The sequence below is a fragment of the Stenotrophomonas sp. YJH_SMC_79 genome, from assembly GCF_059367995.1.
On sequence record NZ_JCAFRK010000008.1, the window covers coordinates 1 to 56,145 of the forward strand.

The following is a 56,145-nucleotide window of genomic DNA, read 5'->3' on the forward strand; positions in this document are numbered from 1 at the left end:
GCACCTACCAAAGCACTCTCCGGCCCCGCATGAACCGGTATTGGCCAACCTTGGTTGGCCTGCGGACTACCCGTGTGCCAACCAAGGTTGGCACCTACCAAAGCACTCTCCGGCCCCGCATTGAACCGGTAGTGGCCAACCTTGGTTGGCCTGCGGAGTGCCCGTGTGCCAACCAAGGTTGGCATCTACCAAGGCACTCTCCGGCCCCGCATGAACCGGTAGTGGCCAACCTTGGTTGGCCTGCGGACTACCCGTGTGCCAACCAAGGTTGGCACCTACCAAAGCACTCTCCGGCCCCGCATTGAACCGGTAGATGCCAACCTTGGTTGGCCTGCGGAGTGCCCGTGTGCCAACCAAGGTTGGCATCTACCAACGCGTGTTCCCCGGAACCCAAAAAGAAGGCCCGCTTTTCAGCGGGCCTTCTGCCTTCTCACGACGAGTGAGCGGGGTGCATCAAGCAGCCGGCTTTTCGCCGGTGGCTTCGGTGGTGATGCGGATCTTCACTTCATCGCTGACGTTCGGGGCATACGCGCCGACGCCGAAATCGCTGCGCTTCAGGGTGGTGGTGGCGTCAAAGCCGGCGGCCGGAACCTTGGCCATCGGGTGCTCGCCGCCGCCGTTGACGGTGACGTCCAGGGTGACCGGCTTGGTGATGCCCTTGATGGTCAGGTCACCGGTGACGGTCAGCTTGTTGGTGCCAGCCGCTTCCACCTTGGTGCTCTTGAAGGTGGCATCGGCGAACTTGGCGGCGTCGAAGAAGTCGGCGCTCTTCAGGTGCTCGTCGAACTTGGCGGTGAAGCTGTTCAGGCCGCTCAGCGGCAGCTTCACTTCCACGGTGGACTTGGTCACGTCGGCGGCGTCGTACACCAGGGTGCCTTCAACGTTGCCGAAGTGCGCGCTCGGGTTGGAGAAGCCGAAGTGGCTCCACTGGGCCAGCACGTCGGTGTGGGTCGGGTCCAGCTTGTAGGTGCCCGAGGCGATCTTGATCGCTTCGGCGGCCGGGGCGGCAGCAGCGGCATCGGCAGCCGGGGTGGCGGCCTGCTCGGTGGTGGCCGGGGCGGCGGCATCGGCAGCCGGGGCAGCGGTGTCGGCCGGCTTGGAGCAGGCGGCGATGGCCAGGGTCAGGGCCAGCGGCAGCAGCAGTTTACGGGTGGCGCTCATCTCAGGAACTCTCCGGATCGTAGGGTGGGTACACGGTGCAGCAAGAGCCTGCCACGGGACGGCAGGCCCGAAACCGATACAACGACTTACGCGATGCGCGCCGCTTCGTCGAACGACAGGCGCGGCAGACGCGGGAACAGGCCCGCCGAGTCACCGTAACCCAGGTTGACCAGGAAATTCGACTTGATGGAGGTGCCGGCAAAGAAGGCTTCATCCACCTTGGCCGCATCGAAGCCCGACATCGGACCGGCGTCCAGGCCCAGCGCGCGTGCGGCCAGGATCAGGTAAGCGCCCTGCAGGCTGCCGTTGCGGATGGCGGCTTCGTGGCGGCCTTCCTGCGGGCCGTCGAACCAGGCCTTGGCATCGGTGTGCGGGAACAGGTACGGCAGCTTCTCGTGGAAGTCCAGGTCGAAGCCGATGATGACGGTGACCGGGGCGGCCATGGTCTTGTCGTGGTTGCCTTCGGACAGGGCCGGGGCCAGCTTTGCCTTGGCTTCCTTCGAGGTGACGAAGACGAAGCGGGCCGGCGTGGTGTTGGCGGCGGTCGGGCCCCACTTCACCAGGTCGTACAGCTCCTGCAGCAGGCTGGCCGGGACCGGCTTGTCGAGGAAGGCGTTCTGGGTGCGGGCAGTACGGAACAGCTGGTCGAGGGCAGCAGCGTCGAGCGCGTGGGACATCGGTGGATCTCCAGGGCGGCTAAGGGAAGTCAGTGCCCGCGGGCGGCGCGGGGCGAAACGACGAGCCGCAGTGTAGAGTGTCGCGACTGTTGCAACACCCAGCAGGGCTGAAACGAATTAATGCCAATGGTGAAACGATCGAGTGCGCCCTGGACGGTCACCGACGGCCGCGCGGGCAATGTCCGCCAGGCGGTCGCGCTGGCCTCGGCGCTGCGCCAGGGCACCCATCGGCCGCTGGTGCTGCAGCCCCGCGCCCCCTGGCGCTGGGTCTCACCACGGCGCCTGCCGGGCGATGTGAATGGCTACGGCGAGGCCTTCGCGACACTGGCCGCCGAGGCCCCGCCGCTGGCGATCGGCTGTGGCCGCCAGGCCGCCGGCGCGCTGCGTGTGCTGCGCGCCCGTGGCAGCCAGGTGGTGCAGATCCTCGACCCGCGCATCAACGCCCGCCACTGGGATGTGGTGGTGGTGCCCGAACACGACGCCCTGCGCGGCAGCAATGTGTTGACCCTGCTCGGCAGCCTCAACCCGGTGGACGATGACTGGCTGGCGTGGGGCCGCGCTGCCTTCGCCGGCTTCAGCACCCTGCCCGGCCCGCGCACCGCGCTGCTGGTGGGTGGGCCAACCCCGCTGGCGCCCTGGGACGAGGCGCGGATGGTCGGCGTGTTCCGGGTGCTGGCCGATCAGATCCGCAGCGAAGGCGGCAGCCTGCTGGCCACCACCTCGCGACGCACGCCGCCGGCCTTGGCCGAGATCCTGCGCGCGACGTTCGCCGACCTGCCGCACGTGATCTGGGGCGATGGCGGCGACGGTGTGAACCCTTATGGCGGGTTGCTCGGCTGGGCCAACCGCGTGGTGGTCTCGCCCGATTCGGTGAACCTGCTCTCTGAAGCCTGCGCCACGCGCATGCCGGTGATGGTGGCGCTGGCCGATACCGTGCAGGGCCGCCTGGCACGCTTCCAGCAGCAGCTGCGCGAGCGCGGGCGGCTGCAGGCGCACTGGCTGGACTGGCAGTACGACCGCATCGAGCCACTGCGCGAGACCGCGCGGGTGGCGGCAGAGGTGAAGCAGCGCCTGGCATTGGGGTAGTGCCGGCCGCTGGCCGGCAACACGGCACGCATTACCGAACACCGTTGCCGGCCAGCGGCCGGCACTGCCCGGGTGCGCAGCGATTTCTGAACATTTCGATCCGGCTGCACGGTTAGAGTCCAGCTTCCCCCCATCACGCTGAACGTCTTCATGCGCACCCTGCTCCTGCTGCCGCTGGCCCTGCTCGCTGCCTGCTCCACCACGCCCACCGAGCTGGATCCGATCTCGTATCAATGCCAGCAGCAGCTGGACGCATACCGCGAACAGCCGGCCCTGCGCGATCCGAAGACGGGCGAGCGCCCGCCGCTGCCGATCGCGCCGATCAGCGAGGCCTGCGACAAGGAACTCCAGCGCAAGGGCCTGGACCGCCCGCTGCGCTGAGCGGCGTATGATCGGCGCGCGGGCCTGCCCGCCGTTGAAGGTACCGACATGGATTGTTTCTCCCGCCTGCCCCGCGCCGCCCTGCTGACCGCCAGCCTGCTGGCGACCGCATCTGCATGGGCCAACAGCACCGAATGCCGCGAGCGCTACCCCAGCGTCGCCTCGCAGGCAGCGATGCTGGACGTAGCCTGGACCACCGCCGAGCGCCTGGATGCGCTGCCCGATGTGGACGTGGTGGTCGCCGCGCGCGGTGGCCAGGACCTGAGCCGCTACGGCCTGCGTCACAGCCACCTGGCCTTCCTGGTGCGCGAGGATGATGGCCGCTGGCGCGCGATGCACCTGCTCAACCGCTGCAAGACCGACAGCTCGCAGCTGTACCACGAAGGCCTCGGCAACTTCGTCGGCGAGAGCGGCGGGCATACCGACCTGCGCATCGGCGTGCCCTCGGCTCCACTGCGCGCGGCGTTGAAGGCGATGCTGGTGTCGCCCTCGATCCAGCCCAAGGCGCTGCACGAGACCAGGTACAACGTGGTCGCCTACCCCTTCGCCACCGACTACCAGAACTCCAACCAGTGGGTACTGGAAGTGCTGGCGGCGGCGATGGCGCAGGCCGACGGCGCCCCGGTCATCGTCAAGCGCGAACAGGCGCAGCAGTGGCTGCGCCAGCAGAAGTACCAGCCCAGCGTGCTGCATATCGGCCTGGGCAAGCGCGTGGGTGCGCGCCTGTTCGTAGCCAACGCCACCACCACCGACCATCCGGCCGGCGAACGCATCTCCGGCAACTATTCGGTGGTGACGGTGGAATCGGTGTTCGACTTCCTGCACCAGCGCAGCCAGCTGCAGCAGGAACTGGTGATCCCCCATGTGCCGGTGGCCGGTGCTGCTGCCGCCACGCCCTGAATCCCGCAAGGAGAACGACATGCGTCCGCTGCTGGTTTCCCTGATGCCGATGGTGATTGTTGCCGGCCTGTTCGGCGCGAGCACCGCCCATGCCGAACGCCGCATCATCATCCTGCAGGACCCGGGTCCGCAGGGGCCGAGCCTGGAAATGTCCGCGCCCCTGGTGGCTTCGGCGCGCGCCGCCGCTGCCAGGGAAGCCCAGGATGCGGGGCTGCCGCCCGGCCATGGCGCATCGGTGAAGCTGCCGCAGATGCAGGTGAGCGCCATCGCCACCACCGTTGACGGCCGCCGCGAAGTACTGCTGCGTGATGCCAACAACCCGCAGAACACCGCGTCGATGCAGTGGCCGAAGCGCCCCGGCGATCCCGCCGTGCAGTTCACCGTGGGACAGACCGTGAACTTCGAGCCGACCGGCACCGACCAGGGCTGGCAGGTGAAGGACAACCAGGGCCGCCCGCTGGAATACCTGCCCGAGGCCACCGGCCCGCGCGACATTTTCGATACCCGGCGCTGAGCCGCCGTCCCCACCCATACCAGGAGGTCTCCATGTTCCGTTACCTGCGCGTTCCCGCGTCCGCCCTGCTGCTCTCGGCACTGCTGGTGCCCACCGCCCATGCCGGCGCCGCGCCGCAGTTGAACAGCGGCCAGACCAGCGTGCTGGTCACGTCGCTGATCGTGCTGTCGATTCCGTTGGCCACGTCGATGGGATTGGCCGAACTGTCCAAGGCCCCGTTCAAGGCCAGCGAGCGCAACGGCAAGGTCGCCGCACGCACGCCGGCGGTGCCGCTGCCGCCGATGGAGGTGAAGCAGGTCGCTACCACGCCAGCCGGTGATCGCCAGGTGCACCTGCAGGTGCCCGGCAAGGCCGACCAGACCGCAACGCTGCAATGGCCGGCGGCTGCAGGCGATGACCCGATCGTCGGCTTCGTCGTTGGCCAGCAGGTGCGCTTCGACCCGACCGAGGCCGGTGCCGGCTGGACCGTGAAGAGCGCGCAGGGCCAGGCGCTGGCCTATGTGCCGACCGCCTACGCCGCTGGCGACGTGATGAGCGAAGCGCTGTAAAGCTGAACAACCGGTTTTGGCTTTGCGGTGGGCCGGGCGGATAATGGGCGATCCCCTTTGTCCCCCTGGCTCGCCATGTCCGTGCGTCCTGCCCCTGTGTTTGCCCCGCTGACCCCGCGCGCCCTGGTGCTGGCGGTGCTGGCGATGGGCGCGGTGGTGCTGCTGTCCAACGTACTGGTGCAGTACCCGATCAACGATTGGCTGACCTGGGGTGCCTTCAGCTATCCGGTGGCGTTCCTGGTCAGCAACCTGATCAACCGCCGCTTCGGCCCGGGCCCGGCGCGCCGCGTGGCGTGGATCGGCTTCCTGGTGGCGGTGCTGCTGTCGATCTGGGTGGCCACGCCGCGCATCGCCATTGCCTCGTGCTCGGCCTTCATCGTGGCCCAGCTGCTGGACATCACCGTGTTCGACCGCCTGCGCCGTGGCAGCTGGTGGCGCGCACCGATGGTGGCCACCACCTGCAGCGCGACGGTGGATACCACCATTTTCTGGTCGATCGCGTTTGCCGGTTCCGCCCTGCCGTGGATGAGCTGGGCCGCCGGCGACCTGGCGGTGAAGCTGGCGATCGGCGTGTGCCTGCTGGCCCCGTTCCGCGCGTTGCTGTGGAAGATGGCGCCGCTGCGCGCGACCAGCTGACCGCACATGCTCTGGTAGGTGCCAACCTTGGTTGGCACGCTCCATCGGAGTTCATCACCACTGACAGCGTGCCGACCATCGGTCGGCACCCACCACGAGCGGGCATCGCCGGGCCATTGATCCGGTAGTCGCCAACCTTGGTTGGCGCTTGGCACTCATGCCAACCAAGGTTGGCACCTACCAACAGCAGGCCAACGGTCAGATCATTGATCCGGCAGGTACCAACTGCAGACCTCCGCCATCCGCCACTCAGGCGAACGGCAACTCCGCGGCTCTGCACGCTGCCGTAATCGCGGCACACGCCTCTTCAATCGCGGGCGTGGTCGGCGCCAGTCGCGGACGACGGTCCAGCGTGCAGGCCAGGCCCACCTCCAGCAACGTGGCATGTGCTCCATGCAACGCCCGCGCCGTGTCTTCCGGCAGGAAGCCGGCAACCGCCAGCGCATCGATCAACGAGGGCGTATCGCGCGGCTTCAGCAGCGCCGCATGCTGCGCACTGCGCGCCAGCACACCGGTCTGCAGCAGGAACTCCAGGTCCACTACGCCACCGGCACCCTGCTTCAGGTCCAGCCGCGCGGCATCGCTGCGGTCCAGTTCGGTGCGCATGCGGCCGCGCATCTTCAGCACATCGGCATACAGCACACCCGTGTCGCGCTCACGCCCCAGCGTCTGTGTACGCACCTGTTCGAAGTCACCCAGCAGGCTGGCATCACCGGCCACGCCGCGTGCACGCACCAACGCCTGGTGTTCCCAGGTCCATGCGCGCTCACGCTGGTACTCGGTGTAACTGGCCAACGAAGACACCAGCGACCCCTTGCCGCCATCCGGGCGCAGGCGCACGTCGATGTCGTACAGGCGCCCGGCAGCGGTGACTGCACCGAGCAGCGCCATCACCTTCTGCGCCAGGCGCGCATACCAGCGTCCCGGCTCCAGCGGACGCGCACCATCGCTGGCGTCCACGCCGGCCGGATTGTCGTGCAGGAACACCAGGTCCAGGTCGGAACCGAAGCCCAGTTCAAGCCCACCAAGGCTGCCGTAGCCGATGATCGCGAAGCGCCCGCCGGGAATCTCGCCGTGTGCGGCGTGCATGTCCGCTTCAGCCATCGCCAACACGGTGACCACCACCGCCTGCGCCAGTTCGGCCAGTTGCCGGGTGCTGTCCACCGCGCCCTGGCGGCCATCCAACGTGGCCATCGCCATGCGGAAGCTGAGTGCCAGCCGCGTTTCATTGAGCCAGCGCAGCGCGGATTCGGGATCTTCCACCGCCAGCACCTGCTGGCACTCGGCAAGCATGCCGGCGGCATCGGGCATCGGCCCGGACACGCGTACGTCCAGCAGTTCGTCCAACAGCAGCGGATACGCCGCCAGGCGCTCGGCAAGCAGCGCGCTGCGCGCCAGCACATCGACCAGCCGCGCCAACGCGCTGGGCTGCTCGTCCAGCAGCGCGAGATAGCTGGTCCGGCGCAGCACCGCCTGCAGCAGGCCGAGCACGCGCTTGAGCGCGGCATCCGGCTGCGGCGAACGCGTGGCGGCATGCAGCAGCGCAGGCAGCACGCGATCCAGGCGTGCACGCGCGGCATCGGACAAGGACTTCACACCGGTGCCCTGTGCGAAATCGCGCAGCGACTGGTCAGCGCCGTTGGCATCGAGGAACCCGGCTTCGGCCAGCAGCGGCGCGTTGCTGCCCTCGGGCAGGCTGCGCCAGTAGTTGGCCAGCGCGTCGGGCGCGGCCTGGCCCTTGCGCGGTGCCAGCAGCGCGGCGAACTCGGTGCTGACCCGTTCCTGCTGCCCGGTGAGTGCCGCGCGCAGCACGTCCCAGTCCGGGTAGCCCAGGCCGACGGCGATGCGCGCACGGTCAAGCGCGTCGCTGGGCAGCACGTGGGTCTGCGCGTCACGCAGCATCTGCAGGCGGTTTTCCAGCCGGCGCAGGAACAGGTAGGCCTCGCGCAGCGCACTGCCATCCTCGGGCGCGATCTGCCCGGCGGCCACCAGTGCGTCCAGCGCCACCAGCAGGCGACGTTCGCGCAGTGCCGGCTCACGGCCACCCCGGATCAGCTGCAGCGCCTGGCACAGGAACTCGATTTCGCGGATGCCACCGGCGCCGCGCTTGATGTCTTCATGCAGTTCACGACGCGCGACTTCGGCGGTGATCGCCGCCTTCATCTCGCGTAGGCCGTCGAGCGCGGTGAAATCCAGGTAGCGGCGGTACACGAACGGGCGCAGGGTCTGCAGCCACGCTTCACCGGCCTCGATGTCGCCGGCCACCGCGCGTGCCTTCAGCCACGCATAGCGCTCCCAATCGCGGCCCTCGCGCTGGAAATACTGGTCCATCGCCGCGAACGAGAGCGCGACGCGGCCAGCGCTGCCGAACGGGCGCAGGCGCAGGTCGACACGGTGGCTGAAGCCATCGACAGTGGTTTCATCCAGCAGCTTGGCCAGGCGCTGGCCGAGGCGGGCGAAATACTCTTCGGCGGCCAGCGCGCGCGGGCCGTCGGATTCGCCGCCGTGCGGGTAGGCGTAGACCAGATCGATATCGGAACTGAAGTTGAGTTCGCCACCGCCGAGCTTGCCGAGGCCGAACACCACCAGCTGCTGGGGGGCGCCTTCGCCATCACGGACCACGCCGTGGCGCTGGGCGAATTCCTGCTGCAGGGCGTCCAGCGCCAGCCGCAGGCAATCCTCGGCCAGGGTGGTGGCGCCGGCCAGGGTCTGTGCCACATCGTCCAGCCCGGCCAGGTCGCGCCAGATCAGCCGCGTCGACATCGCGGTGCGCCAGCGCCGCAGCTGCGCCGGCCAGTCGCTGGGCTGCAGCGGGTCGAGCACCGGCGCCGGGATCGGCGGGCAACCGGGGGCGGCCAGCTGCGCCAGCAGTGCCGGTTGCCGCACCAGGGTATCCAGGGCGAAGTCGCTGGCCACCGCCAGCCGGGTCAGCAGCGGCTGCAGCTCAGCCGGGGCGGGCTCAGGCATCACCTGGGCCAATCGCGACAGGGCGCGGTCGACAACGGGCTGGAGGGCGGCGGACAGTTCGGCGGGGGCGAGGGTCATGCCCTGATTGTATCGACCCGGTCGGGACACAACGGACCTGGTAATGCCGGCCGCTGGCCGGCAGATCCGATGACCTGGTAGTGCCGGTCGCTGGCCGGCAAATCCGATGATGCCGAAGGTTACCGGGGTTGCCGGCCAGCGGCCGACACTACCGATAATGGGAACCGCGTATTCATACTGGGCGGCAGGCAATAAAAAAGCCCGCTTGCAGCGAACTGCCAGCGGGCTCTGCTCCCTCCCCCACGTCGGGATGCAGGGCCATCGTGCGGGCTCCGAAAGCACTTTGCACGCTGCACTGCAAAACAAAACCGGCGGGTTTGGGTGACCCCTGCGGGAAAAGCCATTCCACGAAGGTAGAACCCCCCGTACGGATGAGGATGGCCGATAATCGGGATTCCCCCCAGCAACACGTGTCGTCATGTCTGTTGATCGCATCGCCAACGCGCGTCTCCGTGACCGCGTGGTCTCCGCAGAGGCCGCAGCCGCGCTGATCCAGCCCGGTGAAACCGTGGCCATGAGCGGCTTTACCGGCTCCGGGTATCCCAAGGCCGTTCCCGTCGAACTGGCCCGCCGCATCGAAGCGGTGCACGCCCAGGGCCAGCCCTTCCAGATCAGCCTGATGACCGGCGCCTCCACTGCACCGGAACTCGATGGCGCGCTGGCCAAGGCCGATGGCATCGCCATGCGCATGCCGTTCCAGAGCGACCCGGATGCGCGCAACCGCATCAACGAGGGCAAGCTGGATTACATCGACATCCACCTCAGCCACGTTGCCCAGCACGTGTGGTTCGGCTTCTACGGCGAGATCGATACCGCCGTGATCGAGGTCTCGGCCATCCGCGAGGATGGCTCGCTGGTGCCGTCCACTTCGGTCGGCAACAACAAGACCTGGCTGGACCTGGCCAAGAAGGTGATCGTCGAGGTCAACGAATGGCAGCCGGCCGGCGTCGACGGCATGCATGACATCTACTACGGCACCGCGCTGCCGCCGCACCGCAAGCCGATTCCGCTGGTGAATGCCAACGACCGCATCGGTGACACCGCGCTGCGCTGCGACCCGGACAAGATCGTGGCCGTGGTGCGTACCAATGGCCCGGACCGCAACAGCCCGTTCAGCCCGATCGATGCCACCAGCGAACAGATCGCTTCGCACCTGATCGAGTTCCTGCAGCACGAAGTGAAGAAGGGGCGCCTGCCGCCGAACCTGCTGCCGCTGCAGTCGGGCGTGGGCAACATTCCCAATGCGGTGCTGGCCGGCCTGGCCAAGAGCGGCTTCCGCGATCTGGCCGCGTTCACCGAAGTGATCCAGGACGGCATGCTGGACCTGCTGCGCGACGGCGTGCTGAGCTACGCCTCGTGCACCGGCTTCGCGCTGAGCCCGCAGGCCAACGAGACGTTCAAGGAGAACATCGATTTCTACCGCGAGCGCATCATCATGCGCACGCAGGAGATCTCCAACCACCCGGAACTGGTGCGCCGCCTTGGCTGCATCGGCATGAACGGCATGATCGAGGTGGACATCTACGGCAACGTCAATTCGACGCACGTGATGGGCACGCGCATCATGAACGGCATCGGCGGTTCGGGTGACTTCGCCCGCAACGGCTTCCTGTCGGCGTTCCTGAGCCCGTCAACCGCGAAGAACGGCACCATCTCGGCGATCGTGCCGATGGCCAGCCACGTCGATCACACCGAGCACGACGTGTCGGTGATCGTGACCGAACAGGGCCTGGCCGACCTGCGTGGCCTGACCCCGCGCAAGCGCGCGCAGGTGCTGATTGACAACTGCGCACACCCGGATTTCCGTCCGCAGCTGCAGGATTACTTCGACCGCGCCAGCCGCGAGAGCTACGGCAAGCACACCCCGCACCTGCTGCCGGAAGCGCTGTCGTGGCACCAGCGTTGGCTGGATACCGGTACGATGAAGGGCTGATTGCCACCGGTTCGCCGGGCATGGCCCGGCGCTACCGCCGCATCACACCTTGGTAGCGCCGGGCCATGCCCGGCGGATGTCCCGGTTTACCCGCGCAGCGCCGCCAGCGATTCAGCCTGCAGCCGCTCGTAGATCTCGAACTCGTCGTTCACCGCCACGCCCAGCGCCTGTTCGAAGGCCTCGCGGTTGGCATGCGCGGCATAGGCACGCTGTTCTTCGCCGCCAAGGTTCGACTGGAAGATGCCCGCGGCGCTGACCGGCAGGAAATCCTCGTAGACGATCGGGTCGGCGGTGGCCAGGCCTGTGGCCACCAGCACTTCGGCCGGCAGATCGGCCACGCGCTCGGGCGCGACGCGGCCGGCGTCGGTCAGCTGGTAGCGGTAATAACCCAGGCCTTCCTGGCGCAGGGTGTCGTGGTCATCGGGGAAGCTGGTGAACACCGCCTGCAGGCGCTGGCCGTAGTCGCCTCCGGTACTGCCTTCGCCACCGGCCTCGCGTGCCTGCGACAACAACTGGTCGTACAGCGCGCGGCCCTTCGGGGTCAGCGCAAGCCCGCGTTGCTCGATCTCGCCGAAGCGCGCGGTATGGGTGCCGGCATCGCCGCCCTCGCTGTCCGGGAAATGCACGGCTTCTTCCAGCGCCTTGAAGCTGGTCTGGCGCAGCAGGATCGGGCAGGCACGGCGCGGCGGGCCTTCGATCACCGCCTTGGCCGCCATGCCGTGTTCGATCATCGCCGCCTGCGCAGCGTCGATGTCCAGCGTGCGCGGTGTCAGGTGATTGATGTGCGGGCCACGGAAACTGACCACGTCGGCCACCAGGCGGTGCGCGTTGTGCAGCGCGTGGTAGGTCGGCAGATCGACCGTGGCATCACCGTGCCAGCGGAAGGTTTCCAGCGCTTCGCCGACGAAGCGCTCGGCGTCGGCCTGCGACAGGCCACCGTCACGCTCGGCCTGGTCGATCAGCGCCAGTGCGCCCTCGGTGAAGATACGGCGGCGCGCAAGGATCTTCGCCGATTCGGCACGCAGCGCTTCGTCTTCAATCAGTTCCAGGCGCAGCAGCGAGGTGAACACGCGGAACGGATTCTGTGCCAGCGCGGCGCCGGTGAGCGGGCGGAATGCGGTGGAGTGCACCGGCACGCCGGCCACCGACAGGTCGTAGTAGCCCACCGGGAACATGCCCATCACCGCGAACAGGCGGCGCAGCGTGGCCAGTTCCTGCACGGTGCCAACGCGGATCGCGCCATGGCGCTCTTCGTCCAGGCGTGCACGCTCGTCGTTGCGCTGCAGCTGCGCGGCCAACGCCGGGTCCTGGGCAAGCACCTGCGCGTTGATCCGCTCCACCAGTTCCACCAGCGTGCCGTACAGCGGCACTTCGGTGCGGTACATGCGGGACATGGCCTGTGCGAACAGGCGGCGGATCACATCAGGCGAAACGAAAGAGGCGCTCATCAGTCACTCGATTACGGGAACGGGGAACAGCTCGGACCCGTATTGTCGCCGGAGCGCGGCGCGACGGCGATATGCAGAGCAACATGACGGAAATCGGTAGCGCCGGCCGATGGCCGGCAATCTCCGGATGCCTGGAATGATGCAGTTGCCGGCCAGCGGCCGGCACTACCGCTTGAGCTGGCGCTTCAGGGTGGCATCCAGGGTGATCGGCCGGTCCCAATGCCCGTAGCTGGCCACGATGGCATGGCGCACGACGCGGTAGTGCAGGTTGTCCGGCTTGGCGGACATGCGCTTCACCACCGCTTCCCAGCCGCCCTCCGGGTCCTGGCTGAAGGCGCGTACGCTGTCGCGGCAGGTCTGGCCGCTGGCCTTGGCCCAGAAACAGGCGAAGTAGATGTCCCCGGCCTGCCAGCCGTGAGTGGTGAACAGCGCACTGACGTAACCACGCGGCACGTCGGCATAGCGCGACACCTCATCGAGGAAGGCATCGGGGTAGCGCTCGGCGTAGTGATTGATGTCCTGCAGCTGGGCATCGATCCAGCTGTCACCGGTTTCCACCTCATACGCAGCCGAACGCTCGGCGGTCTGCTGGGCCAGCACGGTAGCCGGCGCCAGCAGCAGGGACAACAACAGCGCGCGCAGTCGGACGTTCATGCACCGATTCTGCCGCAGCCGCCGGGTCCTGTCAGGCCGCCGCGGCGGCCTTGGCCTCGATCGCGGCCAGTGCGGCCGGCCAGTCGTGGGCCGTATCGGCAGTGACCATGCGCGGTTCGTCGTCGGCCACGCCGTGCTGGGTCTCGTGGGCCCAGGTCACTGCGTACGGCGTATGCACGCCCCAGCCGCCCAGAGTCACCACCGGCTCGATGTCCGAACGCAGCGAGTTGCCGACCATTACGAAGCGCTGCATCGGCAGGTCGAACTCGGCCAGCACGCGGGCGTAGGTTTCCGGATCCTTCTCCGAGACGATCTCGATGCGCGGGAACAGCTCGGCCAGGTTGGCGACCTTGATCTTCGCTTCCTGGTGGAACAGGTCACCCTTGGTGATCAGCACCACCGGATAGTGCTCGGCGATCGCCGCCACCGCCTCGCGCACGCCGTCGATCAGCTCGACCGGGTGACGCAGGGTGTCATGGCCGATGTCCAGGATGCGCTGGATGTCCTTCGCCTCGATGCGCTGGCCGGTGATGTCGATGGCCGCTTCGATCATCGACAGCGTCATGCTCTTCACGCCGTAGCCGAAGGTGCCCAGGTGGCGCTGCTGCACTTCCAGCAGGTGGCGCGCGGTCTGGGTGTCATGCACGTCGACGTAGCGCGACAGCAGGTCAAGGTAATCCTGCTCGGCCTTGCGGTAGTAGTCCTCGCTCTTCCACAGCGTGTCGTCACCGTCAAAACCGACCAGGCCGATGGCGCGCGACGGCGCAGGCGTGGAGGTGTTCATTGCGCAAGGATACAGGGGCCATGGTGACGAAAAAAACCCGGGCGGCCGAAGCCGCCCGGGTTCCCATACGCCCCGATGCAGGCCTTACCGGCCCTGCGCACCCTGCGCTGCGCCGCCGGCGCCGGCCTGCTGGGCGGCCACGTAGGCCTTGTACTCGTCGGCGCTGAGCTCGCCGTCCTTGTTGGTGTCGGCCTGGTCGAACACCTGGGCCAGGCCCGCGTTCACCTGTGCCTCGGACTTGCTGATGGTGCCGTTGCCATCGGTATCGATGCTGGCCCAGGTCTGGCCACCGCCACTGGCCTGCGCCGACGCCGCTGCGGCCGCATTGGTCGCCTGGTCAGCGGCCTGGCCGGCCTGTGCAGCCGCCTGCTGGGCCTGCGCGGCCTCGTTCTGCGCATGCGCCGCCTGCTGCTTGGCCGACTGCGCCATCGCCGGAATGGCCAGCACGCTGCCGGCGGCGACGATCAGGGCGATCAGGGGCTTGCGGTTGCGAATAGTCATCAGGGGTGTCTCCTACCGATTGGGTGGTGTTGCGCGGCGTGTTGTCTCCGCACGGCACCTACCCTGCCACCGCCTTTCTGAATCGATTTTGCGCCGCGACCGGCATCACCACGCACGATTAACCACTCGCCACCGCGCATGCTTTAGCACGGTGGTTAGCGCGGAGTGAGTGGCTCATAAGCTGCGCATTCAGCGCGCTGGAATTTAACCGGCAACGAACGAAAAACCTGCGTCAGTTCGCGGTCTGGGCCGATGACCGCGAACTGAACATCACCCATCCCAGCGCAACACCGGCGAGCGCGCCGGCGATTTCCAGCACCACGCGGCTGCCGAGTTCGTTCGGATCATGGATGGTGGACAGGAACAGGCGCGCGTACAGCGGTGACTCCAACCGCACGATGCCCATGTAGAACAGCTTCCACGCATCGATGCCGGCCGAAGCCACCACCGAAATGACGCAGGCCCAGCCGATGGCATGCCCCATCGACCAGTGCAGCAGCCGGCACAACCGCGACCACAGGAAGTACACCAGCAGGCCGACCAGCAGGGCGATGGCGCCGGCTTCCAGGGTGCCGAGCAGGCCGAAGTGCAAGGGAAGGTTCATCGGGTACGCAGCGGTGGGAATGCGGCCAGTGTAAGGGTATCGGCAGGGTTGCACCCTGCACCCGCAGAGGCTTCAGGCAACGGCCAAAGCCAAAGCGACTCTGGACTGTTGATGGTTTGGCGGGACGATGTGGGTGGGCAGGACACGCCGTAAACCCATCCCTGGGGGCTCGATGGCGCCATCCATGGCGCCAACGGTCCTGCCCACCCACACCGCCCCACCTCCGACAGATTCCTGATGACGGTTGGTGGTAGATCCACGCCATGCGTGGATGAATCCCAATCGAAATCGAATATTTCGAGAATTGAACGAAGAGCATCCACGCATGGCGTGGATCGGCCGTGTTGACCAAGGTCGACACCTACCAACAGCAGCGACCCACTGTCGAAGGCGAGGTGGGTCCGGTGGCGGGAGTGTCCGCGGCATGGATGCCGCGGCCAAGCCCCCAGGGATGGGTTTACGGCGTCTCCCGCCACCGGACCCACCCCGCCATCCCACGGAATGCACGCTGTTGCTGTTGCTGTTGCTCTGGCTTGTAGCGGGTGCAGGGCGCAGCCCTGCCGATAACCCCTAAAGCACCGGCACGTCGTACGCGGTGCCGGGATCCGGCTCGGGTTGCAGGGTGTAGTGCCACCACTCCTGCGGATAGTTGACGAAACCACGGCGCGCCATCGCCTGCACCAGTTGCCGCCGGTTCGCCTGCTGCGCCTCACTCAGCCCGCTGGTCTGGGTATGCGCGCGCGGGCCAAAGAAATCGAAGTCGGTACCCATGTCCAACGGCGTGCAGCTGCCACTGCGGCAATCCAGCAACCCAAGATCAACCGTCGCACCACGGCTGTGGCCCGAACGCTCGGCGATGTAGCCATCGGCCAGCAGGCGCGGCTTGTCCAGGTCCGGGTACTGCAGCGCCTTGCGCGTGAGTTCGCCCGGATCGTTCACCCAGGCCATGAAGGCCTGCACCGAGCGCACCGGCCGATAGCAATCGTAGAGGCGCAAGCCAAAGCCTTGCGCTCGCAGATCCTGTTCCACCTGCGCCAGCGCTTTCGCCACCGGCGCCAACAGGTAGCAGGACGGCGCCTCGTAGCCGGGCACGCGCGCACCAGTGAAGTTGTTGGCACCGGCGTAGCGGATATCCATGTCGATACGCGGCGCCACCGACCGGATCTCCACCAGCCCTGCATCGGCCGCATCGGTGGCAGGCGAAACGCGCGGTGGTTCAGCGGCGTTGGCGGTCGCCGCCAGGGCAGTCGCCAGTGCGAGTGAAATGCAGGTCCTGGAAGTCATAGCTGAAGTCGATGTCGGGATCGATTGCACGCAGGTCCAGTGTCGGTGCCGGGCCTTCACCTGGCTGCAGCCACGCCTGCGCGTCATCGCCCAGCGTATCCCAGCGCAGCAGCCAGCGCTCCTGCAGTTGCAGCACGGCACCGTGCAGGCGCGGCGATCTGTCCACGCTGAAGCGCAGGCCGTCCTTGCCCGGGCACAGCGATGCGGGCCCCAGCCAGGGATCGCTGTAGCGACCCTGCCAACGCGGCAGGTCGTCTCCGCTTGCCGGCTGTGCGGCTGCGGTCGCTGGCCGTTGGTGGCCAGATGCTGCCTGCGCTGCCTGGTCAGCCTTCAGTTCGGCCAGGTACTCCATCGCCGGGCGCGTATCGCCTGGTGCGGTGAAGCGCTTCAGCATCGCCTGCATCAACGCCGTGCGTGCATCCTCGCCTTCACCGTTGATCAGCATCACCACGCCCACCCTGCGGTCGGGCAGCAACGCCAGCGATGAGTACATGCCTGACAGCGTGCCGGTATGCGCCACCTTCCACTGCCCGTCCATGTCCGACACGCGCCAGCCATAGCCGTAGCCGTAGAAATGCGCGTTGTCCCAGCGCCGCTGGCGTTCACCCAGCGGCATCGGCATGTGCAGGGTCCACAGCGTGCGCCGCTGCTCGCTGCCCAGCCAGTCCGGCACCAGCGCGGGATCCAGCAGCACCTGCATCCAGCGTGTCATGTCGCGCAGCGAACAGCGGATGCCGCCGGCCGCCATCGACGGCAGGTCCGGGCTGATCGCAGCATCGGCGTTCACGACCTCATTGCGATCACCGCGCCAGGCATGCGGCTGCGCCACGTTGCCCACGCGTTTCACCGACCACGTACCCACCTGGCAGCGCGTCATGCCCAGCGGCTCGAATACCTGCTCGCGCATCAGCTGGTCATACGGTTTGCCACCGGCCGCCGCCGCCACTTCGCCGGCCACCACGTACATCAGGTTGTCGTACGCATAGCGGCTGCGGAAACTGCTGACCGGCTTGAGATGCGCCAAGCCGGCGATGATGTCGGCACGGGTGAACGCGTTCGGCTCCGGCCACAGCATCAGGTCACCGGCGCCCAGGCCGAGGCCGCTGTTGTGGATCAACAGGTCACGCACCTGCATCTGCTCGCCCACCCACGCATCGTGCATGCGGAAACCCGGCAGATGCCGCTGCACCGGATCATCCCAGTGCAGCCTGCCCTGCTGCACCAGTCGCGCCAGCAGCGCAGCGGTCATCGCCTTGCTGTTGGACGCGATCTTGAACAGCGTGTCCTCATCGATGCGGCCGCCATCGCCGCGCGTGCCTTCTGCATGGCGATGGACCACCTGTCCGTTCTCGACCACCGCCAGCGCCAGCCCGGGCAGATGCTCGGCCTGGACCACGGCCGCGATGTCGGCCTCGATGGCTGCGTTGTCGACCGACGAAGCGGACGGTGCGGCCAGTGCCGCCGCGACGATCAGCAGGTGGTGCATGCGGGCGGCCCCTCCATTGCCCGCGCCGTCACGATGGACGGCGCGGAGCGTGGCCTCAGAAGTTCCAGGTCACCACCAGCTGGGTATAGCGCGGTGCCTGCCAGCGCGTGCCGGTAGCGAACGTCGCCTCGCGGTACTGGCCGGGCTGCGCCTCGTAGCGCTGGTGCACGTTGATGGTCTTCTGGTTGTTGAACAGGTTGTACACCGACAACCGGGCGCTGAGGTCGATACCCTCCACCGGCAGGCGCCAGGTCACGTTGGCGCCCATGGTCCAGGTCCACGGCAGGCGGCCAAATGCGCCGCGCGGGCTGTACTCGAACTGGCGCTGGTTGTACGGGCCCGAACAGTTGGCGACGCACAGCCAGCCGGTGCCACCACCACTGCCTTCACTGGACGTGCTGCCACCGGCGATGGAGTCGTTCGGCCACATCACGCCGTAGGCGGTGATCGGGCCACCGGACTGCACCTGCAGCGTGGTGCCGAACGACCACTGCTTGTTCAGCGCATACGCGGCACGCAGCTTGAACTGATGGCGGAAATCGTTGAACAGAACACCATAGCGTTCATTGGTGGCCGGGTGGTCCCAGAACTGCACCATGCCGGTGTCACCGTAATTGGTATCGGAGTTCACCGGGCCTTCGAAGTTGCCTTCGCTCTTCGACCACAGGTAGGACGCGTTGAACATCCACTTCTCGTCCCAGGCACGGTCGATCTGGAACTCCAGCGCCTTGTAGGTACGCTTGGGCTTGGAGTAGCCGATCACCTCGCCACTGCCGCCCTTTCGATAGCCGCTGTTGGCGGTGTCGATGGTGATCCAGCCTTCGTTGGCACAGCCGATGCTCTTGTCGCCCCAGATCGTCAGGCTCTCGCCCGGGTTGGCGATCGGCCACAACGTGCTGGGGGTCGGGCCGCACGGGGTGTAGTTGATGCGGATGTCATCCAGCGCGCGGGTCATGCGCCGGTAGGTGGCGTTGACGCCCCACGACCAGGCCTGGTTGATCATGTTCTGGAAACCCAGGATGTACTCGTCCTGGTAAACCGCCTTGAGGTCGCGGTCCACGCTCTGGCGCAGGTCGGCACCGCCGGTGTTCATGCGGGTGTCGGTCGGCCCGATCTGCTGGCCGACGATCGGTGCCATGTACGGCGAGCCGGTCGGCGAGGTCTTCTGCTCCCAGCCGTTGAGCACGTAATAGCTGTATTCGTCGGTCAGGCCACCAGCGAAATTCACGTTGATGTTGTTGGTGACCGGCAGGTAATAGCGGCCGGCGTTACCGAACAGCTTGGTGCTGCCATCACCGCGCATGTCCCACGAGAAGCCGACGCGTGGCGCGATCAGGTCGTCCATCTTGATGAACGCCTTGCCGGCGGCGGTCCGGTTCTCGAAGCGGTCCCAGCGCACGCCGAGGTTCAGCATCAGGTTCGGGGTGATGTTCCAGATGTCTTCCAGATAGAAGGCATTGGCCTCGGTCTCGAAAGTACCGCCCGAACGGCGGTTGCGTGCACGCAGCATCTCAGTGACGCCGGCCGGTACATAGGCGTTGGCGCCATCCCACACTTCATCGCCGGGCCGCGCCACGTAGGCGGTGTAGCTCAGCTCGGTCGGCCCTGGATAACGGGTGGACTGCTTGGTGGTCATCAGTTCGCGGTCGACACCGAAGCGCAGCAGGTGATCGCCGAGCTGCCATTCGAAGTCCAGGCGCGCGACATCGCGGGTGTCATCACGTTCGGCCACCGCCGCGCCGGTCGGGTGGCAGCCGGCGCGCAGCCCCTGCAGCTTGCCCAGCCGCGGGCCGTAGGTGCTGTCGGTGAACACCGGGCTGCAGGCCTGGTCCAGCGACGAGTTGGTGAAGGCACGCTGCTTGTTCTGGCCGACCATGGCGCGCGCGGTGAAGTTCTGGCCGAAGTGGCCGGTGTAGGTGGCCGACCAGTTGCGCCCGCCGGTCTCGGTGACCGAGTCGCCGCCCCAGGCACCGAGCCGGTCGGCATTCCAGTTGTAGCCGTACGAGGCATTGGTGACGTCGCCCTCGTCGGAGAACGCCAGCAGCGCCAGGCTGTGGTTGTCGTTGATGTTCCAGTCCAGCTTGGTGCCCCAGAAGCCGTTGCCGGAATCGTTCTTGAACCAGGTACTGCCATCGGACGAGGTGTTGTGGCCCTTGTCGCTGCGGTCCTCGTACATTGCGAACAGGAACAGCTTGTCCTTGATGATCGGCCCCGAGCCCCAGACGTTGGTCTTCAGGAAGGAGTTGTTGTCGCGGCTGCCGTAGGAATGTGGGGTGCCGTCGCGGTGGAAATGATCGCCGCCACTGGCGCGCCACGCACTGGGCTCGGCGGTGACTTCAACACCGCCCTCGAATTCGTTGCTGCCCGAACGGGTCACGGCATTGATCACGCCACCGGTGGAGCGGCCGAACTCGACCGAGTAGCCACCGGTCTTGACCTGGAACTCGTTGAAGAACGCGAACGGCGCGGTGCTGAAGCCACGACGGGTATACATGTCGGTGACATTCAGGCCGTTGATGAAGACCGCATTCTCGGCCACCGATGAACCGGCGAACGACAGGCCACCGAATGAGGAGTTGCCACCGACCACGCCAGGCGCCATCAGCGCGACCGCAGACAGGTCCTGAGCCACCGGCAACCGCGAGATCTCCTGGCGGTTGATGTTGAACGAGGTTTCGGTGGAGTAGACATCCACGCGGTTGATCACGCGGGTGCCGAGCACCTGCAATGCATCCAGGTTGGTGACACCGCCGCCGCTGGCCAGGTTGACCGTGGTGGTACCACCGACGGCAACGCTCACCGACACCTGATCGCCGAGCTTCTGGCCATCGCGGCTGAGCTGCAGCTGATAGTCACCCACCGGCAACTGGCCGAGGCGGTAACTGCCATCGGCGCCAACGGTGACGGTACGGGTCAGGCCGGTGCTGCTGCTGACCACGGTCACCTGGTCACCGGCGGTTGCACGGCCGGCGACTGCGCCGCTCACGTTCTGTGCCATCGCGATGCCGGGCAGCACGACGCCCAGACACGCCCCGAGGGCGACGCACAACGCCGCCCGCTTGATGCTGTAAGCCTTCATCCCCTGCTCTCTCCTGCAAGAATTGAATGGTGTGGAATGTGATGTGTCGCGCTAGCGTTGCCTGGCCGGCAGTACCCGCCACTGGAAGTCGTAGCTCCATTGGTCGAAGTACAGGTTGCCGCCTGCCCACTCGGCCTCGCCGCGCTGCGAGTCGACCGTTTCCGAGCGGAAGTGCTGCTTGGCCGGCACGAAGGGCTGGCCGAAATCGTCGTTGAAGGCGATGCGGTAGCCATCGAGGCCACCCAGGTAGAAGTCGCGCAGCGCCGGCACATCGCTGACCAGCGCGCCGGTGGTCACGTCCATTGGCAGCCAGCCGTACGGCGCCAGGTAGACCTGCCCCCAGTCGTGCAGGTTGTTGTAGCCGCTGCCGTCGTCGGAGAACACCATGCCCGACTGCCAGCGCGCGGGAATGCCATTCAGGCGCAGCAGCGCAATCAGCAGCAGGGTCTGCTGGCCGCAGTCGGCATGGCCGGCGCGCAGCGCATGATCGCTGATGTTGCTGAGCGTGGAGTATTCGCGTGCACCGGCCCACGGAATACGATCGACCGCAGCGAACAGCCTGCGCACCACTTCATAGGGGCGTGTTTCGCCCTGCAGCACCTGGTCGGAGAACAGCTTCAGCGCCGGAGTGAAGCGCACATGCGGCAGCTGTTCGGCCAGGTAAGGCTTCAATGCGGGATCATTCGGCGCGGCCTGCACCTTCGCCGGATCGATCGCGGTGTGCCGCGCGAAGACCGTCACCGCGTAGCGGATCTCGAACCGGGTCGGCTTGCCGGCTACTGCTTTGGCTTCCAGGTAGGCGGTGCGCTGAAGGGTACTGGCCGGGGCCACGCGCGCCTTGCCCGGTGTGCTGCCCAGCCACTGCACCTGCTCCTGCTGGCCGGGAATCTCGCGCGGGTAGGGAATCCAGGCGCGTACGGTTTCGCCGGCCGGGACGGCATCGGCTTTCACCGTGAGCGACTGGGTGAATTCAATGCGCTGCGGCAGCACCGACGCCTGGCCACTCTGTTCGGCCGCGGCAAGCACGCGCGCGTGGTGCGCGTTGAGCACTTCGTTCGGGCCCAGCGGTGACATCGGTGCATCCGCGCGGCGGCGTGCGCGTGCTTCGTCACTGAGCAGGAACAGGTTCGACGGTGCGCGCTTGAAATACCAACGCGTGCCATCGATGTCGAGATGCTCGATCAGGCCGAGCTGATCCCACCGCGCGAACTCCTCGTCGGTGAGGTCGGGAATCCAACGGCGCACGGCCGCCTTGGCCGCGGTCTCGTCGAGGGAAAAATCCAGGCGGATGCGGCGCATGCGCTCGCGCTGGAAGGCCCCTTCGGCGCTATCGCCTGCCGTTGCCAGCAACGCTTCGGCATCGCTGAAGCGACCGCTGTCGATCAGGTCGATCACCTGCGCCTGGCGCGCCCGCTGCTGGCTGCCATGCCCATCCGTTGCCTGCGCGGCAGACGCCCACAGCAGCAGCGCGGCACACAGGCCGGCGGCGGCAGGCAGACGCGGTTTGCGAACGGCAGACTCCACAGCGACACTTCCCCAGCGCGGGTGGTAATGGCTGTGTAACACGGGCCGGGATGTCGGTCAATAATTTATTCTTGCTTTCTATGCCGAAAGGAATAAATATTCCAAAAGGCATTCGAGGAGGGTGTGCTGCGCATGATCCTGGCTTCCCGCGAACGGCACCGGCATTGGCCGCGCCGGTTGACCCTGGCCCTGTGCCTGCTGGCCGCACCGGCCTTTGCACAGGCGGCACCACCGCCCGATCAGGGTGCGCCGCTGCCCTATGTGATCGGCCTGCACGAGGCCTACCTGACCCCGCAATACTGGGCCGCGCGCCTGGACAACGCCGATGCGCCGATCCTGGATCGCGCACAGATCGAGGCACAGAACGCACGGATGCGGGCGCAGGACAGCCACATCCAGGACATCGCCGCACTGCCCGCCCAGCTTGATGCGGCGGCGGTGCGTGCCAGCATCACCGTGCTGTCGAGCTGGCCCACCCGCGCCCTCTATGACGACAAGGGCCAGGCCATCGCCCCCGCGCTACGCAGCGGCATCGAAGCCAACCTCGGCCTCGATGCGATTCCCACCCAGGTAGCACCGGCTTACGGGCTGGTGGTGAAGCGTGCCGCACTGCGCACCTTCCCCACCCGCGAGCGCGTCTTCAGCACCGTCGGTGACACCGACATCGACCGCTTCCAGGAATCGGCACTGTTCCCCGGTGACAAGGTCGCCGTGGTCCATCGCAGTGCCGACGGCCGCTGGCTGTTCGTGCACAGCGAGCGCTACAGCGCATGGATCGAGGCCGATGCCATTGCCAGCGGCGACAAGGCCACGGTGCTCGGCTACGGCGCGCAGGGACCGTACCGGATCATCACCGGCGCCACCGCACAGACCGCCTACACCCCAGAGGAACCGCGCGTCTCGCGCCTGCAGCTGGACATGGGCGTGCGCCTGCCGGTGCTGGCCGACTGGCCCGCCGCCGAACCGGTGAACGGCCAGCAGGCGCATGCCTCGTGGGTAGTGCAGCTGCCGGTGCGCGAAACCGACGGCCGCCTGAAGCTGGTACCGGCCCTGCTGCCGCGCTCGCAGGACACCGCCGCCGACTACCTGCCGCTGACCCCGCGCCTGCTGCTGCAGCAGGCCTTCAAGTTCCTCGGCGAACGCTACGGCTGGGGCCACGACTACGACACCCGCGACTGCAGCGGGTTCGTATCCGAGATCTACCGCAGCTTCGGCGTGCTGCTGCCACGCAATACCAGTGCACAGGCGGTCAGCCCCGCACTGGATCGCCTGCCGTTCACCAGCAAGGACGGCAAGGCATTGCGCGACCGTGCCGTCGCCGACCTGCAGGTGGGCGATCTGGTCTACATCCCCGGCCACGTGATGATGGCCATCGGCCACGTCGACGGCCGCACCTGGGTCATCCACGATACGGCGGGCGGCAGCTGGTTCGGTGCTGACGGCAAGCGCGTACAGGCCCACCTCAATGGTGTTTCGGTCACGCCGCTGGAGCCGATGATGGCCAGCGATACCGTCCGCTACATCGACCGCATCACCAACATCCAGCGCCTGCGCGCCAAGACTCCTGAATGAAGATCACCGCCATCGAACTGGGCATGCTGCGCGTGCCGCTGAAGACGCCGTTCAAGACCGCCCTGCGCACGGTGGAGACCGTGGAAGACGTGGTCGTACTGATCCGCACCGACACCGGCCACACCGGCTACGGTGAAGCCCCCGCCACCGCAGTGATCACCGGCGATACGCACGGCTCGATCATCGAAGCGATCCGCCACTTCATCGCTCCGCGCCTGATCGGCCAGGACCTGGTCAACCTCAACCGACTGTGCGGGCTGGTGCAGACCGCGATGGAGCGCAACACCAGCGCCAAGGCCGCGGTGGAGATCGCGCTGTACGACCTGTGGGCGCAGCTGCACGGTGCGCCGCTGTACCAGATGCTCGGCGGCGGCGACCCGGTGATCACCACCGACATCACCATCAGCGTGGACTACATCGACAAGATGGTGGCCGACTCGCTGTCGGCGATCGACCGCGGCTTCGAGTCGCTGAAGATCAAGGTCGGCAAGGACATCGGCCTGGACATTGAACGGGTCAAGGCGATCCACGCCGCCGTCGAAGGCCGCGCCCTGCTGCGTCTGGACGCCAACCAGGGCTGGACTGCCAAGCAGGCGGTGCATGCGATGCGCACCCTGGAGGAAGCCGGCGTGGTGCTGGAGCTGCTGGAGCAACCGGTGAAGGCGGCTGACATCAGCGGCCTGAAGTACGTCACCGACCGCGTCAACACGCCGGTGATGGCCGACGAAAGCGTGTTCAGCCCGAGCCAGGTGATGGACCTGATCCAGCAGCGCGCCGCGGACATCATCAACATCAAGCTGATGAAGACCGGCGGCCTGTCCAACGCGATCCGCATCGCCGACATCGCCGGCATCTACGGCGTGCCGTGCATGATCGGCTGCATGATCGAATCGAGCATCAGCGTGGCTGCCGCCGTGCACCTGGCGGTTGCCAAGAGCGATGTGATCACCAAGGTCGACCTGGACGGCCCGTCACTGGGCCAGTTCGACCCGGTCAGCGGCGGCGTGCATTTCAACGAATCGGAGATCAGCATCAGCGACGTGCCGGGGCTGGGCATCACCGAAGTGCGCGGGCTGGAGATGCTGGGTTGAACCGCGCAGTCGAGCATGGCTCGACTCTACAGCGGCCACGGGTGACTGACGCTTGGTCGGGCGTTACTTTTCTTTTCGCGAAAAGAAAAGTAACCAAAAGAAACGCTCCGCCGGCTGCGAGCCGACGTGCTGCGCACGTCGGTGCCCTGCGCTCCTCGGTCCGCCGAGGGACGGCGCGGAACTCGCTACGCTCAAACACCCGCGCCTCTTCGCCCTCGCCGGACCTGCGGTGCTCGGCTCGCTTGAAGGCGGACTCAACGTCAAAGGCAACAACTGCACTCCGTAACCTCTTCGCGACTGGAACCCGCCCGACCCATTCCATGGCACGCTCTACGCTGCCAATCGCAACGCGCCTACACATGCCCGGACACCCCGCATGCCGCCCCTGCTGAAGATCCGCACCGAGCGCGGGCAGATGTCGGCCATCGAGCGCCGTATCGCCGACTTCATCCTCGACAATGCCCACCTGCTGCGCGACTACTCGTCCCAGCAGCTGGCCAGCGCACTGGGCATCAGCCAGTCCAGCGTGGTGAAGTTCAGCCAGAAGCTCGGCTTCAAGGGCTACCCGGACCTGAAGTACTCGATCGGCCAGGATGTGGCTCGCGCCGGTGCCGATCCACAACAGGCCCCCAGCGAACCCGACAGCGGCGATGACTACCTGCGCCTGGGCGACGCCCTGCGCCGCAGCAAGGCGCAGGCCGAAGAGGAAACCCGCCAGGCCAACCCGCGTGAAGAGATCGAGCGCATCGTGCAGCTGCTCGACGGCGCACCCAAGCTGTTCGTGTACGGCCTGGGGGACGACGGCCTGTTCGCGCGCGAGTTCGCCATGCGGCTGTCGCTGCTCGGCCTGCTGGTGGTACCGCATACCGACCCGATCCTGATGCTGGCCAACCTGTCGGCCGCGCGCCCCGGCGATGCGCTGCTGGTGTTCTCCGAATTCGGCAACCTGCCACAGCTTTCGCAGCTGTCGCGCCAGTTCCAGGACATGGGTGGCAAGGTGATCTCCATCACCCGCCACACCGCCAACCCGCTGCGCGCGCATGCTGATGCAGCACTGGTGGTGTGTGCGCACGATCGCACGCCGCAGGTCGCGCAGCTGCTGTACCGTAGCGCCATGCACGCCCTGCTCGATTTCCTGTTCGTGCTGCTCTGCCACACCAATCCGGATCGCCAGCAGCAGCTTGCGGTGAACCTGGAGCGGATCGACCACCTGCTGGATTCCTGACCGGAGCGCACGTTGATGAGATCGCTGGTCCGCCTTGCCACCACTGCACTGCTGCTTGCTGCGGCGGTATCCGTTCACGCGGCGCCGCTGGATGGCGCGCGGCAGCTGATCGTGGTCACCAGCGAAGGCTGGGACAGTACCCAGGGCCAGCTGCAGGCCTATGTGCGCGATGGCAGGGGCTGGCACACGCACGGACAGGCGTTCCCGGTCGCGCTCGGCCGTACCGGCAGCGCCTGGGGACTGGGCCTGCATCCGGCACAGGCCGATGGCCCGCAGAAGCAGGAAGGAGACGGTCGCAGCCCGGCCGGCATATTCGCGCTCGGCAGTGCGTTCGGCTATGCCGTCACCCGCCCCGGCACCGCGATGCCCTACCAGCCGATGCTGGACAGCAGCTACTGCATGGACGTACCCGATTCGCCGTTCTACAACCGCATCGTTGATGAAAAGAAGGTCGGCAGTGCGGCGGTCAAGGGCTCCACCGAGCCGATGCGGCTGGACCTGCACAACAAGGGCGACGTGCGCTACCAGGAAGGCTTCATGATCGCCCACAACCCGGACAACCAGCCCGGCAAGGGCAGCTGCATCTTCGCCCACCTGTGGCGCACGCCCGGTGAGGCCACCGCCGGCTGTACGGCCATGCCACAGGAACGCATGCAGGCGCTGATGAACTGGCTGCGCCCGCAGGACGCGCCGCGCTTCGTCCTGCTGCCGCGTGCCGAGTACAAGCGCCTGCAGGCGCAGTGGCAGCTGCCCGCACTGAGCGGAGACGCCCGTTGAGCGCGCAGGACGAACCGCAGCTGCAGCGCGCGGTCAGCCGCTGGCAGATCGTCGGCCTGTCGATCAACGATGTGATCGGCAGCGGCATCTACCTGCTGCCGGCCGCCACCGTCGCCCTGCTCGGCCCCTTCAGCCTGTGGGGCGTGGTCGCTGCTGGCATCGTGGTCGCGCTGCTGGTGCTGTGCTACGCGCAGGCCGCCAGCTACTTCGATGAACCCGGTGGCAGCTACCTGTACGCCCGCGAGGCGTTCGGCCGCTTCGCCGGGTTCGAGATCGGCTGGATGATCTGGCTGACCCGCATCAGCTCGGCGGCCGCATTGAGCAATGCGCTGGCCGATGCCGTCGCGCGCTTCTGGCCGTGGGCCGGTGCCGGCATGGGCCGCATCGCGGTGATCGTGGTGTCGCTGGGCTTCCTGACCGGTGTCAACATCATCGGCGTGCGCTCGGCCGCGCGTACCGGCGTGGTGCTGGTGATCGGCAAGATGCTGCCGCTGCTGCTGTTCGTGGCCATCGGTGCGTTCTACATCGACCCGCAGCTGGCCTTCTCCGGACAACGCCCTGACCCGCACGACCTGCAGCGCATGGGGGAAGCCGCGCTCCTGCTGCTGTACGCCTACGCTGGTTTCGAGAACATTCCGGCCGCCGCCGGCGAATACCGCAATCCGCGCCGTGACATTCCGTTCGCGCTGATCACCATGATCATCACCGTCACCGTCATCTACGGCGCGGTGCAGGTGGTGGCTCAAGGCACGCTGGCCGGCCTGTCCAGCTCGGCCACGCCGCTGGCCGATGCCGCCGCCGGCTTCGGTGGCGAAGCACTGGCGCTGATCCTGACCATCGGTGCCACCATCTCCATCCTCGGCACCAACAGCAACACGATGATGATGGGCCCGCGCTTCCTGTTCGCGCTGGCCCGCGATGGTTACGGTCCGAAGATCCTGGCGCAGGTGCATCCACGCTTCCACACCCCGGCCGCATCGATCCTGTGCCAGGGTTTGATCGCACTCGGTCTGGCGCTGTCCGGCTCGTTCGTGCAGCTGGCGCTGCTGTCGATGACCACGCGCCTGTTCGCCTACATCGGAACGGCCGCTGCGGTACTGGTGCTGGCCAAGCGCTATGCCGACCGCCCCGGCGCGTTGAAGCTGCCGGGCGGCCCGCTGATTCCGGTGCTGGCGCTGCTGCTGTGCCTGGCGCTGTTCGCCAGTGCCAGCTGGCAGAACATTGCCGCTGCACTGGTCGCGTTCGCCATCGGCGCGGTGATCTACAAGTTGCCGCGCAAGGATGCCGACGCCGGGTGACCGGCAGCGCCGGGCCATGCCCGGCGGATTGATCTGGCGATCACACTGCCGGACCGGGCTGTTAACCGCCACGCAGGCACGATCAGGCTTCGTCCTCAACGGAGCCTTCCATGACCGAGTACCAGATCCCCGGCCGCGTACCGGACGACAGCACGCCGCGCGACGCGGTCAGCAACTACTGGCGCGAACGCTACACGGCCGAGCCCTATTACGATGACCAGTTGTTCTTCGAGGACTACGAGCCGGCCTACCGCATCGGCCACGCCGCGCGTGCGCAGGACGTGATCCGCGCCTACGAACAGGTCGAAGCTGAACTGGAGTCGCGCTGGGCCAGCGAGCGTGGCCGCAGCCGGCTGGAATGGGCGCAGGCACGCAATGCGGCGCGCCGTGGCTGGGAAGATGCACAGCTGGCGGATCCGCAGCTGGCACGATAGCGCCAGGCTGTTGTAGAGCCGAGCGCGGGCTCGGCTCTACACACTCACTCCTGTTCCGGCAGCGGTGGCACGATCGCGCCGCGCTTGCTCTCGCCACCACCGGCGGCGATCAGGTCGCGGGTGTTCTTCTGCACCGCCACCGCACCGAACAGCGACAGCGCATACGCCATGCCGTAGAAGCCCTTCTCGCTCGATGCCAGGGTGGCATTCCACAGGCCCACCAGCAGCAGCATCAGCGCCGACAGCAGCGCGAACCAGCACAGCGCGTAGTACAGCGCGCTCACCGGAATGCCCTCGACGCGGTCACGCACGCTCTTCTGCAGCGACACCGCCGCGAACAGGCCAAACAGCAGCAGGGTCAGGTAGTAGCCCTTCTCGTTGAGCGCCATCGTGGCGGCGTTGAACAGGCCGACAAGGTAGGCCGCGGCGCCCAGCAGCAGGGCCACCCACGAGGCGGCGATGAAGGCGGTGGACGGCTTGTGGGGCATGGCAGTGTTCATTGCAGATCCTTGGCAGGCAGACGGGCACGCTTTGCCCGGGCGTGCCCACCCTAGACGATCCCGCCGCCCTCGCACAGGGGTTGCAGGACCTTCGGGCCACGACGGTCACGGCTGCAGTGGTATACAAGGGACAGCCCGGCCATCCGCATCCCCGCCCTGGAGATACCCATGACCCGCATGCCCCTGCTGCTCGCCCTCGGCCTGGTGCCGATCCTTGCCACCTCCGCCTGCAATGCCGCCGACCCGGCCGCCAACGGCGCCCAGGCCGCGGCACCCGCAGCCTCCACCGCTGCCGACCAGCGCCCGTTCACCGCGACCGAAGTCAGCCGCTTCGATCAGCCGTGGGCCATGACCTTCCTGCCCGATGGCAGCCTGCTGGTCACCGAGAAGCGCGGCACGCTGCAGCACCTGGACCTGGCCAGCGGCCAGAAGCACGAGATCACCGGCGTTCCCAAGGTCGCCTACGGTGGCCAGGGTGGTTTCGGCGACATCATCCTGCATCCCGATTTCGCCCGTAATCACGTTGTGTACCTCAGCTATGCCGAGGAAGGCACGCTGGACACCCGCGGTGCCGCCGTGGCCCGTGCCACGCTGGTGCTGGACGCCAACGGTGCCGGCCAGCTGAAGGACCTGAAGGTGATCTGGCGGCAGAGCCCGAAGGTCAGTGGTGAAGGCCACTACGGCCATCGCCTTGCCTTCGGCCCGGACGGCAAGCTGTGGATCAGTTCCAGCGAGCGGCAGAAGTTCGATCCGGCGCAGGACATGGGCAGCAATCTCGGCAAGATCATCCGTCTCAACGACGATGGCAGCCTGCCCGCAGACAATCCGTTTGCTTCGCAGGGCGGCGTGGCCGCGCAGGTGTGGTCGCTGGGCCACCGCAACATCCTCGGTATGGCCTTCGATGCCAACGGCAAGCTGTGGGCGCATGAAATGGGCCCGGCTGGCGGCGACGAACTGAACCTGATCGTGCGCGGTGCCAACTATGGCTATCCGATCGTCTCCAACGGCGACCACTACGACGGCCGCCCCATTCCCGACCACGACACGCGCCCGGAATTCGCCGCGCCCAAGGTGACCTGGACGCCGGTGATCTCGCCGGCCGGCTTCGTGATCTACAGCGGCAACCTGTTCCCGCAGTGGAAGGGCAGCGGCTTCATCGGTGGCCTGTCGTCGACCTCGCTGGTGCGCGTGGCCTTTGATGGCGACAGCCCGCGCGAAGCCGAACGCTTCAACATGGGCGAGCGTATCCGCGAAGTGGAACAGGGTCCGGACGGCGCACTGTGGCTGCTGGAAGACGGCAGCAAGGCGCGCCTGCTGAAGCTCACCCCAAAGGCCTGAAGTAATGCCGGCCGCTGGCCGGCATCGCCCCCTGCCCAACGGCCCCGCATGCGGGGCCGTTCTTGTTTACTGGATGGTGCCGACCTTCACCTCGGAACGCGCACAGGCTTTGTCCAGGCACTCGCCGGTCAACCAGACCTGTCCATCGCCGACCATCACGCCCTGCTGGTTGACGAAGACCTTGCCGAAGTCCTGCTCGGACACCGCCTTGACCACCGCCGGGGTGATGATCGTCTCGTAGTTGCGCTGGAACTCACCGGGGCCGGTGATCTTCTTTCCATCCGCGATGTTCAGCGGAAAGCGCACTTCCTCCACCACGGCAGCACGATCACCACCGACCACGGCGGTCTTGAACGCGTTGAAGACCTTTTCGTACTGCGCGGCATCACCAAGCACGCTCTCGATGCGCGCACGCGCGTCTTCCGCAGGCGCATCCGCCGGTGTGGTTGCGGCAGGTTGGGCAGCCGGCGTCGCCGGTTCAGGCGCAGGCGTCGCTGCAGTGCTGGCCTCCATCGGCGGCGGCGCATCCACCGCAGGCGCGGCCGGCGGCGCCGCCGGCTGCGAACAGGCCGCCAACAGCAGGGCGGGAATCAACACGGCGATCGTACGCATGCGCGGGCATCCATCGGTCCAAGAATGCCGATGGTAGCGCCACACCAGTGGGGACAACAAAAAAGGGGACGGAGGGGATTAAGTCGTTTGTGCCACTAACGACTTAATCCCCTCCGTCCCCTTTTCTTCGATCAGGCCTTCAGCAGCTCGAACTGCACCGCTTCACCGGCGGCCGACGAGGCGCAGACCCACAGGTCGAACTGGCCAGGCTCCGCGCGCAGCACGCCGTCGCGGCCGGTGAAGGCCAGCTGCTCGCGGGTGAGGGTGAACACCACTTCGGTCGACTCACCCGGCTGCAGCGCCACCTTGCGGAAGTCCTTCAGTTCGCGCACCGGACGCACGCGACTGGCCACGCGGTCGTGGATGTACAGCTGCACCACTTCCTCGCCGGCCACATCACCGCTGTTGGTCAGCGTGGTGGTGATGGTCAGGGTGTCCTCCCAGCCGAGCTGCGCCGCACTCAACTGCGGCACGCCGTAGGCGAAGCTGGTGTAGCCGATGCCGTGGCCGAACGGGTACAGCGGCTCGTTCGGAATCTCGCGCCAACGGGCCTTGAACTCCGACATGGTCGGCAGTTCCGGACGGCCGGTGCGCGGGTGGTTATAGAAGTACGGCTGCTGGCCGGACACCTGCGGGAAGCTGACCGGCAGGCGGCCGGACGGGCTGTAGTCGCCGAACAGTACGTCGGCCACGGCATGGCCGGTCTGCGTGCCCAGGTACCAGGTCACCGCCACGGCCTGTGCATTGCGCACCGCGCCCTGCAGTGCCAGCGCGCGGCCATTGCGCAGCAGCACCACCAGCGGCTTGCCGGTCATCGCCACGGCCTCGGCCAGCGCCTGCTGGGCCGGCGGCAGGGTGATTTCCACGCGCGACTGCGCTTCACCGCTGTAGCGCTGCGGCTCGCCCAGCGCCAGCACCACCACGTCGGCGCGCAGTGCGGCGGCCACGGCCGCTTCGGTGCCACCGGGGATGGCCACTTCCAGTTCGCAGCCCGGCACGATCTCCAGCAGCGCTTCGTCGCCGATGGCGGCACGCACGCCGGTTTCCAGGTCCACGTAGCGCTGCTTGTCGCCAAACAGCGTCCAGCAGCCTTCGATGTTCTCGCGGTCCTGCACGAACGGGCCGATCAGCGCGATCTTCTGCCCGGTCTTCTGCAGCGGCAGCACGTTGTCGCGGTTGTTCAGCAGCACGATCGAACGGCGTGCGGCATCGCGCGACAGCTCGTCATGCGCGGCGAGGTGCGAGGTGTCGGCTTCGCGCGCCGGATCCAGCGAACGGTACGGATCGTCGAACAGGCCGATGGTTTCCTTCAGCCACAGGATGCGGCGCACGCCTTCATCCAGCACCGCCATCGACACGTCGCCGCTCTCGACCAGGCCCGGCAGGTGCTCGGCGTAGAAGCCGCTCTGCATGCTCAGGTCCAGGCCGGCGGTGAACGCCTTGGCAGTGGCATCGCGGTCATCGGCGGCATAGCCGTGCGCGACCAGTTCCATGTCGGCGGTGTAGTCGGAGATCACCACGCCCGGGAACTTCCATTCACCGCGCAGGATGTCGGTCAGCAGTTCGGCATTGGCACTGGCCGGCACGCCGTTGATGTCGTTGAACGAGGACATCACGGTGATCGCGCCGGCGTCGAAGGCGGCCTTGAACGGCGGCAGGTGCACGTCGCGCAGGGTCTGCGGCGAGATGTCCACCATGTTGTATTCCATGCCGGCCATCACCGCGCCATAGGCAGCGAAGTGCTTCGGCGTGGCCAGCAGCGAATCGGCCGCGCGCAGGTCGCTGCCCTGGAAGCCACGCACTCGGGCGGCGGCAAACGCACAGCCCAACACCACGTCCTCACCGGCACCTTCGGCGCCACGGCCCCAGCGCTGGTCGCGGGCGATGTCCACGGCCGGGGCATAGGTCCAGTGCAGGCCGGCAGCGGTGGCTTCGATGGCGGTGGCGCGCGCGGTGCGCTCAGCCAGGTCCGGCTCGAAGCTGGCGGCCTCGCCCAGCGGGATCGGGAACACGGTACGCATGCCGTGGATGACGTCGGCAGCCAGGATCACCGGGATGCCCAAGCGGCTCTCCTCGGTGGCAACCTGCTGGATGCGGCGGCCCAGCTCGGCGCCGACACCGTTGAACAGCGAGCCGACCTTGCCCTCGCGCACCTGCTGCAGCACCTGGTCGGCATTGCGCACGTTGGCTTCCGGGTTCACGTCCGGGGCGAACGGGCGGACCATGTCCGCGAAGACACCCAGCTGGCCGACCTTTTCCTCGACGGTCATCTGGGCAATGAGGGATTCGATGCGATCGGAGGCCACCAGCAGTCCTTGATGAAAACGTTTACAAGCCCGGCATTCTAGCGATCCCGAGCCATTTGGCGAGAGGTTTCGTCGTTCAGTTTCAGCCACCAGCGGGGTCCGTATGGCCCCGCCGGGGGCACCGCAGCTTACTCCGAGCCAGCCAACTGGCGCTGCCCGGCCATCAACATGGCGTCGCTGGAGGCCTGGAACACGCGCAGGCCGAAGGCCGGCAGGATCGCCAGCAGGTGGTCGAAGATGTCCGACTGCACTGCCTCGTACTCGCCCCAGGCAGTGCTGCGGGTGAAGCAGTACAGCTCCAGCGGCAGGCCTTCGGTCGTCGGCTGCAGCTGACGTACCAGCAGGGTCATGTCGGTATGGATGCCCGGGTGGCTGCGCAGGTAGCGCTCCACATAGGCCCGGAAGGTACCCAGGTTGGTCACGCGGCGGCTGTTGACCTCGGCCACGCCCTGCTCGCGCAGGCGCCCGTTCCACTGCCCCAGCTCCTGCTCCTTGGCCTGCAGGTAGTCGCGCAGCAGCGCAAATTCGCCGAGGAACGCCAGATCGCCCTCATCCAGGAAACCGACACTGTGCTGGTCCAGGTACAGCGCGCGCTTGATCCGGCGGCCGCCAGCCTCCTGCATGCCCCGCCAGTTCTTGAATGACTCGGTCACCAGCTTCTTGGTCGGGATGGTGGTGATGGTCTTGTCGAAGTTCTGCACGGTGATGGTGTGCAGGGCGATGTCGATCACATCGCCGTCGGCGTTCTGGCTGGGCATCTCGATCCAGTCGCCGATGCGTACGCGGCCATCGCCACTGATCTGCACGCTGGCCACCAGCGACAGGATGGTGTCCTGGAAGATCAGCATCAGCACTGCCGTAGCAGCACCGAGGCCGGTCACCAGCGGGCCCAGCGCTACGCCCAGCAGGGTGGCGACGATCGACAGGCCGGCGGCCACGAACACCACGATCTTGACCACCTGCAGGTAGCCCTTGATCGGCTTGTTGCGCGCATCGGGCTTGCGCTCGTACAGGCTGTTGGCCGCGTCCAGCGCATGCGAGAACGCCATCGACACCGTCAGTACGGCCCATACGATGCACAGCTTGATGATGACCTTGACCAGGCCTTCCGGCAGATCGGGGATGAGGGTGACGCCCGAGGCGATCACCTGGCTGGGCACCACGTTGGACAGGCGCGAAATCACCCGCATCACGTGGCTGCCGCGCCCGGACTCGGCGCCCGGCAGGCGCTGCAGCAGGCGCCGCAGGCCGCGCACCAGGATGCGCTTGGTGATCCAGTTGGCGAGGCCGGCTGCGATCAGCAGCGCCGAGATCATCAACGCCAGGTAGGCGCCAGGATAGGGTTCCAGTGTGTTCTGCAGCTTTTCCAGCCACTGTACCGCCACCACCGCGTCCACCATCAGTTGTCTCCTGTCTGTTTCGTTGTTGCCAAGGTTGCCGGCCGGTGGCCGGGTTTACCGGGTCAGTCCCGCGTGCGTTCGATGATCACGCCCACCGCGCGCGCGCCGCGCACCGCGCCCGGCTTGCTCAGCTTCAGGCGCAGCCACTTCACGTCGAATTCGTCCAGCACGATCTGCGCGCAGCGCTCGGCCAGGGTTTCGACCAGGCCGAACTCCGATTCGCGCACGAACTGTTCCAGGCGCTTGCTCACCGCCTTGTAGTTCAGGGTGTGGGTGATGTCATCGGTAGCCGCAGGGCGACGGTTGTCGAAGCCCATCTCCAGGTCGAACACCAGGTCCTGGCGGATCCGTCGTTCCCAATCGTAGATGCCGATCAGGGCGTCGATCGTCAGCCCTTCGATGAAAACCTTGTCCATTGCGCTTACCAGCCCGAATACAGGCGGCCATGGTAACGGCACGGCGGTGAGCCTGCCCGGAACGGGCGGTGGGTAGCCGGCAGGGACGCGGCTCCAGAAAAGACAAAGGGCCCCGCTAGCAGGGCCCTTTGGTACTACCGTTTGTCCCCGGGGGGAGCTGGAATCCAGCCGCGAGTCCCGGTGGCGCAGGCACGCAGATTAGGCAAGGACCAGATCGCCGGTCAAGGCCAGTTCCGACAGAGCGGGTCAGGTGTTCGTCCGAGGCAAAACGCAGAAAATCAGCCGCGCGGACAACGACGTTCCCTGATGGTCGCCGCCGCCCACTCTCGCGAACATCGATCCCTCCTTCACCACCGCACATGATGATGGCTCCATACGATGTACTGCGGCGCGCGTCGTCAGCGGAGCGTCTGTCTACTTACGAGAGAATCGCATCGACCTGCAGCCCCGACGTCACAGCCGAATCCCTGTACCTGTGGAACATGCGGATGTGCGGTGCACTGATGATGCCGGTCCATCTGTGCGAGGTGGTCATCCGCAACGCCGCGGCTATGGTTCTTGTTCGGCAGCACGGTCCACGTTGGCCCTGGAATGATGCCTTTAGACGCAGGCTGCCAACTTCGTCCAGTACTTCTCCACGCACGGCACTGGAACAACTTGCCAGTCGCGTAAGCGATACACCTGGAATCGTCGCTAACCTGCCTATGGTGTTCTGGCAGCAGCTATTCACATGTCGCTTCGATTCCACGCTGTGGATACCGGCACTCAGCGGAGTCCTGCGGCATGCGCCTTGCGCCCACCCCAGTGTCATCCGGAAAGCCATCCACGCGGATATTGGCCGCATCCGCCACCTGCGCAACCGCGTCGCGCACCACGAACCCATCCTGGAGCGCGACATCGGCGCCGACCTGGCGGCTATCGGGCGGCTGATCCATGCCCGCTGCCCATATACGCTGGGCTGGCTGCAGCGCCATGAGCGGGCGACGACGGTGTTGGCAGCATCGCCATTGGCAGGGCGTCTGTAATGCGTTCGCCGGGCATGGCCCTGCGCTACCGGTTCACACCGCCGGCAGGGTCGCCATGTCCCAACGCGGGGTCACGTCCACCTTCGGCGGGCTGTGCTGGCCGGCCTGCAGGCGCAGCGCGCCGGCGAAGGCGATCATCGCGCCGTTGTCGGTGCACAGTGCCGGCCGCGGGAAGCAGGCGCGGCCGCCGAGGCGCTCGGCCATCTGCTGCAGGCGGGCGCGCAGGCGCTTGTTGGCGCCAACGCCGCCAGCCACCACGATCACGTTGGTCCCGGCCGCTTCCAGCGCGCGCTCGCACTTGATCGACAGGGTCTCGACCACCGCATCTTCAAAGCCACGGGCGATATCGGCACGGGTCTGCTCGCTCTGGTCGCTGTCGCGCCAGGCCATCAGGACCTGGGTCTTCAGGCCGGAGAAGCTGAAATCCAGCCCCGGGCGGTCGGTCATCGGCCGCGCGAAGCGGTAGACACCCGGCGTGCCCTGCTCGGCCAGCCTGGCCAGCTGCGGCCCGCCCGGATAGGGCAGGCCCATCAGCTTGGCGGTCTTGTCGAAGGCCTCACCGGCAGCATCGTCCAGGGTCTCGCCCAGCAGGCGGTACTGGCCGATGGCGTCCACTGCCACCAGCTGGGTATGGCCACCGGACACCAGCAGCGCCACGAACGGCGCTTCCGGCGGGTCGTCTTCCATCAGCGGGGCCAGCAGGTGGCCTTCCATATGGTGTACGCCCACCGCCGGTACCTCCAGCGCCCAGGCCAGCGACCGGGCCACGCCGGCGCCCACCAGCAGTGCGCCGACCAGGCCGGGACCGGCCGTGTAGGCCACCCCATCGATGTCGCCTACACCCAGACCGGCTTCGGCCAGGGTCTGGCGCACCAGCGGCAGCAGCTTGCGGACGTGGTCGCGGCTGGCCAGCTCGGGCACCACACCGCCGTATTCGGCGTGCAGGGCGATCTGGCTGTAGACCGCATGGGCGCGCAGGGCCGCGCTGCCGGACAGGTCGGTGTCATACACCGCCACGCCGGTCTCATCACAGGAAGATTCGATGCCAAGGACTCGCATGCCTGCTATTATGACGCCCCTGCCGCCCCCTCGGGGGATGTGCAGATCTCACTGCTTTCGAACTTCCGACCCGTATTCAGGGTTGGCCGCTTGCAGTTTGTCTATTCGCCGCTATAATGTGCGGCTCGCCGGGCGTGACCCGGTTCTACTGTGTCCCGGAGATTCCATGCCCAGCGTCAAAGTCCGCGAGAACGAGCCCTTCGAGTTTGCTCTTCGCCGCTTCAAGCGCACTTGCGAAAAGGCCGGTGTGCTGGCCGAAACCCGCAAGCGCGAGTTCTACGAAAAGCCGACCCAGGAGCGCAAGCGCAAGGCCGCCGCTGCTGTGAAGCGTCAGCTGCGCCGCTCGTCGCGCGACGTCACCAAGCGTCAGCGCCTGTACTGATCGGACGCATCTTCATTGCGGCAGGCTTGCCTGTCGCGATGGAGCCGAAGCCGGCACGCGCGAGCGTCGCCGGCTTTTTGCGTTTCCGGGTTCGGGCATCCGCCCCGCCCCACCTACCACCACGAGGTTCCTCATGAGCATGAAGCAGCAGCTCACCGACGACATGAAGGCCGCCATGAAGGCGGGCGAGAAGCACAAGCTGGGCGTGATCCGCCTGATCAACGCCGCCATCAAGCAGCGCGAAGTGGACGAGCGCATCGAGCTGGACGACACCGCCGTGATCGCCGTGCTCGACAAGATGGTCAAGCAGCGCAAGGACTCGGTCAGCCAGTTCGAAGCTGCCAACCGTGAAGACCTGGCCGAGATCGAGCGCGCCGAGATCGTGGTCATCGAAGCCTACCTGCCGGCCAAGATGGGCGAAGCCGAGATCGTGGCCGCCATCCAGGCCGCCATCGCCGAGACCGGTGCTTCCGGCCCGGCCGACATGGGCAAGCTGATGGGCGCACTGAAGCCCAAGCTCGCCGGCCAGGCCGACATGGGCCTGGTGTCCAAGCTGGTCAAGCAGCTGCTGGCATAAGCCAATGCCGGGGTCGGATCCCTTTCGCATCGCGGAAGGGCTCCGACCCCATTGATGCACCCGCTTCACCGCACCTTCGACCCCCGGCTGTTACAACACCCTCATGGTCGAGCAACCGCACTCCCCCGCCGACACGCGTCCCCACGGCATCCCCGCACGGCTTCGCCACTACGCTGACCGCCTGCAGGACAGCTTTCCGATGGCCGTCGCCAAGCGCTTCGTCGAAATCGACGTGCTGACCCAGGCCGCCTCGGTCTCCTTCTACGCCCTGCTGTCGATGGCACCGCTGCTGGTGCTGCTGCTGTGGCTGACCGCCTCGCTGTACCCGCCTGCACAACAGACGCTGATCAGCCAGATCGGTTCGGTGGCCGGCAGCAGCGTAGCCAGCGTCGCCGACACCGTGCTGCACAACGCCAACAGTCAGCCCAGCGTCGGTTCGCTGGCCGGGCTGTGGAGCACGTTGCTGCTGTTCGTCGGCGCTACTGCCGTGTTCGCCCAGCTGCAGAACGCGCTGAACCGCATCTTCCACACCAGCGGGCAGCGCCTGGAGGGCGTAAAGGCGTGGCTGCGCAAGCGCGTGTTCTCGTTCGGCGTGGTGCTGGCACTGGGCTTCCTGCTGATCCTCTCGATGACCGCCACCACTGCACTGCAGGTGGTGTTCGCGCAGCTGCCCTCGGTGCTGCCGGCGATCGGCTACCTGACCTCGCTGCTGCTCTACACGCTGGCCTTCGCCTTCCTCTACCACTACCTGCCCGACCGCCGCGTGGCCTGGCGCCAGGCCTTCATCGGCGGTGCCATCACCTCGGTGCTGTTCACCCTGGGCCGCTACGGTATCGGCGTCTATATCGCCACCGTGGCCCCGGGCAGCGCCTACGGCTCGATGGGTGCGCTGGTGATCGCGCTGGTCTGGATCTACTACGCCACCGCCGTGTTCTTCGTCGGTGCGCTGATGACCGCAGTGATCGACGAGCGCCTGCATGCGCGGGCGCAGCTGGCCAGGGCCGGGGTCGATGCGGAACAGGCCAGCCCCGACGTCGCCAGCGAGTAAACTAGGGGAACCTGCCGCCCCTGCTGCGCGCCCTGGCGGCCGCGCCCCGTTCTGTTGCCCATGGCCCGTATCCCCGACGCTTTCATCGACGACCTGCTCGCCCGCACCGACATTGTCGAGGTGGTAGGCAGCCGCGTGCCGTTGAAGCGCCAGGGCAAGGAGTACGCAGCGCGCTGCCCGTTCCATGACGAACGCTCGGCCTCGTTCACGGTCTCGCCCACCAAGCAGTTCTATCACTGCTTCGGTTGTGGCGCGCACGGCACCGCGATCAGCTTCCTGATGAACTACGACCGCCTCGAATTCCTCGACGCGGTGGATGAACTGGCCAAGCGCGCCGGCATGGAAGTGCCGCGCAACGAGAACCCGCGCAGCCCCCAGCAGCAGGACGACAGCCGCGAGCTGTATTCGGCGCTGGAGGCGGCCACCAAGTTCTTCCAGAACAACCTGGAAGGCAGCGACAAGGCACGCAGCTACCTGGATGGCCGCGGCGTGGACGAAGAGAACCGCGCACGCTTCCAGATCGGCTATGCGCCGGATGGCTACAGCGGCCTGCGCGATGCGCTGGGCAAGGACGAGCGGCGCATGAAGCTGCTCGACCGCGCCGGGCTGTTCTCCAAGAACGACCGCGGCCACGTCTACGACAAGTTCCGCGACCGGGTGATGTTCCCGATCTTCGACCGCCGTGGCCGGGTGATCGCCTTCGGCGGCCGCGTGTTCGAGAAGGACGACGGCCCCAAGTACCTCAACTCGCCCGAGACCGCGCTGTTCCACAAGGGCCGCGAACTGTACGGCCTGTGGCAGGTGCGCCAGGCCAACCAGAAGATCGAGCGGCTGATCGTGGTCGAGGGCTACATGGACGTGGTCTCGCTGTTCCAGTTCGGGGTCACCCAGGCGGTGGCGACGCTGGGCACGGCCACCACGCCGGACCACGCCGAACTGCTGTTCCGCAACGCGCCGGACGTGTTCTTCTGCTTCGATGGCGACGCCGCCGGCCGCCGCGCCGGCTGGAAGGCGCTGGAGTCGGTGCTGCCGCGCATGAAGGATGGCCGCCAGGCCTTCTTCCTGTTCCTGCCCGATGGCGAGGACCCGGACACCATCGTGCGCAAGGAAGGCGCCGAGGCGTTCAACGAGCGCCTGAAGCAGGCCACGCCACTGTCGCAGTTCTTCTTTGACGAACTCACCCGCGAGATCAACCTGGGCACGCTGGACGGCAAGGCGCGCCTGGCCGAGCGCGCCAAGCCGATGCTGGCGCAGATTCCCGATGGTGCCTTCGGCGACCTGATGAAGCAGCAGCTGGCGCAGCTGACCGGCCTCGGCGGCAATGCCGCGTCCGCGCGTGCACCAATGCCGCAGCGCCAGCCCGCGCGCACGATCCAGCCGGTGGCCAAGCGCAGCCTGGTGCGCGGCGCGATCGCCGTGCTGCTGCAGCAGCCCTCACTGGCGCTGACCCTGGGCGGCCAGCACCACTTCCAGGGCCTGCGCCTGCCCGGCGTGGAACTGCTGCTGGAGCTGTTGGGGCTGGTCGAACAGCGCCCGGACATCAGCACTGGCGCCCTGCTGGAACACTTCGACGGCCGCGAGGAACAGGCCTCGCTGCATACACTGGCGGCACAGACGCTGCCCGGCACCGAAGCCAGCTGGACCCAGGAACTGCACGACGCGGTGGCCCAACTGGAGAAACAGCTGCTGGTGCAACGTCTGGAGGAGTTGTTGGCAAAGCAGCGCCAGCAGGGTCTGGACGATACTGACAAATACGAACTGCGCGAGCTGCTGAAGGCCCGCGCCGGGCTGCGCCTGTAGAGGGGCAGAACGCTTTCACGGAGAGGACCATGCTGCTGCGCCTGACCTGCCTGCTGTTGTTGTCGCTCTGCCTGCCGCTGACGGCCCTGGCCGAAGAAGCGTCCCTCAACGAAGTCCGCCCTGGCCTGTATGCCGGTGGCCAACCCAGCGCCGCACAGCTGCAGGCCTTGGCCGCGCAGGGCGTACGCACCGTGATCGACCTGCGCCAGCCCGGCGAGGACCGCGGTTTCGATGAAACCCGCGTGGCCGAATCGCTGGGCCTGCGCTATGTGCGCATTCCGGTGGCCGGTGCCGAGGGGCTGGATGCGGCCAATGTGCACGCCGTGCATCAGGCCCTGCAGCAGAGCCAGGGGCCGGTGCTGCTGCACTGCGCGTCCGGCAACCGCGCCGGTGCCGTGCTCGGCCTGGTCAATGCACGCTACGAACATGCCAGCCCGGAACAGGCCCTTCAGCTCGGCCAGCGTGCTGGCCTGAAGTCGCTGGAAGCCGCCACCCGCCAGCGCCTGGCCACGCCATCCACTTCGCCCTGACTCCACCGCACCAAGGACTCTGCCCACCATGACCCGCTGGTGGTCGCGCCTGCGACCGGACAACTTCACCCTCGCCCTGCTGTGCACCGTCGGCCTGGCCTCGCTGCTGCCGATGAAGGGCGCCGCCGCCATCGTCCTCGACGATGTCACCACCGTCGCCATCGCCGCGCTGTTCTTCCTGCATGGTGCGCGCCTGCCGCGCGAGTCGATCATCGGCGGCATGCTGCACTGGCGGCTGCACCTGACCATCCTGGCCTGCACCTTCATCCTGTTCCCGCTGCTGGGGCTGATGTTCAAGCCGCTGTCGGGCTGGCTGCTGACCCCGGAGCTGTACCTGGGCGTGCTGTTCCTGTGCACCCTGCCATCCACCGTGCAGTCGTCCATCGCGTTCACCTCGATGGCGCGCGGCAATGTACCGGCAGCGGTGTGCAGTGCCTCGCTGTCGAGCATCCTCGGCGTGTTCCTGACCCCGCTGCTGCTGACCGCGCTGGCCGGTACCTCCGGCGGCATCCACGATCCGCTGCATGCGATCGGCGGCATCATGCTGCAGCTGCTGGTGCCGTTCGTGGCCGGCCACCTGCTGCGGCCGTGGATCGCTGGCTGGGTGGAGAAGCAACGCGCGCTGCTGCGCTACACCGACCAGGCGACCATCCTGCTGGTGGTGTACTCGGCCTTCGGCGAAGCCGTCACCGAGGGCCTGTGGAGCAAGACACCGCTGCTGTCGCTGTTTGCGGTGGCTGTGGTCGCCGCCGTGCTGCTCGGCATCGCCATGCCGCTGATCACCTTCATCGCCCGCCGGCTGCGCTTCAACCGCGAGGACGAAATCGCCATCGTGTTCTGCGGCTCGAAGAAGAGCCTGGCCACCGGCGTGCCGATCGCCAAGGTACTGTTCGCCGGCGGCAGCCTCGGCGCCATCGTGCTGCCGGTGATGATCTACCACCAGATCCAGCTGATCGTCTGCGGCGTGATCGCGCAGCGGTATGCGAGGCGCAAGCCCTGACCTGGAAATCCATCAACGCGTGGCCTCGAACTACAGTAGATCCACGCCATGCGTGGATTCACGGCTCCACCAGCGTGCCGACACTCAGCTCCGGCATCCACACCCACAGGTCGTATTCGCGGCTGGCATGGGTGTTGACCTCCGGCGCACGGGCTGGCCGTTCGAGCAGGGCCAGAGCCTTGCAACGGTCCATGCATCCCCAGAAGTGGCCGCGCAACGCTTCCAGCCGCACGCTGTAGATATCCAGGTCGCGCAGTGCCGATGCCATCGGCTGGGTCTGCATGTCCGGCGGGGCATCGGCGGGGCGCTGCAGCATGGCGTGGACATTGCCGGTCAGCACGACCATGCGTGCGCCATCGGGCAGGCGCCGGTACAGGCGCCGTAGTTCGGCGGCCATGCGGTCATCGCGGGCCTGGCTGCCGCCGTCACTGTGATTGACGTCGTAGCCAACCACCTCGATCGCGCGGCCCTGCGCCTTCAGCGCGCGCAGGCCTTCGATCATCGCCAACATGTCGCGACTGCGGCGACCATCGTGCTGGTCGTCGCGCACGGTCCAGAACGCGCGGCCGTGCAGGTGCTGGCGCGCCGCGGCCCCGCCATCGGACTGCAGATAGTCGCGCAGCGTGGGGTTCTCGGCACGCGGCAATTCCAGCGCCAGCAGTACCGGCGCGCCATCGCGGCTGTAGTCGTCCACCAGCTGCCGCACCAGCAGTGGCGTCTCGCGTGTGCCGTGGAATTCGCCCAGCACCAGCATGCGATGGTCAGCGGCGTATTGGCGGATCTGCGCGGTAGCGTCGTCGGCATGCGCGGTCACGGCCATGCCCAGCGCCAGCAGCAGCGCGGAGGTCCAGCGGAAGATCGAATGCATCCCTGCGCCTTCCTTTCCTTGGGGGTCAGGAACAGCAATGGCGACGCAGCAACCGCGGTTCAAGTAGATCCACGCCATGCGTGGATGTCCGCGCGATCAGGTGGGGTCAGAGCCCCTTCGTGGATCCGACCCCGAGGTCACAGCCAGGGCAGGATCCAGTGGTCCACCAGCAGGAAGGCGAACAACGCCATCAGGTAGACGATGGAGTAATAGAACATCTTCATCGAGAACAGCTCGTCCGGCGGATTGAGCATGCGCCAGGCGTACCAGAGGAACACCGCATTGAGCACGATCGCGCCGCCCAGGTAGAACGCGCCGCTCATGCCCACCAGGTACGGCAGCAGGCAGACCAGCGCCAGCACCACCGAATACACCATGATCTGCTTGCGGGTGTGCACCACGCCGTGGGTCACCGGCAGCATCGGGATCTCCGCCTTGGCGTAGTCCTCGCGGCGGAAGATCGCCAGCGCCCAGAAGTGCGGCGGGGTCCAGATGAAGATGATCAGCACCAGCAGCGACGAGTACGCCCAGTCCGACGAACCCTGCATGCCGGTCACCGCCGCCCAGCCCAGCATCGGCGGCATCGCGCCGGCCAGGCCACCGATGACGATGTTCTGCGAGGTCGCACGCTTGAGGTACACGGTGTAGATCACCGCGTAGCCGATCAGCGAGGCGAAGGTCAGCACCGCGGTGATCAGGTTCACCCACAGCACCAGGATGACCATCGACAACACGATCAGCACGCCGGCGAACACCAGCACCTGCCAGGGTTTGACCTTGCCCACCACCAGCGGACGCCACGAAGTGCGCGCCATCTGCGCATCGATGTGCGCATCCAGCAGCTGGTTGATCGCAGCTGCGGCCGAGGCCGCCAGCCAGATGCCGAGGAAACCGAGCACGCCGGCGCGCACCTGCTCCCAGCTGGGCACGCCCGGAATGGCCAGAACCATGCCGACCAGGGCAGTGAAAACAATGAGGGCGACGACCTTGGGCTTGGTCAGGTCCCAGTACTGGCGATAATTGGAAAACATGGAATCAGTCCGGGGCACGCAGGCGGGCCAGCAGGCTGACCAGCACGAACAACAGGGCAACGGCCACGCCGTTGTGGGCCACCGCCACTTCCAGCGGCAGCGCCAGCTTCACATTGAGGATGCCGAGGGTGACCTGCAGCACCAGCAGTGCGATCAGCGCACTGGCCCAGCCACGCATGCTCGGCAACCGGAACAGGCGTACGCCCAGCCACAGCAGGTAGACCGCCACCACCACCGCGAACAGGCGGTGCGCCATCTGGATGGCGATACGCGAGGCGCCATCCAGCACGCCCCCTTCGTAGTCCACGCCGATGCCGCGCCACAGGGTGAAACCCTCGACGAAATTGTGCTGCGGCCACCACTGGTTGGCGCAGCGCGGGAAGTTGTCCAGCGAGGCGCTGCCGCCGCCGCAGGCCAGCGCCGCGTAGTTGGCACTGACCCAGCCCCCCAGTGCGATCTGGGTGACCAGCACCGCCACGCCGATGCGCAGCAGCCACTTCAGCTTCGGCGCTTCGGCCAGGGTGATCGGCATGTGCGTTGCGCGCCAGGCCATCCACACCAGCAGGCCGAACATCAACATGCCGCCCAGCAGATGGCCCATCACCACGATGGGTTTGAGCAGCAGGGTCACCGTCCACATGCCCAGCAGGGCCTGGAAGATCACCACCGCCAGGGTCAGCAGTGCAGCGCGCGCCAGGTCGATGTTGCTCCAGCGCAGCGCGGCGATCAGCAGGATCGCCTCGCCGATCAGCGCCAGCACGCTGGCCGTGCCATGCCAGCCCATCATGTACAGCGGTATGCCGGCGGCCACCAGAACGCAGGCGGTCACCACCGCCGTGCTTCCGAATCGCCGCTTGCGCGTGGCCAGCAGCGCCAGGGTCAGGATCTCGATGCCCAGCGCGCCGGCCAGGAAGCGGTGCACCTGCTCACGCCAGGCCTTGTGGGTCTCCAGCGGACGGATCTCCGCCGCCGGGTGGCCGATGGTCTCTTCCACGTGCTGCGGCCAGGTGGCCTGGCCATAACAGGTCGGCCAGTCCGGGCAGCTCAGGCCGGCATCGGACAGGCGCACGAAGGCGCCGAACATGATCGTGCTCGCGGTCATGATCATGGCGAACCACGCCAGGCGGTGGAAATTGCGGTGCAGCGCCGGACGCGCGGAAAGGCTCATCAAACGGGACTCACTTCAGTTTCAGCAACGTGGCCATGTCCTTGCGCAGGCCACCCAGGTCGGTGCCCGGGGCATGACGCATGATCACGAAGCCGTTCGGATCGATCACGTAGACCGGCAGGCCAGCCGGATCGTCGACGCCGGGCAGGGCCGCGCGCAGTGCTGGCGACGGAGCCAGCGGCCGCAGCGCGGGCAGCGAGGCGATCGACGCCGGTGGCGTTCCCAGCCACAGGATTTCGACATTATCGGCGTTATGGCCGAACAGCTGCCACACCTTGCCCAGTCCCTGCGACAAAGTGACGCACTGCGCGTCGCAGGCTCCGGCCGGCGCCACCAGCAGGCGCCAGGTACGGGCTTCGGGGTTCCACGGGTAGGCCTGGCCATTGGCCAGGGTCGGCGCCTGCTGGCGCAGGTCCACCGGCGGCTTCAGCAGCTGGCCGGCATTGCGGTGCCCGGTCGGCTGCCAGCCGGTGAAGCGCAATACCGCAGCCAGCGCCATCGCCCCGAAGAACACGGCAAACAGCAGCACCAGGGTCCGGCGGCCGGAGCCGCGCGCCTGCGGGGACGTAGCAGTGTTCATGCGGTGCATTTTCTCATGGTTGGGTAAGGGATGCCGGTCGGGCCACGGCGCGTCGCCTGCGCCATTCCAGCACCAGCGCCACCACCAGCACGGTCAGGGCCAGCCCGAACCACTGCACGGCGTAGCCCAGGTGGCGCTGCGGTGGCAGCGTGTTCGGCAGCAGGTCCAGGTCGCGTTCGTCGCCGAACGGCAGCGTCGGGTCCAGTCGAAGGACCCGCTCGGGCAATGCCGGCAGGCCAAGCGCCGCCGCGAGGCCCTCTGCGGGCAAGCGGCTGGCCAGCCAACGCCCGGCCTCGTCGGTAGCGGAGAACGCAGGGCCCAGTGCCAATCCGGCCGACGGCGGCGGCGCCAGCAGCCCACGCACGGCCACCGGCGAAGGGGGTGCCGGCAGCTCCGGCAGGGTGCGATCCGGCGGCAGCGCGCGCCAACCCAGATCGACCAGCAGCACGCTGCCCTCGTCACTGCGGAACGGGCGGTAGATCTTCACGCCCGCGCGGCCGTGCCGGGTCTGGTTGTCCAGCAGCACCACGCCGGGCAGGAAGCGACCGTGATCGGCCACGCCATGCAACGCACCGGGCGCCGCGAGCGCCCGTGCCAACGACAGTGCCTGCGCTGCGGCTGGACCTTGTGCATCCAACATTGCCTGTTTGGCATGCATGCGCTGCAGCTGCCACAGCCCCAATGCGGTGAAAGCAGCCATTGCCAGCACCGCCAGCAGCCATCCGATCACGCGCGTGTGCTGGCGCATCATGACAAGTCCGCGCAAACGCGGTCAGATAGGCGCATCCACCCTGCCCTCGAGCCGCGCATGAGTGATTCGCTGAAGACCCTGCTGGTAATCGCGTTTCTGATCGTCATCGTCTGGAATCTGGGCGCCGGCCTGTATTACCTGGTGGTCGACCGCGGCCAGACCAAGCGCACGGTCAACGCACTGACGCGCCGCATCGCGGTGTCGGTGGCCCTGATCGTACTGGTGATCGTGAGCATCTACATGGGCTGGATCAAGCCGCACGGCATCGGCGGCTGAAGCCACCGATGCGTGCGCGGTCAAAGCACGTAGACGAACAGGAACAGCATCAGCCACACCACGTCGACGAAGTGCCAGTACCACGCGGCGGCTTCGAACGCGAAGTGGTTGTCGCGGGTGAAATGGCCCTTGGCCGAGCGCAGCCACATCACGATCAGCATGATCGTGCCCAGCAGCACATGCGCGCCGTGGAAGCCGGTCAGCATGAAGAACGTCGAACCGTAGATGCCCGAACCCAGGGTCAGGTTCAGCTCCTTGTAGGCGTGGATGTACTCCTCCGCCTGCAGGGTGAGGAAGCCCAGGCCGAGCAGCACGGTCACGCCCAGCCAGACCAGCAGCTGGCGGCGGTTGCCGGCCTTCAACGCATGGTGGGCGATGGTCAGGGTCACGCCGGAGGTCAGCAGGATCAGCGTGTTGATCAGCGGCAGGCCCCAGGCCGGGATGGTCTGGAACGCACCGCCGATGGCGGCCGGCCCGTTGGTCGGCCAACCTGCGGAGTAACCCTGCCACAGCAACTCATTGGTCATCACCCCGCGGCCTTCGCCGCTGAGCCACGAAAGGCCCAGGTTGCGGGTGTAGAACAGCGCACCGAAGAAGGCGCCGAAGAACATCACTTCGGAGAAGATGAACCAGATCATCCCCATCCGGAATGATCCATCGACCTGGTGGTTGTAGTTGCCCGCCTGCGATTCGCGCACGACGTCGCTGAACCACCAGAACAGGGTCAGCACCAGCATCGCGATGCCGATGTAGAACGTCCAGCGCCCCCAGCTGGCATCGTTGAGCCAGCTGGCCACGCCCACCATGGTCACCATCATCGCGATGGAACCCACGAACGGCCATTTGCTCTGGGCCGGGACGAAGTACACGTTGGCGTCGGTCGGTGTCTGGGCCATGTCGGTATCCGGGTCAGGGGGCGGCGTGCGCGCCTTCCGAGGTGGCGGCCGGGGCCAGCCGATCGGACAGCGCGTCGTTGCGGTAGAAGGTGTAGGACAAGGTGATCGTCCTGATCTCCGGCGGCAGGTCCGGATCGACGATGAAACGCACCGGCATGTCGCGCTTCTCGCCAGCCTGCAGCGTCTGCGCGGTGAAGCAGAAGCACTCGGTCTTGCTGAAGAAGCCCGAGGCACGTGCCGGCGCCACCGAAGGCACCGCACTGCCGACCACCGCCTGCTGGCTGTCGTTGCGGGCGAAGTACAGCGCTTCGTTGAGTTCGCCGGGCACCACGTCCATGGTCAACTGCTCGGGATGGAACGACCAGGGCAGGCGCGAATTGACGCCGCCATCGAACTCCACGCGCACGGTGCGCTTGCCAGCTGCAGCACCCGCACTGGCTTCGCCACCGGGGCCGCGCTCCAGGCGAACACCGAACACCTTCTCGCAAGCGATGCGGTACAGCGGCACCAGCGAGAACGTGAGCAGGAACACCGCCACCGCCACACCGATCAGGCGCGGCAGCCCCGCACTGCGTGACGGTGTGCTGGCTGGCGCCTCGCTCATCGGCCGATCACCCCGCTGAGGATGAAGCCGACGTAGACCAGCACGGCGATGGCGCCGACCCACATCGCCGTGCGCCTGGCGCGCTGGCGCTGCTGCTCGATGCTTCCGCCCTGGTAGGGCCGACCGCTGGTCGGCTGCTCTTCGTTGTTGTAGAGCCGACCGCTGGTCGGCTGCTTCTCGTCAGCCGAGCATGGCTCGGCTCTACAGGTCTGCAGCGGGCTCTCGTTATGCATGCGCCACCTCAATGCGTGATGTCGTCATGCGCCAGATCCCCCGGGCGGATGGTCGGCGGCGTGGTGAAGGTGTGAGCCGGTGCCGGCGACGGCAGCGTCCATTCCAGGCCACGCGCGCCTTCCCAGCTGCGCGCTTCGGCCTTCTCGCCGTTGCGCAGCGACGACAGCAGGATCGCGGCCATCATGAACGGGGTGACGAACATGCCGAACGCACCGATCGAGCTGATCAGGTTCCAGTCGGCAAACGCCACGCTGTAATCGGGAATGCGGCGCGGCATGCCGGCCAGGCCGAGGAAGTGCTGCGGGAAGAACAGCAGGTTGACGAACACGATCGACCACCAGAAGTGCACCTTGGCCCATTTCTCGCTGTACATGCGCCCGGTCCACTTGGGCCACCAGTAGTACACCGCGGCGATCAACGCGAACACCGCACCGGTCACCAGCACGTAGTGGAAGTGGGCGACCACGAAGTAGGTGTCGTGGTATTGGAAATCTGCCGCCACGATCGCCAGCATCAGGCCGGAGAAGCCGCCGATGGTGAACAGGATGACGAAGGCCACCGACCACAGCATCGGCGCCTCGAACGTCAGCGAGCCACGCCACATGGTGCTGACCCAGTTGAACACCTTTACGCCGGTTGGGATCGAGATCAGCATGGTGGCGAACATGAAGTAGATCTCGCCACCCAGCGGCATGCCCACGGTGAACATGTGGTGGGCCCAGACGATGAACGACAGGAACGCGATCGCGGCGGTGGCGTACACCATCGCCTGGTAGCCGAACAGCGGCTTGCGGCTGAACGTCGGGATGATCTCGCTGACCACGCCGAAGGCGGGCAGGATCATGATGTAGACCTCGGGGTGCCCGAAGAACCAGAAAATGTGCTGGTACATCACCGGGTCACCGCCACCGGCGGCGTTGAAGAAGCTGGTGCCGAAGAACTTGTCGGTCAGCAGCATGGTCACCGCACCGGCCAGCACCGGCATCACCGCGATCAGCAGGAATGCGGTGATCAGCCAGGCCCAGCAGAAGATCGGCATCTTCAGCAGGTCGATGCCCGGCGCGCGCATGTTCAGCACGGTGGCGATGATGTTGATCGCGCCCATGATCGAACTGATACCGGCCACGTGGATGGCGAACACGCTGAAGGCGACGTTGTAACCGCCCTGCAGCGACAGCGGCGGGTACAGCGTCCAGCCACCGGCCGGCGCGCCACCAGGCAGGAACAGGGTCAGCAGCAGCAGGCTGAAGGCCACCGGCAGCAGCCAGAACGACCAGTTGTTCATGCGCGGCAGCGCCATGTCCGGCGCGCCAATCTGCAGCGGGATCATCCAGTTGGCGAGGCCGACGAAGGCCGGCATCACGCCGCCGAAGATCATCACCAGCGCATGCACGGTGGTCATCTGGTTGAAGAACTCGGGCTTGACGAACTGCAGGCCCGGCTGCGCCAGCTCGGCCCGGATCACCACGCTCATCGCCGCACCGATGATGAACATGATGAAGCTGAAACCGAGGTACAGCGTGCCGATGTCCTTGTGGTTGGTCGAGAAGAACCAACGCTCGAAGAAGCTCTGGTGGTGATGGTGATCGTCGTGCCCAACTGCCGAGTGCGCCATTGCAAAACACCTCTCAGAATCGGTTGTCACCACGGCCGCTGGCGGCCGCGGGCTTTACATCACGCGCCGCTGGCTGCGGTGGCAGGTGCGCTGCCGGCTTCGGCAGCAGCAGGTGCTGCCGGTGCCTCGCTCGCAGGAGCAGCCGGTTCTGCAGGTGCCGCCGGCGTTGCCGGCTCGGTGGGCGGCGCCGGCTTGCGCTGCGCCAACCACTGCTTGAAGTCTTCCTTGGACACCGCCTCGACCACGATCGGCATGAAGCCGTGGTCCTTGCCGCACAGCTCGGCACACTGGCCGCGGTACACGCCAGGCTGTTCGATGCTGGTCCAGGCTTCATTGATGAAACCGGGAATGGCGTCCTGCTTCCAGCCCAGCGCCGGCACCCACCAGGCGTGGATCACGTCGTCGGAAGTGATGACGAAGCGCACCTTGGTATCGACCGGCAGCACCAGGCGGTTGTCGACATCCAGCAGGTAGTGCGGATGGCTTTCGCGGGTCGGCACGATGCCGCTCTGCCGCACCCGGTCGGACTCGCGGTCCAGGCGGCTGGTGAAGGTGACGTTCTCGCCGAGGTATTCGTACTTCCACATCCACTGGTAGCCGGTGACCTTGACCGTCATCTCGGCATCGCGGGTGTCGTACATCTTGATCAGGTTGGCCGTGGCCGGCCATGCCATCACGATCAGGATGATCACCGGGATCACCGTCCAGATGATCTCGGCCTTGGTGTTGTGGCTGAAGGTGGCCGCGACCGCGCCCTTGGATTTGCGGAACTTGAAGATGGCGTAGGCCATCGCCCCGAACACGATGACGCCGATCACCGTGCAGATGATCAACGAGAGGTTGTTCGATTCCCAGGCCAGGCGCGAGGTCTGGGTCACCCCCTTGCCCATGTTCAGCTGCCACGGCTTCGGATCGGCCGCCTGGGCCCAGGCCAACGCCGGCATCAGTCCCCCGGTCGCCAGCACTGCGGCAACCGCGTTCACGCACTTCGTGCCCCACCTGCTGCTTTGCTTCATTGCCTAGACCCTTAGCGTCGTCGGTTGCCGCCATCGCTGGCGGCGAGCAAGCTTTCAAGTGTCTCTGCGAGCGTCTGACGTTCGGCCGGCGCGAGGAAACTCCCCACCTCCACCTGCCGGCCGCTGGATGCCAGCCGGACCCTCTCATCGTCGGTGAGCAGGCGCACCCAGTGGGGATGGGCCCGGAACACCGGCGATCCACCGGGTACGGGGATGACCTCCACGTACGCCGGCACTACCCGGATCTCCTCCTGCCGTTCACCGCTGCGCCACAAGGCACGCAGCGCCGCCGCCAGCACCAGGCTGTACAGCAGCGCGAACAGGGGGGCGAATGCATTGCCGGCCAACCACCCGAGGGCGGACACCAGCCACATCGCACCCGACAACACGGTGAACAACAGGACGAACTGCCGGGCATCGAGCGCCCGTGGGGGACGCAGCCGCAGCTGCGTACCTGACCCATCCGGAGCTGGAAGCACCTCGATCATGTCGCAACCGCGTTCCTGCCGCGGGAAACGTCTCGATGGTAGCCCCGCCGTCTCGCCGGTAGCAAGGGTGCATTCACACTTTTTCCCATGCTGCAACACAGCATGCGGTCGGCGGCGCGAATGACGAATTCGGCACAAATATGGACGGGTTTTATGAACACGCCGAATCCACCACCGTTAGGGGCTATCAGCCCTTCATGAAGGTGTCTGTGCGGCACTTCCGAAGGCCGCAAAAATGTTTAAAATCGCCAAGTTTTCCATTGGCCGGACCGGCATGAACGCACCTTCCTCCTCCCCTGCCGCCCACGACGCTCCGCGTCCCGGCGCGCTGCTGTCGCCGGAACTGCCGGCGCCCCCCAACCCGTTCCGCCAGGCCATCACCGATGCCTGGTTGAAGGACGAGGCCAGCCACGTGCGCGAGCTGCTGGCCCAGGCCCGCCTGCCCGCCGATGAGCAGGCCAAGGTGCAGGCGCTGGCGGCCGACCTGGTCGGCCGCGTGCGCGTGCGTGCCAAGGACCAGGGCGCGATCGAAGCCTTCATGCGCCAGTACGACCTGGGCAGCGAGGAAGGCGTGCTGCTGATGTGCGTGGCCGAGGCGCTGCTGCGCATTCCGGACCAGGACACCGCCGACAAGCTGATCCGCGACAAGCTGGCCGATGCCGACTGGGAAAAGCATCTGGGCGGCAGCGACTCGGTGCTGGTCAACGCCTCCACCTGGGGCCTGATGCTGACCGGCAAGTTGGTGCAGATGAACGACGCTACCCGCGCCGATGCGCCCAGCGCGTTCAAGCGTCTGGTCGGCCGCGTGGGTGAGCCGGTGGTGCGCCTGGCCGTGCGCCAGGCGATGAAGATCATGGGCCACCAGTTCGTCATGGGCCGCACCATCAGCGAAGCGCTGTCGCGCTCGCACAAGGGCGACAACGCCAGCTACCGCTATTCCTTCGACATGCTGGGCGAAGGCGCGCTGACCATGAAGGACGCGCTGCGCTACCTGGAAGACTACCGTCGTGCGATCCACGCCATCGGCGGCGATCACAAGGCACGCGGCGGCCGTCCGGACGGCGACGTCAACAACGCGCCGGGCATCTCCATCAAGCTGTCGGCGCTGTACCCGCGCTACGAGCACGCCAAGCGCGAGCGCGTGCTGACCGACCTGGTGCCGGGCGTGCTGGAACTGGCGCAGCTGGCCAGGAGCTACGGCATCGGTTGCACCGTCGACGCCGAAGAATCCGACCGCCTGGAGCTGTCGCTGGACATCATCGAGCAGGTGTTCTCCGACGCCTCGCTGGCCGGCTGGGATGGCTTCGGCGTGGTGGTGCAGGCCTACCAGAAGCGCACCCCGTACACGATCGACCACCTGGCCGACATGGCGCGCCGCGCCGGTCGCCGCCTGCAGGTGCGCCTGGTCAAGGGCGCGTACTGGGACGCCGAGATCAAGCGCGCGCAGATCGAAGGCTATCCGGGCTACCCGGTGTTCACCCGCAAGCAGAACACCGACGTGTCCTACCTCGCGTGCGCCAAGCGCCTGTTCACCCATGCCGACGCGATCTACCCGATGTTCGCCACGCACAACGCGCACACCATCGCGGCCGTGCGCAGCATCGCCAACGGCGGCGTGTACGAGCACCAGAAGCTGCACGGCATGGGCGACGACCTGTACGCCGAAGTGGTGCCGGCCGACCGCCTGGGCCTGCCCTGCCGCGTGTACGCACCGGTCGGTTCGCATGAAGACCTGCTGCCGTACCTGGTGCGCCGCCTGCTGGAAAACGGCGCCAACTCCAGCTTCGTCAACCGCATCACCGACGAGCGCGTGCCGATCGCCGACCTGATCCGTGATCCGGTCGAGATGGTGTCCTCGTTCGCTTCGATTCCGCATCCCAAGATCCCGCTGCCGGTTGACCTGCTGCGCAGCCAGAACCACGACAGGAAGAACTCCATGGGCGCCAACCTCGCCAACGACAACGAACTGCGCGCCCTGGCCGAGCAGATCAACGCGGCTGTGAAGCCTTGGCAGGCCGCTCCGCTGGTGCCGGGTGCCAACCCGGCCGGCGCCGCGCTGCCGGTGACCAACCCGGCCGATACCCGCGAAGTGGTCGGCCAGTGGCTGGCCGCCGATGCCGCCACCGTGCAGAAGGCGCTGGCCAACGCCGTGGCCGCGCAGCCGGCCTGGAACCGCACCCCGGCCGCCAGCCGCGCCGCCATCCTCGAGCACGCCGCCGACCAGCTGGAAGCGCGCATGCCGGAGTTCATGGCGCTGTGCGTGAAGGAAGCCGGCAAGAGCCTGCCCGACAGCATCGCCGAAGTGCGCGAAGCCGTGGATTTCCTGCGCTACTACGCCAAGCAGGCGCGCGAGCAGTTCAGCCACGCCGAAAAGCTGCCGAGCCCGACCGGTGAATCGAACGAGCTGCAGCTGCACGGCCGCGGCGTGTTCGTCTGCATCAGCCCGTGGAACTTCCCGCTGGCGATCTTCCTGGGCCAGGTGGCCGCAGCACTGGCCGCCGGCAACAGCGTCATCGCCAAGCCGGCCGAGCAGACCAACCTGATCGGCTACTACGCCGTGAAGCTGCTGCACGACGCCGGCGTGCCGGCCGAGGTGGTGCAGTTCCTGCCGGGCGACGGTGCCACCGTCGGTGCCGCGCTCACTGCCGACCCGCGCGTGGCCGGCGTGGCCTTCACCGGCTCCACCGACACCGCCCGTGCGATCAACCGCGCGATGGCCGCACGTGACGCCGCCATCGGCGTGCTGATCGCCGAAACCGGCGGCCAGAACGCCTTCATCGCCGACTCCTCGGCGCTGCCGGAACAGCTGGTCAAGGACGCGATCGGTTCGGCCTTCACCTCCGCCGGCCAGCGTTGCTCGGCCGCGCGCGTGCTGTTCGTGCAGGACGACATCGCCGACAAGGTGATGACCATGCTGGCCGGTGCGATGAAGGAGCTGAAGGTCGGCAACCCCGGCCTGCTGTCCACCGACGTCGGCCCGGTGATCGACGCCGATGCGCTGAAGATCCTGCAGGACCACGCTGAGCGCATGGACCGCGAAGCGCGCCTGATCGCCGCGGCCGAACTGTCCACCGAAGCCGCCAATGGCACCTTCTTCGCACCGCGCGCGTACGAACTGACGGACCTGGGCCAGCTGCAGAAGGAAGTGTTCGGTCCTGTGCTGCACGTGATCCGCTGGAAGGGCGACCAGCTCGACGCGGTGATCGACCAGATCAACGCCACCGGCTACGGCCTGACCCTGGGCGTGCATTCGCGCATCGACGAGACCGTCGATCGCATCAGCAACGGCGTCCACGTCGGCAACGTCTACGTCAACCGCAACCAGATCGGTGCGGTGGTCGGCGTGCAGCCGTTCGGCGGCCAGGGCCTGTCCGGCACCGGCCCGAAGGCCGGCGGCCCGCACTACCTGCTGCGCTTCGCCACCGAGAAGACGGTGACGGTGAACACCACCGCCGCCGGCGGCAACGCCTCGCTGCTGACCCTGGGCGACTGATCGTCCGGTTGATGCAGTAAACGAAAAACCCCGCGAAAGCGGGGTTTTTTGTGCTTTCTCTTCCTGTAGAGCCGAGCCCACGCTCGGCTTTCCTGGCGTAGCCGAGCACGGGCTCGGCTCTACACGGTTTCCGGGGCTGCTTTGGTCCCGGCCCGCATCAGATTGCGCCAGTGACGCAACGCCACCAGTGCGTTGATCCAGAAGCCCACGTACAGGATCGAGGTCAGGTGCAGGCCTCGGCTGTAGTACAGCGGCACCGCCACGGTGTTCACCAGCAGCCACACCCACCACGATTCCAGCTTGCGCCGCATCATCAGGATCTGGGCGATCACGCTGAGCACCAGCACCGCCGAATCGATGTAGGGCGCGTAGGCGTTGGTCAGGCGGGTCAGCATCCAGCCGTAGCCGAAGGTCGCCACCACCGCCAGCGGCGCCAGCCAGGCCCACGCGCGTGGTCGCAACGCGGTGATCGGCAGCGGTGCACCGTGGT

At 66.9% G+C, this 56,145-nt stretch carries 53 protein-coding genes (1 of these 53 only partly in view); 23 read left to right on the forward strand and 30 right to left on the reverse strand.

Annotated features, from left to right (window positions below; translation table 11 throughout):
* Positions 1–453: 453 nt before the first annotated feature.
* Positions 454–1,161 (reverse strand): YceI family protein, encoded by a 708-nt coding sequence (locus tag AC5P57_RS21495; RefSeq protein ID WP_099551321.1) that lies wholly within the window; start codon positions 1,159–1,161, stop codon positions 454–456.
* Positions 1,162–1,247: 86 nt separating this feature from the next.
* Complete coding sequence (locus AC5P57_RS21500; protein ID WP_004139510.1) at positions 1,248–1,838, reverse strand: malonic semialdehyde reductase; 591 nt, start codon at positions 1,836–1,838, stop codon at positions 1,248–1,250.
* 126 nt (positions 1,839–1,964) lie between these two features.
* Between AC5P57_RS21500 and AC5P57_RS21505 the strand changes: the two genes are divergently transcribed.
* The 6 genes from AC5P57_RS21505 to AC5P57_RS21530 all read left to right on the forward strand — a co-directional run bounded on the left by AC5P57_RS21505 (position 1,965) and on the right by AC5P57_RS21530 (position 5,903).
* Complete coding sequence (locus tag AC5P57_RS21505; RefSeq protein ID WP_099551322.1) at positions 1,965–2,924, forward strand: mitochondrial fission ELM1 family protein; 960 nt, start codon at positions 1,965–1,967, stop codon at positions 2,922–2,924.
* A 150-nt stretch (positions 2,925–3,074) separates the two neighbouring features.
* Complete coding sequence (locus AC5P57_RS21510) at positions 3,075–3,305, forward strand: hypothetical protein (RefSeq protein WP_099551323.1); 231 nt, start codon at positions 3,075–3,077, stop codon at positions 3,303–3,305.
* Between the two features lie 48 nt (positions 3,306–3,353).
* Complete coding sequence (locus AC5P57_RS21515) at positions 3,354–4,205, forward strand: DUF2145 domain-containing protein (RefSeq protein WP_495219776.1); 852 nt, start codon at positions 3,354–3,356, stop codon at positions 4,203–4,205.
* A gap of 19 nt (positions 4,206–4,224) precedes the next feature.
* The gene (locus tag AC5P57_RS21520) at positions 4,225–4,719 is read left to right on the forward strand and encodes a hypothetical protein (protein WP_099551339.1); all 495 of its coding nucleotides are present in this window, start codon (positions 4,225–4,227) and stop codon (positions 4,717–4,719) included.
* A 32-nt stretch (positions 4,720–4,751) separates the two neighbouring features.
* Positions 4,752–5,267 (forward strand): hypothetical protein, encoded by a 516-nt coding sequence (locus tag AC5P57_RS21525; RefSeq protein WP_142807114.1) that lies wholly within the window; start codon positions 4,752–4,754, stop codon positions 5,265–5,267.
* Positions 5,268–5,342: 75 nt separating this feature from the next.
* Entirely contained in the window at positions 5,343–5,903 is a 561-nt protein-coding gene (locus AC5P57_RS21530; protein WP_099551326.1) for a queuosine precursor transporter, read from the forward strand.
* A gap of 249 nt (positions 5,904–6,152) precedes the next feature.
* Here AC5P57_RS21530 and glnE read toward each other — a convergent pair whose 3' ends face one another.
* Complete coding sequence (gene glnE / locus AC5P57_RS21535; protein WP_262235209.1) at positions 6,153–8,948, reverse strand: bifunctional [glutamate--ammonia ligase]-adenylyl-L-tyrosine phosphorylase/[glutamate--ammonia-ligase] adenylyltransferase; 2,796 nt, start codon at positions 8,946–8,948, stop codon at positions 6,153–6,155.
* A gap of 418 nt (positions 8,949–9,366) precedes the next feature.
* On the opposite strand from glnE, the gene scpC reads away from it, so the two are divergent.
* The gene (gene scpC, locus AC5P57_RS21540; protein ID WP_099551328.1) at positions 9,367–10,881 is read left to right on the forward strand and encodes a succinyl-CoA:acetate CoA-transferase ScpC; all 1,515 of its coding nucleotides are present in this window, start codon (positions 9,367–9,369) and stop codon (positions 10,879–10,881) included.
* Positions 10,882–10,967: 86 nt separating this feature from the next.
* Here the strand turns inward: scpC and hglS are convergent, their stop codons facing one another.
* From hglS to AC5P57_RS21585, 9 genes are all read right to left on the reverse strand, one after another.
* Entirely contained in the window at positions 10,968–12,329 is a 1,362-nt protein-coding gene (gene hglS / locus AC5P57_RS21545; protein ID WP_262235208.1) for a 2-oxoadipate dioxygenase/decarboxylase HglS, read from the reverse strand.
* 165 nt (positions 12,330–12,494) lie between these two features.
* Entirely contained in the window at positions 12,495–12,983 is a 489-nt protein-coding gene (locus AC5P57_RS21550) for a hypothetical protein (RefSeq protein ID WP_099551330.1), read from the reverse strand.
* 31 nt (positions 12,984–13,014) lie between these two features.
* A complete protein-coding gene (locus AC5P57_RS21555) occupies positions 13,015–13,767 on the reverse strand; it encodes an HAD family hydrolase (protein ID WP_049397778.1) in 753 nt (250 codons plus the stop codon).
* 84 nt (positions 13,768–13,851) lie between these two features.
* Positions 13,852–14,268: an EF-hand domain-containing protein gene (locus tag AC5P57_RS21560; RefSeq protein ID WP_099551331.1), complete on the reverse strand. Its 417-nt coding sequence runs from the start codon at positions 14,266–14,268 to the stop codon at positions 13,852–13,854.
* A 232-nt stretch (positions 14,269–14,500) separates the two neighbouring features.
* Entirely contained in the window at positions 14,501–14,872 is a 372-nt protein-coding gene (locus tag AC5P57_RS21565; protein WP_099551332.1) for a hypothetical protein, read from the reverse strand.
* Between the two features lie 570 nt (positions 14,873–15,442).
* The gene (locus AC5P57_RS21570) at positions 15,443–16,156 is read right to left on the reverse strand and encodes a M15 family metallopeptidase (RefSeq protein WP_262235207.1); all 714 of its coding nucleotides are present in this window, start codon (positions 16,154–16,156) and stop codon (positions 15,443–15,445) included.
* Positions 16,089–17,642, reverse strand: coding sequence for a serine hydrolase domain-containing protein (locus tag AC5P57_RS21575; RefSeq protein WP_262235206.1), 1,554 nt, complete (start codon positions 17,640–17,642; stop codon positions 16,089–16,091). The genes AC5P57_RS21570 and AC5P57_RS21575 overlap by 68 nt, the downstream gene beginning before the upstream one ends.
* A 55-nt stretch (positions 17,643–17,697) precedes the next feature.
* Positions 17,698–20,721: a TonB-dependent receptor gene (locus AC5P57_RS21580; protein WP_262235205.1), complete on the reverse strand. Its 3,024-nt coding sequence runs from the start codon at positions 20,719–20,721 to the stop codon at positions 17,698–17,700.
* A gap of 51 nt (positions 20,722–20,772) precedes the next feature.
* Positions 20,773–22,245, reverse strand: a complete 1,473-nt coding sequence (locus AC5P57_RS21585; protein ID WP_262235204.1) for a transglutaminase-like domain-containing protein — start codon at positions 22,243–22,245, stop codon at positions 20,773–20,775.
* Positions 22,246–22,377: 132 nt separating this feature from the next.
* Between AC5P57_RS21585 and AC5P57_RS21590 the strand changes: the two genes are divergently transcribed.
* From AC5P57_RS21590 to AC5P57_RS21615, 6 genes are all read left to right on the forward strand, one after another.
* Positions 22,378–23,817 carry a C40 family peptidase gene (locus tag AC5P57_RS21590; protein WP_262235203.1) on the forward strand — a complete coding sequence of 480 codons (1,440 nt, stop codon included), beginning with the start codon at positions 22,378–22,380 and terminating at the stop codon, positions 23,815–23,817.
* The gene (locus tag AC5P57_RS21595; RefSeq protein WP_142807105.1) at positions 23,814–24,908 is read left to right on the forward strand and encodes a dipeptide epimerase; all 1,095 of its coding nucleotides are present in this window, start codon (positions 23,814–23,816) and stop codon (positions 24,906–24,908) included. The genes AC5P57_RS21590 and AC5P57_RS21595 overlap by 4 nt, the downstream gene beginning before the upstream one ends.
* Before the next feature lie 376 nt (positions 24,909–25,284).
* The gene (locus AC5P57_RS21600; protein WP_099551619.1) at positions 25,285–26,133 is read left to right on the forward strand and encodes a MurR/RpiR family transcriptional regulator; all 849 of its coding nucleotides are present in this window, start codon (positions 25,285–25,287) and stop codon (positions 26,131–26,133) included.
* Between the two features lie 15 nt (positions 26,134–26,148).
* Positions 26,149–26,910, forward strand: coding sequence for a L,D-transpeptidase family protein (locus AC5P57_RS21605; protein ID WP_262235202.1), 762 nt, complete (start codon positions 26,149–26,151; stop codon positions 26,908–26,910).
* A complete protein-coding gene (locus AC5P57_RS21610) occupies positions 26,907–28,208 on the forward strand; it encodes an APC family permease (protein WP_049444533.1) in 1,302 nt (433 codons plus the stop codon). The genes AC5P57_RS21605 and AC5P57_RS21610 overlap by 4 nt, the downstream gene beginning before the upstream one ends.
* A gap of 110 nt (positions 28,209–28,318) precedes the next feature.
* Positions 28,319–28,642 carry a hypothetical protein gene (locus AC5P57_RS21615; protein ID WP_099551621.1) on the forward strand — a complete coding sequence of 108 codons (324 nt, stop codon included), beginning with the start codon at positions 28,319–28,321 and terminating at the stop codon, positions 28,640–28,642.
* A 44-nt stretch (positions 28,643–28,686) separates the two neighbouring features.
* On the opposite strand, the gene yiaA is transcribed toward AC5P57_RS21615, so the two are convergent.
* On the reverse strand, positions 28,687–29,142 hold the full coding sequence (gene yiaA, locus AC5P57_RS21620; protein WP_099551622.1) for an inner membrane protein YiaA: 456 nt from the start codon (positions 29,140–29,142) through the stop codon (positions 28,687–28,689).
* Positions 29,143–29,310: 168 nt separating this feature from the next.
* Between yiaA and AC5P57_RS21625 the strand changes: the two genes are divergently transcribed.
* The gene (locus AC5P57_RS21625) at positions 29,311–30,480 is read left to right on the forward strand and encodes a PQQ-dependent sugar dehydrogenase (protein ID WP_262235201.1); all 1,170 of its coding nucleotides are present in this window, start codon (positions 29,311–29,313) and stop codon (positions 30,478–30,480) included.
* A 66-nt stretch (positions 30,481–30,546) separates the two neighbouring features.
* Here the strand turns inward: AC5P57_RS21625 and AC5P57_RS21630 are convergent, their stop codons facing one another.
* The 4 genes from AC5P57_RS21630 to folB all read right to left on the reverse strand — a co-directional run bounded on the left by AC5P57_RS21630 (position 30,547) and on the right by folB (position 35,214).
* The gene (locus AC5P57_RS21630) at positions 30,547–31,092 is read right to left on the reverse strand and encodes a hypothetical protein (protein WP_495219777.1); all 546 of its coding nucleotides are present in this window, start codon (positions 31,090–31,092) and stop codon (positions 30,547–30,549) included.
* Between the two features lie 131 nt (positions 31,093–31,223).
* Positions 31,224–33,398 (reverse strand): glycoside hydrolase family 3 N-terminal domain-containing protein, encoded by a 2,175-nt coding sequence (locus AC5P57_RS21635; RefSeq protein ID WP_495219778.1) that lies wholly within the window; start codon positions 33,396–33,398, stop codon positions 31,224–31,226.
* 128 nt (positions 33,399–33,526) lie between these two features.
* A complete protein-coding gene (locus tag AC5P57_RS21640) occupies positions 33,527–34,798 on the reverse strand; it encodes a mechanosensitive ion channel family protein (RefSeq protein WP_142807099.1) in 1,272 nt (423 codons plus the stop codon).
* Positions 34,799–34,860: 62 nt separating this feature from the next.
* Positions 34,861–35,214 (reverse strand): dihydroneopterin aldolase, encoded by a 354-nt coding sequence (folB, locus tag AC5P57_RS21645; RefSeq protein ID WP_099551627.1) that lies wholly within the window; start codon positions 35,212–35,214, stop codon positions 34,861–34,863.
* Positions 35,215–35,573: 359 nt separating this feature from the next.
* On the opposite strand from folB, the gene AC5P57_RS21650 reads away from it, so the two are divergent.
* A complete protein-coding gene (locus tag AC5P57_RS21650) occupies positions 35,574–36,239 on the forward strand; it encodes a hypothetical protein (protein WP_262235198.1) in 666 nt (221 codons plus the stop codon).
* Between the two features lie 33 nt (positions 36,240–36,272).
* On the opposite strand, the gene tsaD is transcribed toward AC5P57_RS21650, so the two are convergent.
* Positions 36,273–37,298, reverse strand: coding sequence for a tRNA (adenosine(37)-N6)-threonylcarbamoyltransferase complex transferase subunit TsaD (tsaD, locus tag AC5P57_RS21655; protein ID WP_099551629.1), 1,026 nt, complete (start codon positions 37,296–37,298; stop codon positions 36,273–36,275).
* A 166-nt stretch (positions 37,299–37,464) separates the two neighbouring features.
* Here tsaD and rpsU point away from each other — a divergent pair, with 166 nt between their 5' ends.
* From rpsU to AC5P57_RS21685, 6 genes are all read left to right on the forward strand, one after another.
* On the forward strand, positions 37,465–37,680 hold the full coding sequence (rpsU, locus tag AC5P57_RS21660) for a 30S ribosomal protein S21 (RefSeq protein ID WP_002808376.1): 216 nt from the start codon (positions 37,465–37,467) through the stop codon (positions 37,678–37,680).
* Between the two features lie 133 nt (positions 37,681–37,813).
* Entirely contained in the window at positions 37,814–38,257 is a 444-nt protein-coding gene (locus AC5P57_RS21665; RefSeq protein ID WP_049426948.1) for a GatB/YqeY domain-containing protein, read from the forward strand.
* A 103-nt stretch (positions 38,258–38,360) separates the two neighbouring features.
* On the forward strand, positions 38,361–39,305 hold the full coding sequence (locus AC5P57_RS21670; RefSeq protein ID WP_099551630.1) for a YihY/virulence factor BrkB family protein: 945 nt from the start codon (positions 38,361–38,363) through the stop codon (positions 39,303–39,305).
* A gap of 60 nt (positions 39,306–39,365) precedes the next feature.
* Positions 39,366–41,105, forward strand: coding sequence for a DNA primase (gene dnaG / locus AC5P57_RS21675; protein ID WP_142807097.1), 1,740 nt, complete (start codon positions 39,366–39,368; stop codon positions 41,103–41,105).
* 29 nt (positions 41,106–41,134) lie between these two features.
* Positions 41,135–41,635, forward strand: a complete 501-nt coding sequence (locus tag AC5P57_RS21680; RefSeq protein WP_099551632.1) for a protein tyrosine phosphatase family protein — start codon at positions 41,135–41,137, stop codon at positions 41,633–41,635.
* Positions 41,636–41,663: 28 nt separating this feature from the next.
* Positions 41,664–42,635 (forward strand): bile acid:sodium symporter family protein, encoded by a 972-nt coding sequence (locus AC5P57_RS21685; protein WP_447385796.1) that lies wholly within the window; start codon positions 41,664–41,666, stop codon positions 42,633–42,635.
* Between the two features lie 58 nt (positions 42,636–42,693).
* Here the strand turns inward: AC5P57_RS21685 and AC5P57_RS21690 are convergent, their stop codons facing one another.
* From AC5P57_RS21690 to AC5P57_RS21710, 5 genes are all read right to left on the reverse strand, one after another.
* On the reverse strand, positions 42,694–43,503 hold the full coding sequence (locus AC5P57_RS21690) for a TraB/GumN family protein (protein ID WP_099551633.1): 810 nt from the start codon (positions 43,501–43,503) through the stop codon (positions 42,694–42,696).
* A gap of 137 nt (positions 43,504–43,640) precedes the next feature.
* The gene (gene cyoE / locus AC5P57_RS21695) at positions 43,641–44,534 is read right to left on the reverse strand and encodes a heme o synthase (RefSeq protein ID WP_010484229.1); all 894 of its coding nucleotides are present in this window, start codon (positions 44,532–44,534) and stop codon (positions 43,641–43,643) included.
* Positions 44,535–44,538: 4 nt separating this feature from the next.
* Positions 44,539–45,702, reverse strand: a complete 1,164-nt coding sequence (locus AC5P57_RS21700; RefSeq protein ID WP_032129725.1) for a COX15/CtaA family protein — start codon at positions 45,700–45,702, stop codon at positions 44,539–44,541.
* Positions 45,703–45,712: 10 nt separating this feature from the next.
* On the reverse strand, positions 45,713–46,282 hold the full coding sequence (locus tag AC5P57_RS21705) for a redox-active disulfide-containing membrane protein (RefSeq protein ID WP_099551649.1): 570 nt from the start codon (positions 46,280–46,282) through the stop codon (positions 45,713–45,715).
* Between the two features lie 13 nt (positions 46,283–46,295).
* Positions 46,296–47,033, reverse strand: a complete 738-nt coding sequence (locus AC5P57_RS21710) for an SURF1 family protein (protein ID WP_099551636.1) — start codon at positions 47,031–47,033, stop codon at positions 46,296–46,298.
* Between the two features lie 57 nt (positions 47,034–47,090).
* Here AC5P57_RS21710 and AC5P57_RS21715 point away from each other — a divergent pair, with 57 nt between their 5' ends.
* On the forward strand, positions 47,091–47,309 hold the full coding sequence (locus tag AC5P57_RS21715) for a twin transmembrane helix small protein (RefSeq protein ID WP_099551637.1): 219 nt from the start codon (positions 47,091–47,093) through the stop codon (positions 47,307–47,309).
* 20 nt (positions 47,310–47,329) lie between these two features.
* On the opposite strand, the gene AC5P57_RS21720 is transcribed toward AC5P57_RS21715, so the two are convergent.
* Genes AC5P57_RS21720 through AC5P57_RS21745 form a run of 6 tightly spaced genes read right to left on the reverse strand, consistent with a single transcriptional unit; the run spans position 47,330 to position 52,162 of the window.
* Positions 47,330–48,205 carry a cytochrome c oxidase subunit 3 gene (locus AC5P57_RS21720; protein ID WP_099551638.1) on the reverse strand — a complete coding sequence of 292 codons (876 nt, stop codon included), beginning with the start codon at positions 48,203–48,205 and terminating at the stop codon, positions 47,330–47,332.
* 13 nt (positions 48,206–48,218) lie between these two features.
* Positions 48,219–48,809, reverse strand: a complete 591-nt coding sequence (locus AC5P57_RS21725) for a cytochrome c oxidase assembly protein (RefSeq protein ID WP_099551639.1) — start codon at positions 48,807–48,809, stop codon at positions 48,219–48,221.
* Positions 48,806–49,042 carry a hypothetical protein gene (locus tag AC5P57_RS21730; RefSeq protein ID WP_099551640.1) on the reverse strand — a complete coding sequence of 79 codons (237 nt, stop codon included), beginning with the start codon at positions 49,040–49,042 and terminating at the stop codon, positions 48,806–48,808. The genes AC5P57_RS21725 and AC5P57_RS21730 overlap by 4 nt, the downstream gene beginning before the upstream one ends.
* An 8-nt stretch (positions 49,043–49,050) precedes the next feature.
* The gene (gene ctaD, locus AC5P57_RS21735; protein WP_005407790.1) at positions 49,051–50,658 is read right to left on the reverse strand and encodes a cytochrome c oxidase subunit I; all 1,608 of its coding nucleotides are present in this window, start codon (positions 50,656–50,658) and stop codon (positions 49,051–49,053) included.
* A 59-nt stretch (positions 50,659–50,717) separates the two neighbouring features.
* Positions 50,718–51,674, reverse strand: a complete 957-nt coding sequence (gene coxB / locus AC5P57_RS21740) for a cytochrome c oxidase subunit II (RefSeq protein WP_099551641.1) — start codon at positions 51,672–51,674, stop codon at positions 50,718–50,720.
* 11 nt (positions 51,675–51,685) lie between these two features.
* Positions 51,686–52,162, reverse strand: a complete 477-nt coding sequence (locus AC5P57_RS21745; protein ID WP_004153894.1) for a DUF2244 domain-containing protein — start codon at positions 52,160–52,162, stop codon at positions 51,686–51,688.
* Positions 52,163–52,436: 274 nt separating this feature from the next.
* On the opposite strand from AC5P57_RS21745, the gene putA reads away from it, so the two are divergent.
* Positions 52,437–55,655, forward strand: a complete 3,219-nt coding sequence (gene putA, locus AC5P57_RS21750; RefSeq protein WP_262235195.1) for a bifunctional proline dehydrogenase/L-glutamate gamma-semialdehyde dehydrogenase PutA — start codon at positions 52,437–52,439, stop codon at positions 55,653–55,655.
* A gap of 119 nt (positions 55,656–55,774) precedes the next feature.
* On the opposite strand, the gene pnuC is transcribed toward putA, so the two are convergent.
* A protein-coding gene (gene pnuC / locus AC5P57_RS21755) for a nicotinamide riboside transporter PnuC (protein WP_262235194.1) crosses the window boundary here: on the reverse strand, positions 55,775–56,145 show its 3' portion. The gene runs 229 nt beyond the window's last position; the window shows 371 of its 600 coding nt (coding positions 230–600); its start codon lies off the right edge, out of view — the gene reads right to left on this strand; its stop codon occupies positions 55,775–55,777.

Excerpts from the sequence above, each read along its gene's own strand:
- AC5P57_RS21495 (WP_099551321.1), bottom strand. The coding sequence starts at position 1,161 with ATGAGCGCCACCCGTAAACTGCTGCTGCCGCTGGCCCTGACCCTGGCC.
- AC5P57_RS21500 (WP_004139510.1), bottom strand. The coding sequence starts at position 1,838 with ATGTCCCACGCGCTCGACGCTGCTGCCCTCGACCAGCTGTTCCGTACT.
- AC5P57_RS21505 (WP_099551322.1), top strand. The coding sequence starts at position 1,965 with ATGGTGAAACGATCGAGTGCGCCCTGGACGGTCACCGACGGCCGCGCG.
- AC5P57_RS21510 (WP_099551323.1), top strand. The coding sequence starts at position 3,075 with ATGCGCACCCTGCTCCTGCTGCCGCTGGCCCTGCTCGCTGCCTGCTCC.
- AC5P57_RS21515 (WP_495219776.1), top strand. The coding sequence starts at position 3,354 with ATGGATTGTTTCTCCCGCCTGCCCCGCGCCGCCCTGCTGACCGCCAGC.
- AC5P57_RS21520 (WP_099551339.1), top strand. The coding sequence starts at position 4,225 with ATGCGTCCGCTGCTGGTTTCCCTGATGCCGATGGTGATTGTTGCCGGC.
- AC5P57_RS21525 (WP_142807114.1), top strand. The coding sequence starts at position 4,752 with ATGTTCCGTTACCTGCGCGTTCCCGCGTCCGCCCTGCTGCTCTCGGCA.
- AC5P57_RS21530 (WP_099551326.1), top strand. The coding sequence starts at position 5,343 with ATGTCCGTGCGTCCTGCCCCTGTGTTTGCCCCGCTGACCCCGCGCGCC.
- glnE (WP_262235209.1), bottom strand. The coding sequence starts at position 8,948 with ATGACCCTCGCCCCCGCCGAACTGTCCGCCGCCCTCCAGCCCGTTGTC.
- scpC (WP_099551328.1), top strand. The coding sequence starts at position 9,367 with ATGTCTGTTGATCGCATCGCCAACGCGCGTCTCCGTGACCGCGTGGTC.
- hglS (WP_262235208.1), bottom strand. The coding sequence starts at position 12,329 with ATGAGCGCCTCTTTCGTTTCGCCTGATGTGATCCGCCGCCTGTTCGCA.
- AC5P57_RS21550 (WP_099551330.1), bottom strand. The coding sequence starts at position 12,983 with ATGAACGTCCGACTGCGCGCGCTGTTGTTGTCCCTGCTGCTGGCGCCG.
- AC5P57_RS21555 (WP_049397778.1), bottom strand. The coding sequence starts at position 13,767 with ATGAACACCTCCACGCCTGCGCCGTCGCGCGCCATCGGCCTGGTCGGT.
- AC5P57_RS21560 (WP_099551331.1), bottom strand. The coding sequence starts at position 14,268 with ATGACTATTCGCAACCGCAAGCCCCTGATCGCCCTGATCGTCGCCGCC.
- AC5P57_RS21565 (WP_099551332.1), bottom strand. The coding sequence starts at position 14,872 with ATGAACCTTCCCTTGCACTTCGGCCTGCTCGGCACCCTGGAAGCCGGC.
- AC5P57_RS21570 (WP_262235207.1), bottom strand. The coding sequence starts at position 16,156 with ATGACTTCCAGGACCTGCATTTCACTCGCACTGGCGACTGCCCTGGCG.
- AC5P57_RS21575 (WP_262235206.1), bottom strand. The coding sequence starts at position 17,642 with ATGCACCACCTGCTGATCGTCGCGGCGGCACTGGCCGCACCGTCCGCT.
- AC5P57_RS21580 (WP_262235205.1), bottom strand. The coding sequence starts at position 20,721 with ATGAAGGCTTACAGCATCAAGCGGGCGGCGTTGTGCGTCGCCCTCGGG.
- AC5P57_RS21590 (WP_262235203.1), top strand. The coding sequence starts at position 22,378 with ATGATCCTGGCTTCCCGCGAACGGCACCGGCATTGGCCGCGCCGGTTG.
- AC5P57_RS21595 (WP_142807105.1), top strand. The coding sequence starts at position 23,814 with ATGAAGATCACCGCCATCGAACTGGGCATGCTGCGCGTGCCGCTGAAG.
- AC5P57_RS21600 (WP_099551619.1), top strand. The coding sequence starts at position 25,285 with ATGCCGCCCCTGCTGAAGATCCGCACCGAGCGCGGGCAGATGTCGGCC.
- AC5P57_RS21605 (WP_262235202.1), top strand. The coding sequence starts at position 26,149 with ATGAGATCGCTGGTCCGCCTTGCCACCACTGCACTGCTGCTTGCTGCG.
- AC5P57_RS21615 (WP_099551621.1), top strand. The coding sequence starts at position 28,319 with ATGACCGAGTACCAGATCCCCGGCCGCGTACCGGACGACAGCACGCCG.
- yiaA (WP_099551622.1), bottom strand. The coding sequence starts at position 29,142 with ATGAACACTGCCATGCCCCACAAGCCGTCCACCGCCTTCATCGCCGCC.
- AC5P57_RS21625 (WP_262235201.1), top strand. The coding sequence starts at position 29,311 with ATGACCCGCATGCCCCTGCTGCTCGCCCTCGGCCTGGTGCCGATCCTT.
- AC5P57_RS21630 (WP_495219777.1), bottom strand. The coding sequence starts at position 31,092 with ATGCGTACGATCGCCGTGTTGATTCCCGCCCTGCTGTTGGCGGCCTGT.
- AC5P57_RS21640 (WP_142807099.1), bottom strand. The coding sequence starts at position 34,798 with ATGGTGGACGCGGTGGTGGCGGTACAGTGGCTGGAAAAGCTGCAGAAC.
- folB (WP_099551627.1), bottom strand. The coding sequence starts at position 35,214 with ATGGACAAGGTTTTCATCGAAGGGCTGACGATCGACGCCCTGATCGGC.
- AC5P57_RS21650 (WP_262235198.1), top strand. The coding sequence starts at position 35,574 with ATGATGATGGCTCCATACGATGTACTGCGGCGCGCGTCGTCAGCGGAG.
- tsaD (WP_099551629.1), bottom strand. The coding sequence starts at position 37,298 with ATGCGAGTCCTTGGCATCGAATCTTCCTGTGATGAGACCGGCGTGGCG.
- rpsU (WP_002808376.1), top strand. The coding sequence starts at position 37,465 with ATGCCCAGCGTCAAAGTCCGCGAGAACGAGCCCTTCGAGTTTGCTCTT.
- AC5P57_RS21665 (WP_049426948.1), top strand. The coding sequence starts at position 37,814 with ATGAGCATGAAGCAGCAGCTCACCGACGACATGAAGGCCGCCATGAAG.
- AC5P57_RS21670 (WP_099551630.1), top strand. The coding sequence starts at position 38,361 with ATGGTCGAGCAACCGCACTCCCCCGCCGACACGCGTCCCCACGGCATC.
- dnaG (WP_142807097.1), top strand. The coding sequence starts at position 39,366 with ATGGCCCGTATCCCCGACGCTTTCATCGACGACCTGCTCGCCCGCACC.
- AC5P57_RS21680 (WP_099551632.1), top strand. The coding sequence starts at position 41,135 with ATGCTGCTGCGCCTGACCTGCCTGCTGTTGTTGTCGCTCTGCCTGCCG.
- AC5P57_RS21685 (WP_447385796.1), top strand. The coding sequence starts at position 41,664 with ATGACCCGCTGGTGGTCGCGCCTGCGACCGGACAACTTCACCCTCGCC.
- AC5P57_RS21690 (WP_099551633.1), bottom strand. The coding sequence starts at position 43,503 with ATGCATTCGATCTTCCGCTGGACCTCCGCGCTGCTGCTGGCGCTGGGC.
- cyoE (WP_010484229.1), bottom strand. The coding sequence starts at position 44,534 with ATGTTTTCCAATTATCGCCAGTACTGGGACCTGACCAAGCCCAAGGTC.
- AC5P57_RS21700 (WP_032129725.1), bottom strand. The coding sequence starts at position 45,702 with ATGAGCCTTTCCGCGCGTCCGGCGCTGCACCGCAATTTCCACCGCCTG.
- AC5P57_RS21705 (WP_099551649.1), bottom strand. The coding sequence starts at position 46,282 with ATGAACACTGCTACGTCCCCGCAGGCGCGCGGCTCCGGCCGCCGGACC.
- AC5P57_RS21710 (WP_099551636.1), bottom strand. The coding sequence starts at position 47,033 with ATGATGCGCCAGCACACGCGCGTGATCGGATGGCTGCTGGCGGTGCTG.
- AC5P57_RS21715 (WP_099551637.1), top strand. The coding sequence starts at position 47,091 with ATGAGTGATTCGCTGAAGACCCTGCTGGTAATCGCGTTTCTGATCGTC.
- AC5P57_RS21720 (WP_099551638.1), bottom strand. The coding sequence starts at position 48,205 with ATGGCCCAGACACCGACCGACGCCAACGTGTACTTCGTCCCGGCCCAG.
- AC5P57_RS21725 (WP_099551639.1), bottom strand. The coding sequence starts at position 48,809 with ATGAGCGAGGCGCCAGCCAGCACACCGTCACGCAGTGCGGGGCTGCCG.
- AC5P57_RS21730 (WP_099551640.1), bottom strand. The coding sequence starts at position 49,042 with ATGCATAACGAGAGCCCGCTGCAGACCTGTAGAGCCGAGCCATGCTCG.
- ctaD (WP_005407790.1), bottom strand. The coding sequence starts at position 50,658 with ATGGCGCACTCGGCAGTTGGGCACGACGATCACCATCACCACCAGAGC.
- coxB (WP_099551641.1), bottom strand. The coding sequence starts at position 51,674 with ATGAAGCAAAGCAGCAGGTGGGGCACGAAGTGCGTGAACGCGGTTGCC.
- AC5P57_RS21745 (WP_004153894.1), bottom strand. The coding sequence starts at position 52,162 with ATGATCGAGGTGCTTCCAGCTCCGGATGGGTCAGGTACGCAGCTGCGG.
- putA (WP_262235195.1), top strand. The coding sequence starts at position 52,437 with ATGAACGCACCTTCCTCCTCCCCTGCCGCCCACGACGCTCCGCGTCCC.